At 59.2% G+C, this 56,495-nt stretch carries 52 protein-coding genes and 1 tRNA gene (1 of these 53 cut by a window edge); 30 read left to right on the top strand and 23 right to left on the bottom strand.

Translation table 11 applies throughout. From position 1 onward, the window contains the following. The 3 genes in view from FNT36_RS23600 to FNT36_RS25955 are tightly spaced (at most 22 nt apart) and all read right to left on the bottom strand, a layout consistent with a single transcriptional unit that may run on beyond the window. Window positions 1–375: the 5' end (the start) of a xanthine dehydrogenase family protein molybdopterin-binding subunit gene (locus FNT36_RS23600; protein WP_144852899.1), read on the bottom strand. Its footprint begins 1,890 nt before the window's first position; only the first 375 of its 2,265 coding nucleotides appear in the window; the start codon lies at window positions 373–375; its stop codon lies beyond the left edge, outside the window. A 15-nt stretch (window positions 376–390) separates the two neighbouring features. Next, entirely contained in the window at window positions 391–1,443 is a 1,053-nt protein-coding gene (locus FNT36_RS23595) for an FAD binding domain-containing protein (RefSeq protein WP_144852897.1), read from the bottom strand. A 22-nt stretch (window positions 1,444–1,465) separates the two neighbouring features. Continuing rightward, entirely contained in the window at window positions 1,466–2,503 is a 1,038-nt protein-coding gene (locus FNT36_RS25955) for a 2Fe-2S iron-sulfur cluster-binding protein (RefSeq protein WP_317129634.1), read from the bottom strand. Between the two features lie 464 nt (window positions 2,504–2,967). On the opposite strand from FNT36_RS25955, the gene FNT36_RS23585 reads away from it, so the two are divergent. Together FNT36_RS23585 and FNT36_RS23580 are read left to right on the top strand one after the other, a co-directional pair. Continuing rightward, window positions 2,968–4,782 carry a M61 family metallopeptidase gene (locus FNT36_RS23585; RefSeq protein WP_233636181.1) on the top strand — a complete coding sequence of 605 codons (1,815 nt, stop codon included), beginning with the start codon at window positions 2,968–2,970 and terminating at the stop codon, window positions 4,780–4,782. Between the two features lie 59 nt (window positions 4,783–4,841). Continuing rightward, window positions 4,842–5,069, top strand: a complete 228-nt coding sequence (locus FNT36_RS23580; protein WP_144852895.1) for a hypothetical protein — start codon at window positions 4,842–4,844, stop codon at window positions 5,067–5,069. Between the two features lie 130 nt (window positions 5,070–5,199). On the opposite strand, the gene FNT36_RS23575 is transcribed toward FNT36_RS23580, so the two are convergent. The 5 genes from FNT36_RS23575 to FNT36_RS23555 all read right to left on the bottom strand — a co-directional run bounded on the left by FNT36_RS23575 (window position 5,200) and on the right by FNT36_RS23555 (window position 11,414). Next, complete coding sequence (locus FNT36_RS23575; protein WP_144852893.1) at window positions 5,200–6,021, bottom strand: alpha/beta fold hydrolase; 822 nt, start codon at window positions 6,019–6,021, stop codon at window positions 5,200–5,202. A gap of 22 nt (window positions 6,022–6,043) precedes the next feature. Continuing rightward, window positions 6,044–7,447: a sensor histidine kinase gene (locus tag FNT36_RS23570; RefSeq protein WP_233636180.1), complete on the bottom strand. Its 1,404-nt coding sequence runs from the start codon at window positions 7,445–7,447 to the stop codon at window positions 6,044–6,046. Further along, window positions 7,444–8,121, bottom strand: a complete 678-nt coding sequence (locus FNT36_RS23565) for a transmembrane-type terpene cyclase (protein ID WP_144852891.1) — start codon at window positions 8,119–8,121, stop codon at window positions 7,444–7,446. Before FNT36_RS23565 ends, FNT36_RS23570 begins: the two co-directional genes overlap by 4 nt. Window positions 8,122–8,133: 12 nt before the next feature. Next, the gene (locus FNT36_RS23560) at window positions 8,134–10,107 is read right to left on the bottom strand and encodes a hydroxysqualene dehydroxylase (RefSeq protein WP_144852889.1); all 1,974 of its coding nucleotides are present in this window, start codon (window positions 10,105–10,107) and stop codon (window positions 8,134–8,136) included. A gap of 218 nt (window positions 10,108–10,325) precedes the next feature. Beyond that, window positions 10,326–11,414, bottom strand: a complete 1,089-nt coding sequence (locus FNT36_RS23555) for an alpha/beta fold hydrolase (protein ID WP_144852887.1) — start codon at window positions 11,412–11,414, stop codon at window positions 10,326–10,328. A 326-nt stretch (window positions 11,415–11,740) separates the two neighbouring features. On the opposite strand from FNT36_RS23555, the gene FNT36_RS23550 reads away from it, so the two are divergent. Beyond that, entirely contained in the window at window positions 11,741–13,291 is a 1,551-nt protein-coding gene (locus FNT36_RS23550) for a M20/M25/M40 family metallo-hydrolase (protein WP_144852885.1), read from the top strand. A gap of 38 nt (window positions 13,292–13,329) precedes the next feature. Here the strand turns inward: FNT36_RS23550 and FNT36_RS23545 are convergent, their stop codons facing one another. The 3 genes from FNT36_RS23545 to hscB form a co-directional block, all read right to left on the bottom strand. Next, window positions 13,330–13,755 (bottom strand): hypothetical protein, encoded by a 426-nt coding sequence (locus FNT36_RS23545; protein ID WP_144852883.1) that lies wholly within the window; start codon window positions 13,753–13,755, stop codon window positions 13,330–13,332. Window positions 13,756–13,883: 128 nt separating this feature from the next. Continuing rightward, a tRNA-Leu gene (locus FNT36_RS23540) sits at window positions 13,884–13,965 on the bottom strand. Between the two features lie 24 nt (window positions 13,966–13,989). After that, a complete protein-coding gene (hscB, locus tag FNT36_RS23535; protein WP_144852881.1) occupies window positions 13,990–14,538 on the bottom strand; it encodes a Fe-S protein assembly co-chaperone HscB in 549 nt (182 codons plus the stop codon). A gap of 230 nt (window positions 14,539–14,768) precedes the next feature. Here hscB and FNT36_RS23530 point away from each other — a divergent pair, with 230 nt between their 5' ends. After that, entirely contained in the window at window positions 14,769–14,969 is a 201-nt protein-coding gene (locus FNT36_RS23530) for a hypothetical protein (protein WP_144852879.1), read from the top strand. Between the two features lie 93 nt (window positions 14,970–15,062). Here the strand turns inward: FNT36_RS23530 and FNT36_RS23525 are convergent, their stop codons facing one another. Continuing rightward, a complete protein-coding gene (locus FNT36_RS23525; protein WP_233636179.1) occupies window positions 15,063–15,950 on the bottom strand; it encodes an SAM hydrolase/SAM-dependent halogenase family protein in 888 nt (295 codons plus the stop codon). A gap of 167 nt (window positions 15,951–16,117) precedes the next feature. Between FNT36_RS23525 and FNT36_RS23520 the strand changes: the two genes are divergently transcribed. Both FNT36_RS23520 and FNT36_RS23515 read left to right on the top strand, forming a co-directional pair. Beyond that, window positions 16,118–17,242 (top strand): PhoH family protein, encoded by a 1,125-nt coding sequence (locus tag FNT36_RS23520; RefSeq protein ID WP_144852877.1) that lies wholly within the window; start codon window positions 16,118–16,120, stop codon window positions 17,240–17,242. Between the two features lie 248 nt (window positions 17,243–17,490). Continuing rightward, window positions 17,491–17,694 carry a hypothetical protein gene (locus tag FNT36_RS23515; RefSeq protein ID WP_144852875.1) on the top strand — a complete coding sequence of 68 codons (204 nt, stop codon included), beginning with the start codon at window positions 17,491–17,493 and terminating at the stop codon, window positions 17,692–17,694. 180 nt (window positions 17,695–17,874) lie between these two features. Here the strand turns inward: FNT36_RS23515 and FNT36_RS23510 are convergent, their stop codons facing one another. The 4 genes from FNT36_RS23510 to FNT36_RS23495 form a co-directional block, all read right to left on the bottom strand. Further along, entirely contained in the window at window positions 17,875–18,168 is a 294-nt protein-coding gene (locus FNT36_RS23510; protein WP_144852873.1) for a DUF3817 domain-containing protein, read from the bottom strand. A 34-nt stretch (window positions 18,169–18,202) separates the two neighbouring features. Then, window positions 18,203–18,652 carry a hypothetical protein gene (locus tag FNT36_RS23505; RefSeq protein WP_144852871.1) on the bottom strand — a complete coding sequence of 150 codons (450 nt, stop codon included), beginning with the start codon at window positions 18,650–18,652 and terminating at the stop codon, window positions 18,203–18,205. A gap of 11 nt (window positions 18,653–18,663) precedes the next feature. Then, window positions 18,664–19,104: a DUF6010 family protein gene (locus FNT36_RS23500; RefSeq protein ID WP_144852869.1), complete on the bottom strand. Its 441-nt coding sequence runs from the start codon at window positions 19,102–19,104 to the stop codon at window positions 18,664–18,666. Window positions 19,105–19,209: 105 nt separating this feature from the next. Then, a complete protein-coding gene (locus FNT36_RS23495; RefSeq protein WP_144852867.1) occupies window positions 19,210–20,118 on the bottom strand; it encodes an AraC family transcriptional regulator in 909 nt (302 codons plus the stop codon). Window positions 20,119–20,218: 100 nt separating this feature from the next. On the opposite strand from FNT36_RS23495, the gene FNT36_RS23490 reads away from it, so the two are divergent. The 11 genes from FNT36_RS23490 to FNT36_RS23440 all read left to right on the top strand — a co-directional run bounded on the left by FNT36_RS23490 (window position 20,219) and on the right by FNT36_RS23440 (window position 31,271). Then, entirely contained in the window at window positions 20,219–20,653 is a 435-nt protein-coding gene (locus FNT36_RS23490) for a GNAT family N-acetyltransferase (RefSeq protein ID WP_144852865.1), read from the top strand. A 42-nt stretch (window positions 20,654–20,695) separates the two neighbouring features. Next, entirely contained in the window at window positions 20,696–22,987 is a 2,292-nt protein-coding gene (locus FNT36_RS23485) for a ComEC/Rec2 family competence protein (protein WP_144852863.1), read from the top strand. Window positions 22,988–23,119: 132 nt separating this feature from the next. Then, window positions 23,120–23,926: an enoyl-CoA hydratase/isomerase family protein gene (locus FNT36_RS23480; protein WP_144852861.1), complete on the top strand. Its 807-nt coding sequence runs from the start codon at window positions 23,120–23,122 to the stop codon at window positions 23,924–23,926. Between the two features lie 95 nt (window positions 23,927–24,021). Next, window positions 24,022–24,489, top strand: a complete 468-nt coding sequence (locus FNT36_RS23475) for a sterol desaturase family protein (RefSeq protein ID WP_144852859.1) — start codon at window positions 24,022–24,024, stop codon at window positions 24,487–24,489. Window positions 24,490–24,674: 185 nt separating this feature from the next. Continuing rightward, on the top strand, window positions 24,675–25,595 hold the full coding sequence (locus FNT36_RS23470) for a MerR family transcriptional regulator (protein ID WP_144852856.1): 921 nt from the start codon (window positions 24,675–24,677) through the stop codon (window positions 25,593–25,595). 153 nt (window positions 25,596–25,748) lie between these two features. Continuing rightward, complete coding sequence (locus FNT36_RS23465; protein ID WP_144852854.1) at window positions 25,749–26,309, top strand: RNA polymerase sigma factor; 561 nt, start codon at window positions 25,749–25,751, stop codon at window positions 26,307–26,309. A gap of 146 nt (window positions 26,310–26,455) precedes the next feature. After that, entirely contained in the window at window positions 26,456–27,925 is a 1,470-nt protein-coding gene (locus FNT36_RS23460) for a phytoene desaturase family protein (protein WP_144852852.1), read from the top strand. Between the two features lie 102 nt (window positions 27,926–28,027). Beyond that, window positions 28,028–28,873 carry a phytoene/squalene synthase family protein gene (locus tag FNT36_RS23455; RefSeq protein ID WP_144852850.1) on the top strand — a complete coding sequence of 282 codons (846 nt, stop codon included), beginning with the start codon at window positions 28,028–28,030 and terminating at the stop codon, window positions 28,871–28,873. A 213-nt stretch (window positions 28,874–29,086) separates the two neighbouring features. Next, complete coding sequence (locus FNT36_RS23450; RefSeq protein WP_144852848.1) at window positions 29,087–29,557, top strand: hypothetical protein; 471 nt, start codon at window positions 29,087–29,089, stop codon at window positions 29,555–29,557. Between the two features lie 85 nt (window positions 29,558–29,642). Continuing rightward, a complete protein-coding gene (locus tag FNT36_RS23445) occupies window positions 29,643–30,497 on the top strand; it encodes a 4-hydroxy-3-methylbut-2-enyl diphosphate reductase (protein ID WP_233636178.1) in 855 nt (284 codons plus the stop codon). A 27-nt stretch (window positions 30,498–30,524) separates the two neighbouring features. Next, on the top strand, window positions 30,525–31,271 hold the full coding sequence (locus FNT36_RS23440) for a fatty acid desaturase (protein ID WP_144852846.1): 747 nt from the start codon (window positions 30,525–30,527) through the stop codon (window positions 31,269–31,271). 128 nt (window positions 31,272–31,399) lie between these two features. On the opposite strand, the gene FNT36_RS23435 is transcribed toward FNT36_RS23440, so the two are convergent. From FNT36_RS23435 to FNT36_RS23420, 4 genes are all read right to left on the bottom strand, one after another. Then, on the bottom strand, window positions 31,400–31,774 hold the full coding sequence (locus tag FNT36_RS23435) for a heavy-metal-associated domain-containing protein (protein WP_144852844.1): 375 nt from the start codon (window positions 31,772–31,774) through the stop codon (window positions 31,400–31,402). Between the two features lie 138 nt (window positions 31,775–31,912). Next, a complete protein-coding gene (locus FNT36_RS23430) occupies window positions 31,913–34,246 on the bottom strand; it encodes a TonB-dependent receptor (RefSeq protein ID WP_144852842.1) in 2,334 nt (777 codons plus the stop codon). Window positions 34,247–34,323: 77 nt separating this feature from the next. Then, window positions 34,324–34,791, bottom strand: coding sequence for a hypothetical protein (locus FNT36_RS23425; protein WP_144852840.1), 468 nt, complete (start codon window positions 34,789–34,791; stop codon window positions 34,324–34,326). A gap of 88 nt (window positions 34,792–34,879) precedes the next feature. Next, complete coding sequence (locus FNT36_RS23420; RefSeq protein WP_144852838.1) at window positions 34,880–35,878, bottom strand: DUF4886 domain-containing protein; 999 nt, start codon at window positions 35,876–35,878, stop codon at window positions 34,880–34,882. 358 nt (window positions 35,879–36,236) lie between these two features. Between FNT36_RS23420 and mraZ the strand changes: the two genes are divergently transcribed. The 13 genes from mraZ (at window position 36,237) to ftsZ (ending at window position 53,058) form a co-directional block, all read left to right on the top strand. Then, on the top strand, window positions 36,237–36,719 hold the full coding sequence (mraZ, locus tag FNT36_RS23415) for a division/cell wall cluster transcriptional repressor MraZ (protein ID WP_144852836.1): 483 nt from the start codon (window positions 36,237–36,239) through the stop codon (window positions 36,717–36,719). After that, entirely contained in the window at window positions 36,719–37,666 is a 948-nt protein-coding gene (rsmH, locus tag FNT36_RS23410; RefSeq protein WP_233636177.1) for a 16S rRNA (cytosine(1402)-N(4))-methyltransferase RsmH, read from the top strand. Before mraZ ends, rsmH begins: the two co-directional genes overlap by 1 nt. Before the next feature lie 4 nt (window positions 37,667–37,670). Next, window positions 37,671–38,600 (top strand): FtsL-like putative cell division protein, encoded by a 930-nt coding sequence (locus tag FNT36_RS25730; RefSeq protein WP_233636176.1) that lies wholly within the window; start codon window positions 37,671–37,673, stop codon window positions 38,598–38,600. Then, the gene (locus tag FNT36_RS23395) at window positions 38,584–41,082 is read left to right on the top strand and encodes a penicillin-binding protein (protein ID WP_144852834.1); all 2,499 of its coding nucleotides are present in this window, start codon (window positions 38,584–38,586) and stop codon (window positions 41,080–41,082) included. The genes FNT36_RS25730 and FNT36_RS23395 overlap by 17 nt, the downstream gene beginning before the upstream one ends. Then, window positions 41,082–42,551, top strand: a complete 1,470-nt coding sequence (locus FNT36_RS23390; protein ID WP_144852832.1) for a UDP-N-acetylmuramoyl-L-alanyl-D-glutamate--2,6-diaminopimelate ligase — start codon at window positions 41,082–41,084, stop codon at window positions 42,549–42,551. The genes FNT36_RS23395 and FNT36_RS23390 overlap by 1 nt, the downstream gene beginning before the upstream one ends. 69 nt (window positions 42,552–42,620) lie before the next feature. Continuing rightward, window positions 42,621–43,841, top strand: a complete 1,221-nt coding sequence (gene mraY / locus FNT36_RS23385) for a phospho-N-acetylmuramoyl-pentapeptide-transferase (protein WP_144852830.1) — start codon at window positions 42,621–42,623, stop codon at window positions 43,839–43,841. A gap of 16 nt (window positions 43,842–43,857) precedes the next feature. Continuing rightward, on the top strand, window positions 43,858–45,228 hold the full coding sequence (gene murD, locus FNT36_RS23380; RefSeq protein ID WP_144852949.1) for a UDP-N-acetylmuramoyl-L-alanine--D-glutamate ligase: 1,371 nt from the start codon (window positions 43,858–43,860) through the stop codon (window positions 45,226–45,228). A 47-nt stretch (window positions 45,229–45,275) separates the two neighbouring features. After that, window positions 45,276–46,475 (top strand): FtsW/RodA/SpoVE family cell cycle protein, encoded by a 1,200-nt coding sequence (locus FNT36_RS23375; RefSeq protein WP_144852828.1) that lies wholly within the window; start codon window positions 45,276–45,278, stop codon window positions 46,473–46,475. 82 nt (window positions 46,476–46,557) lie between these two features. Next, a complete protein-coding gene (murG, locus tag FNT36_RS23370) occupies window positions 46,558–47,646 on the top strand; it encodes an undecaprenyldiphospho-muramoylpentapeptide beta-N-acetylglucosaminyltransferase (RefSeq protein ID WP_233636175.1) in 1,089 nt (362 codons plus the stop codon). A 49-nt stretch (window positions 47,647–47,695) separates the two neighbouring features. Then, complete coding sequence (gene murC, locus FNT36_RS23365; protein ID WP_144852824.1) at window positions 47,696–49,084, top strand: UDP-N-acetylmuramate--L-alanine ligase; 1,389 nt, start codon at window positions 47,696–47,698, stop codon at window positions 49,082–49,084. Between the two features lie 75 nt (window positions 49,085–49,159). After that, window positions 49,160–49,918 carry a cell division protein FtsQ/DivIB gene (locus tag FNT36_RS23360; protein ID WP_144852822.1) on the top strand — a complete coding sequence of 253 codons (759 nt, stop codon included), beginning with the start codon at window positions 49,160–49,162 and terminating at the stop codon, window positions 49,916–49,918. An 84-nt stretch (window positions 49,919–50,002) separates the two neighbouring features. Beyond that, window positions 50,003–51,427, top strand: a complete 1,425-nt coding sequence (gene ftsA / locus FNT36_RS23355) for a cell division protein FtsA (RefSeq protein ID WP_144852820.1) — start codon at window positions 50,003–50,005, stop codon at window positions 51,425–51,427. A gap of 119 nt (window positions 51,428–51,546) precedes the next feature. Then, on the top strand, window positions 51,547–53,058 hold the full coding sequence (gene ftsZ, locus FNT36_RS23350; protein WP_144852818.1) for a cell division protein FtsZ: 1,512 nt from the start codon (window positions 51,547–51,549) through the stop codon (window positions 53,056–53,058). 113 nt (window positions 53,059–53,171) lie between these two features. Here ftsZ and FNT36_RS23345 read toward each other — a convergent pair whose 3' ends face one another. The 3 genes from FNT36_RS23345 to FNT36_RS23335 are packed head-to-tail and all read right to left on the bottom strand — an operon-like array spanning window position 53,172 to window position 56,226. Further along, window positions 53,172–54,287 (bottom strand): cytochrome-c peroxidase, encoded by a 1,116-nt coding sequence (locus FNT36_RS23345; RefSeq protein ID WP_144852816.1) that lies wholly within the window; start codon window positions 54,285–54,287, stop codon window positions 53,172–53,174. Between the two features lie 41 nt (window positions 54,288–54,328). Then, window positions 54,329–55,435 (bottom strand): cytochrome-c peroxidase, encoded by a 1,107-nt coding sequence (locus FNT36_RS23340; RefSeq protein WP_233636174.1) that lies wholly within the window; start codon window positions 55,433–55,435, stop codon window positions 54,329–54,331. 11 nt (window positions 55,436–55,446) lie between these two features. After that, window positions 55,447–56,226, bottom strand: a complete 780-nt coding sequence (locus FNT36_RS23335) for an MbnP family protein (RefSeq protein ID WP_144852812.1) — start codon at window positions 56,224–56,226, stop codon at window positions 55,447–55,449. Window positions 56,227–56,495 lie beyond the last annotated feature (269 nt).

Below are 56,495 nucleotides of genomic sequence, written 5' to 3'. Positions count from 1 at the left end.
GTAGCGAGCGTGCTCGTGGGTGTCGGCTACTACCACGGCCAGCGGCTGGCCAGCGTAGGCAATGGTCGCATCTTGCAAAGGCTGCAGCGTTTCGGTGATGCCGCCCTCGCCGCGAAACAACGTGCCGCCCACCTTTTCGGGCATGGGTTGCAGGCGCGGGGCATTGAGATAGGTGAGTACCGCTAGCACGCCGGGGGCTTGCTGCGCGGCCTTGATATCAAGCGTGCGCACCTTGCCGTGGGCAATGGCACTCGTGGCGAGCGCGCCGTAGGCGAGGCCCGGCAGGTCCCACTCGGCGGTATAGCGCGCGCCGCCCATCACTTTGAGGCGGCCATCTACGCGGTCGAGCGGTTGCCCGGTAGCTTCGGTTAGCATAAGAATAGAATCTACTTAATTGGGAGTGGCAACCTGGCCGGCCATGCCGCCTACGCTGGCCGCGAAGGCAGTACCGGCCGGGCCCTGCAAGGGCTGCAAGCCACTGGTTTCGAGTAGGGCGCGCACTAGCAGGTTACGGCCCATGGGTATTTTGTAGGCGTTGTGCTCTAGCGGCTTGGCGTCGGCAAAGGCAGCCGCGGCGGCGGCCTGGAACAACTTTTCGGTGGGCTGCTGGCCCGCGAGTAGCGCCTCGGCCGGTGTGGCGCGCCAGGGCTTATGCGCCACCCCACCTAGGGCGATACGGGCGCGCTTGATTTTGGCGCCGTCCATCTCTAGCGCCACGGCGCACGAGGCGAGGGCGTAGGCGTAGGAGGCGCGCTCGCGCACCTTGAGGTAGTGCGAGCGGCCCGCGAAGGCGGGCAGGTCGATGCTGGTAATTAGCTCGCCGTGTTCTAGCACGGTGTCAAGGTGCGGGGTGGTGCCGGGCAGCCGGTGCAGGTCGGGGAAGGCGATGGTGCGGCTGCCGCGGGGGCCGGTGGTTTGCACGCGGGCATCGAGGGCGGACAAGGCCACGGCGAGGTCGCTAGGGTGGGTAGCCACGCAGGCTGCCGAGGCCCCAAACAGCGCGTGCACGTGGTTGTAGCCACCGATGGCCGCGCAGCCACTGCCCGGCGTGCGCTTGTTGCAAGGCTGGTCTAAGTCGCGGAAATAGGGGCAACGCGTACGCTGCAAGGGGTTGCCGGCCATGGTGGCCATGTTGCGAATCTGCACCGAGGCCCCCGCCAGCAGCGCCTCGCTCACGGCCGGGTAGCGCGCCTGGATGGCAGGGTAGTACGCTGCTTCGGTATTAGTGGCGTTGGCGCCGATGCGCACGCCGCCTTCAAAATCAGTGATTTGGCGCAGCGGCAGGCCCGCCACATCTACCAGCAGGCTGGGCTGGTGCACGCCTTCTTTTAGTAAATCGACCTGCGACGTGCCGCCGGCGATAAACGCCGCGTCGGGGTTCTTGGCTACGACAGCCACAGCTTGGTCGCCGCTTTCGGCGCGCTGGTATTGGAACGGATGCATGAGCTAGGAGGGGCTGGGGCGGCTAGGCGCGTTGGGCCTCCTGAATGGCGGCGATGATGTTGGGATAAGCGGCGCAGCGGCACAAATTGCCGCTCATGGCCTCGCGGATTTCGACCGCCGAGCCGTGGCGCGTGTGCTGGTCGGCGAGTAGCGCGGAGGCCGACATAATCTGGCCCGGCGTGCAGTAGCCGCACTGAAACGCGTCGTGCTTGATAAACGCGGCTTGCACGGGGTGCAGCGTGTCGCCCTTCGCCAAGCCCTCGATGGTGGTGATGGCCTTGCCCTGCGCCATCACGGCCAGCGTGAGGCACGAAAGGGCGCTGTGGCCATCTAGGTGCACGGTGCAGGCGCCACATTGGCCGTGGTCGCAGCCCTTTTTGGTGCCGGTGAGGTGGAGGTTTTCGCGCAGCGCATCGAGTAGCGCCGTGCGCGGGTCGAGCTGTAGGCGGTGGCTCTTACCGTTAATGTTCAGTTCAACAGGCAGCATAGCGGAGCGGTTGTCGGTAGGGGGTGGGCTAGGTAAAGCGGTTTCCGGGGCCGCCGCTACTACGCTGGGTAGCGCTAGCAGCGCCGCCGCCGCCAGCGTGGCCATCACGAAGGTGCGGCGCGACATTCCGCCGGTTAGTACCTCTGTGCTAGCAGCTGCTAGGTCGGGGGCATCCAGCGGCTCGGGGCGCAGTGCTTGCAGCGCCGCTAATACCTGCCCAGGGCGTATATCCTGGCCGGGCTCGACTACCGTTTTCCAACGCAGTACGCCTTCTTCGTCGAGCAGTAGCAACGCCCGCTGTCCGGCTACGCCTAGGTGTATCGCCAGCTCGCCGCGGTAGTCGAGCGAGTGCCACGCCTCGGGCGCTGCCTCCGCAAAGGCCACGCCGCTGCCAAACTCCTGCGACAAGCGCGCAAAAATGGCGCTCTGGTGCGCCTGCGCCGGGTCCCATTCGGTGGGGGCAAAGGCTAGGATAATAGGCCGGCCGCGCCGCTCAAATAGAGTAGAGCCGTCGGGCAACGGGCCGTTGGGCACCGTGTCGCCGGGTTGCAGCGCGGAAACTAGGTTGTGCATTATGGAGGGTAGGCTAGCGCAGAGTGTTGTGTATAACTGATACGCGGTTTTGAGGTAGTCGGGGGGTATTGTTGGCTAAAATTCTTATGTTCAAAACCGCAGAGATGGCTTTTGCTGAGGTTGGTGGTCGCGGTAGCTAGCCAGCGTGAGGTTAGCATAGCGTCATGGTATTTTCCTAGTAGGTCTCGGCTTGATTAGGAACAGCGTTAGCTCGGGACCCCACCCCCGACCCCTCCCCTCCGGGAGAGGGGAGCATGACGACAGCTTACGTCTGCTTGCGGTTGGCTCCCCTCTCCCGGAGGGGCCGGGGGTGGGGTCCCACGCCAGGACGAGCAATAACCCAGCCCAGCCGCCCCTCAGATTATCTTTGAGGAACCGCCGTAGCGGAGAGGACCTAGAGTAATGTCACTAGTCAACTTCTTCGCGGCGGCGCAGTACGTCGTTCTTTACCCCGCATTTATCTCTTGAAACTAGCTGCCCTTTTTAGCCTGCTGCTCGCCGCGGCGGCCCCCGCTTACGCCTCGAAGGCGCCCCGCGAGCTCACCTACACCGTCTCGATGGACCCTACCGCAGCCGCCCACCAATTTCAGGTGCGGCTCGAAGTGCCGAAGCTCAGCAAGGAGCAGGGCGTGTACCAGTTTGCGGCCACCGCGCCCGGCACCTACCAGGTCATGGACATGGGCCGCTACGTGCGCGACTTTGCCGCTTTCGATAGCAAGGGCAAGCCCCTAGGTAGCGAGCAGCTGAGCACCAACCAGTGGGAGCTAGCTGAGCCCGAAAAGACCCGCGAAATCCGCTACACCATTGCCGAAACCTGGGCCACGCCCGTGCCCGAGCACAACGTGTACCTGATGTGCGGCTCGTCGCTAGAGGCCGACCACGCCCTCGTCAATGGCCAAACCGTGCTGGGTTACCCGCAGGGCTGGCAGGCCAAGCCGCTGCGCCTCAAGCTGAACTACCCCAATGCTTGGAAAGTCGGTACCGTGCTGGTGCCCGATAAGGAGGGTTACTACCACGCCAAGAGCTACGACCAGGCCGTAGACTCGCCCTTCTTGCTCGGCAACCTCACCAGCACCACCACCAAAGTAGGCAATGCTGACGTGGCCCTCTACTGTTACTCGGCCAAGGGCCAAGTGCAAGCCCAGCCGCTGCTCGGCCACATGCAGAAGATGCTCGGCGCCGCGCAGGCCTTCCTAGGGGGCGATTTGCCGGTGAAGCGCTACGCCTTCCTCTACCTGTTTAGCGACAAAAGCGCCGGCGCCTGGGAGCACTCCTACAGCTCCGAATACATTATGCGCGAGGGCGAACTCACGCCGGAGTTTGGGCAAAACGTGGTGGACATTGCTGCCCACGAGTTCTTCCACATCGTGACGCCGCTTAACATCCACTCCGAAGTGGTGGAGCACTTCAACTTCGTGCAGCCTACCGGCTCGGAGCACCTCTGGCTCTACGAGGGTGTGACCGAGTGGGCCGCCCACATGATGCAGCTGCGCGGCGGCCTGGTGCCACTCAACGATTACCTCGCCGGGCTGCACGACAAGGAGCAGGCCGACCGCGCCAACTTCGATACCACATACACGCTCAGTCGCCTAGGTCTCAAGTCTTTCTCCGACGAGGGCCAGCGCCAATACGGCAACATCTACCAGCGCGGCGCCCTCACCGCCACCATGCTCGACCTGCGCCTGCTGGAGCTAAGCCACGGTACCCGTGGCCTGCGCGACGTGCTCTTGCAGCTCGCCAAAAAATACGGCCCCGACCACCCCATCAGAGAGCAGAACTTCTTTCAGGATTTCACCGCCCTGACCTACCCCGAGATTGGCGACTTCTTTAAGCGCTATGTGCAGGGCGCCGAGCCGCTGCCCTTGCAGCAGTACCTAGGGCGCATTGGCATCCGCTACGAGGCGGCGCACCACACCGGCCGCCAGCTGGCCAGCCTAGGCTCCGTGGCCTACGACCGCCACGAAGACGGCAGCGTGTTCATCAAGCGACCCAGCCCCGCCATGCAAGCCGCTGGTATCCAGCCCGGCGACGAGCTACTGGCCGTGGGCGACGTGCCCGTGGTGGGCCCTACCTATGCTGGCCTCAGCAAGAGCCGCATGGCCGCCCGCACACCGGGCACCGACCTAGGGCTGCGCATTCGGCGCGGCACAGCCGCCCCTAAGGAGGTGCCCGTCAAGCTGACGTCGGCCGAAGAAATTCAGCGCTACTACTTCGCGCCCGACCCCGCCGCCACGCCCGAGCAACTGGCCGCCCGCGCCACTTGGCTACGCAATTTGTAGCGACGCCACCCGATAGTGGTGGGTTATCCACATTGATTAACTGACTTATCCACACTAATATGTCTGAAGAAACCTTGCCGGCTACCAAAATGCTGACCTTCTTTTCTGAAGGGGCGAAGAAGGGCCAGAAGATTAAACCCGTGCCCTTTTCTAAAGCCGAACTGCTAACCTTCCCGGAGGTGAAAGAGTGGCTGGCGAAAGGCTACGAGCTAGATAGCTTCGAGAACAAGCTTTCGCCCAAAGACCCCAGCCAAGTAATTGTGCTGGTGGTGCTAACGCGGGAATAAGTTCTATTCAGTGTAATAACTACATAAACGTCTGTCATGCTGAGCCCCGCGAAGCATCTCTACCGCATGTTGGACGCGCGAGAGATGCTTCGCGGGGCTCAGCATGACAGACGTTTTGTTAGGGTATTTTTTAGTGAGGAGCGTTTGAAATACGCTTTGCCCGAAAGAAAGCGTCCACTTTCCGGTTGAATTCGTCGGCGTGTTCTTGCAAGGTGGCGTGGCCGCTATCGGGTACTATCCAGAGCCAGGCGCGGCGCAGGTGGCGGTAGATGGCCACCGTATGCTCTAGCGTTATCACGTCGCGGTCGCCGGCGATGATGAAGGCCGGCGCTGCCACTTGGCGCAACCTAGGCAGCGGCATGTTGGGCTGGAATACGTCGAGCGTGAACACCTTCCAGTCGTTTTTTAACTTTAGGTCGGTCAGCGTTTTGCCTTTGTTTTCTTGGTAGCCGCGCTGCTGCTGGCGCCACAGCGCGGGCGTGAGGGCGGTGGAGTCGGGTGAGAAATTGGCGCCGGTGGCCGCCAGGCGTTTCACTTTCTTAGGGTGGCGCAGGGCCAGCACCACGGCATTAATGCCGCCATCACTCCAGCCCAGCACGTAGGCCGAGTCGAGGCGCAGGCTGGTGAGTAGGGCCGCAAAGTCGTCGGCCATCATCTCGAAGCTCAGCGAGTCGCCGGGGTCTACTGACTGGCCATGGGCGCGGCTGTCCACCGCCAGCACGCGGTAGTGCTTGGCGAAATAGGGAATGTTCTGCTTGAAGTCCTGGATGCTGCCGCCGTTGCCGTGAATGAGTAGCAGCGGCGGCCCCGCGCCGTACTCTTCGTAGTAAAGCCGCACGCCACGTACGGCCTGGTAGTGGCCCGCGGCTGGGTTATGGCCGTAGGGCACGGCCTGCCCCGCTGCCAGCAGCGTGTAGAGTAGCAAGAAAACAAGGTATCTGAAGCGGCGCATAGGCTAGGTGTTGGCCAGGCACCTAGGTGCCTGGCAGCGTAATGGCAAACGTAGTACCCACCCCCACTTGACTTTCGACCGTAAGCGTGCCGCCGTGGCCGTTTACAATAATGTCGTGAGTGAGCGAAAGGCCCAGGCCGGTGCCCTCGCCCGTAGGCTTAGTGGTGAAAAAGGGCTGGAATATTTTGGCCTGTATGTTGGCCGGAATGCCCGCGCCGTTGTCGTGTACGCGCACTTCTACGCGGTTGCCCACGGCCCGCGTGGCCACGCCCACGGTGGGCGCGTAGTCGGGCTCGCCGGCCTGCTGGCGCTGGTGCACGGCGTAGAAAGCATTGTTGAATAGATTGAGCAGCACGCGTCCTAGGTCGGCCCCGGCGCCTAATACCAGGGGCAGGTCGGGCGCCAAGTCGAGGGCGAGGGTAGCGTTGAAAAGTTTGTCTTTGGCCCGCAGGCCGTGGTAGGCTAGGCGCAGGTATTCGTCGGCGAGGGCGTTGAGGTCGGTGGGCTGGCGCTCGCCGGTGCTGCTGCGGCTATGCTCGAGCATGGCCCGCACAATGCTGCCCGCCCGCTGCCCGTGCTGGCTGATTTTGTGCAGGTTCTGCTGCACGTCGGCCAGCAGCTCGGCTTCCAGGGAGGCGTCGCGCTGGGGCTTCTGCTGCTCTTCTTCTAGCTCGTCGAGCAGCTCGGCGCTGACCTCGGCGAAGTTGTTGACGAAGTTGAGCGGGTTTTGAATTTCGTGCGCGATGCCGGCCGTGAGTTCGCCCAGGCTCGCCATTTTTTCGCGCTGCACCAGCTGGGCCTGCGTGGCTTGTAGGTGGTCGAGCGATTTTTGGAGTTGCTGTTGGGCCTGCTCTTTCTTCTTCAGCGTGTCCTCAATCAGCAAATACACCACCAAGCAGATGATGAGCATGTTGGATACGAAGCTGATAGTGCGCACCTCCTTAGGCAGCCTAGGTTGCTGGTCGAGGTGTTGCCAGTCCCAGACGCCAGCCAGCACCACATCGGCTACAAACAGGAAAAAATAGATGCGCGCCGTGCGGTAATTGGTGAATAGCAACGCCCCCAGCGGACTCAGAATAGCCGACAAAATGATGCCGCTGCTGTCGATAAACCCCCCGATGGCCACGTGCGCCATAATGGGGTTCAGGATAATAAAAACCAGCTGCGTAGTGGTGAAAAACGTGTAGCGCTTGGTGATGAACAGCACCAGCAGATTGAGCGCCGAAAACCCTACGTAGATAAACGTAGCGATGGGCGCCAGCGGAAACCCCAGCCACGCATAGAGCATGGAGTAGGGCAGGGCCCCCAGCAGCGTAAACAGCGTGAGCCGCACCGCCGTGGTGCGTTGCTTAAACTCCTCTTCGCTCAGCCCCTTAAACCCTAGGGGGTGCCACAGGTATTTTTCCCAGCGGGTGCGCTCGCTCATACGGTGGCTAGCTGCGCGGCGGGCTGGCTGCGTTGCAGGGTGAAGATGGCAATGTAGGCCGCATTGAGCAGCGTGGTGAAGGCGCACATCGACAGCAAAAACCAGTCGGTGAAATGCGAAAAGCAGAACAGCGTCACGAGTAAATTGCCGAGCCCCGCGCACCACACTGAGGTGTAGGAAAACAGCCCTAGGTTGTTCATACTCAAGAAAAGCGTGAGGTAGAGCATGCCCATCAAGATGCTGAGAATGTAGCCCGAATAGGCGCCCATGTGGCTGATGGGCGCATCGTAGAGCTTGATGTAGAAGTACAGCATCACGCCCCAGCCCACGATGCCGCAGGCCAGCACCAGCCGCGCGTGCCGGGCCAGCGGCGCAATGAGAATCTGCTTGTAGCCGTAGCGGAAAAACCCGTACACGATGTAGCAATCCAGAAAAAACCAGGCTCGGTAGCCCCACACGTACAGCTCGCCCATGTCGGTGTGAAACACCCAGCTCCACAAGAACTCCCAGGCAATATTGGCGCAGCCCGAAATGATAGGAATATCGACAAACTGCCGGGTGCGGATGCCGCGAATAGTGAACACGTACACGACCACCCACAGCAGGCAGCCCCCCGCAAAGCACACGTGCTCGAAGGGCGTATAATCTTTGAGATTGAGGATAACGGCAAGCACGGCGGGCGAAGATTAAGCGGGCGAAAGGGTGCTGGCAACGGCGGCGGCCGGGCGCCGCGCCGGGCGGCGCAGGTGCTGCCACCAGTAGTTGGCCTCGTGCAACAGGCGGGTGGGGAGGTCACCTAGGGCATCGCTCCAGGGCAGGCCCTTGGCAAAGCGCCGGCGGTCGCGCCAGCGCAGCACGGCCAGCACGTCGGGCTCGTGCAGCTGCCAAATCTGGCAGAACGGCGCCCCGCTGCCGCTGGCCGCGATAATGCCATTGACAGCGCGGCGGGCGGCCTCGTTGGCGCCTTCCATAGTAGCCAGGTCGGTGTTGGTGCGCACGTAATCGGAAGCCAGAAATAGGTTTTCGACGCCGCAAAAGCTCTCGGGGCGCAGGCTCCACGAGTTGGCCGTGTTCACGAGCAGCGGCTCAGTGTTGTGGTCGGCCACGAAGGGGCTTTTGATGGGCGGTGGCAGCGGTTGGTTAGTGCCGGTCTCGATGTCCGAATCGACGTAGCAGCCCACGCACATCTCGTCGGTGAGCAGGCACTCGCCGTTGGCCTGCGTCAGGCTTTTCTTGAGCTCGGCCCACACCTCGCGCACTATTTCGGGCAGGGTGCACTTCTCGGCCGATTTATGATTCAGGCCCTTCTCAAACCAGTTGCTGACGTCCACCGACAGCAGGCCCTTCACCTCACCGTTGCCGTAGCTGCTGAGCGGGTGCTGCGGCCAAAATTGCGCCTGCGAAATAGCCGTGACCGCCCACGGCGAGTCGAGACAAATGATGTGGCCCGGCGCCAGCGGCACGTCTTGGTTAAGGTAAAACTGGATGCCGTTCATCCAGTTCAGGGCCTTGGTGCCGGGGGCCGCCAGCTTCTCGATAAAGCCCAGCGTGGCGTCTATCTTCAGCAGGTCGGGGCTGTTTTTGAGCACCTGGGCCATCTGCTCCACGGGTACGGCGGCCACGTAGTAATCGGCCTCGATGCGCTCTTCGGCATCGCCCACGTCGGGGCGCACAAAGGCGGCCGTGATGCGGCGCGTATCGGGGTCGCACTCGAAGCGCGTGGCGTAGCGGTGGTGGTGGTAGCGCACGCCTAGGGTGGTCAGGTAGTCCAGCCAGGGCTTAAGCCATACCTCATTGGTAGGTCCGTTGAGAATGCGGTCGGTGTGGGCCGTGGGGTCACCGATGAGCAGCAGCAATTGCAGCAAAATGTCGCCCCCGGTTTTCACGCTCATCAGCTTGGGCTGGGCCGCCACCAGCGAGCGCGTGAGGCCGCCCACACAGTACACTTCGTAGGGAAAAGGCACGCCGGGCTTGGTACTGGCCGGCGCTCCTAGGTTGCCGTCGGCGGGCGCGACGGGGCGCAGTGGTGCCAAGGGCGGCAGCGAGTCGCGGTGGCGCTCGGCGTCGGTTTGCATGAAGTCCCACCAGCTTTGGCGCTCGTACACCTGCTGGCGGCGCTCGTAGCTAGAAGTCAGAATCTGCCACAGGTTGCGGGCAAACAGCTTTTTGTCGGCGGCCGTGAGCCCAGTGTGCGCCTGGGTCAGGTCCTGCACAATGGTTTCGAGGTCGGCGCAGGTCTTCGGAAAATTGACCAGCGCTGGCAAGGGTGCCTGGCCAAACCGCGCCAGCAGTACCCGCTGCGACGACACCAAATTGTCGAACACCCCTTGCGGATTAGTACCGTAGGGAATGCGCTTCATGGTGTCGGTGATGTGCTTGTAAAAGCCCGGAAAAAAGCGAAACCCGTGCTCGCCCGGCAGGTCGGGGCGGCGCGCGTCGCCGGGGCTGGGCGCCGGGGGCAGGGCAGTTTCGCCTAGGTGCAGCAGCTTGTCAAAGGGCACGTCTACCGAGCGCGCTTTGCCGCCCACGTACACCGGCTGCCGCTCGTACACATCCACCGCAAAGCCTCGCTCGGCCAGCTCGTGAGCGGCGCTCATGCCGGCCACACCGCCGCCCAGCACGGCCACTTTTATCTTAGGAGTAGAAGTCGAAGTGGCCATAAGCAATGGGTGGGATTATGAGAAGATATATTTTCATTTGTAAGGTATAGCTAATTTTAGAAATAGTGATACTGTATATGCCTAAGAAATAAAAACCCGTGCTTACGAAGGAGTTGGCGCCAGTTTCCTGCGCACCCGAGAGCTACCAAAAAGCCCCACCCCCTTTCGCTGAAAAGGGTGGGGCGGGGGACCTAGGGCGGCGTGAGTTGCCAGGTAGCCTATTGCGGCTTATCGGTCAGGGCCAACAATTCTTGCAAATAGCTGCCCCAAATGGCGGGGTTGGAGTGGGTGCCGTGCCCAGTAGTGAGGTCCGTGATGGGCAGCAAAATGTAGCGGCCCTTGGATACCTTCTTAATCTCGACATCCAGAATACCTAGCTCAGGCGGGTTCACCTGGTCGTCGGCTGAGTTGATGGCAAACAGCGGCGCCTTGATGCTCCCTAGGTGCGGGGCGGGGTTGTAATCGCGTGAAGCGTCGAACTGGTAGATAAAGTCGTTGGCGTCGAGCGTGCGGTAGAAGTTGGCTTCGGTCTTGGCAAGGGTGGCCTCGGCCAACTCGCGTGTGGGCGCCAGCTTTTGCATTTGCTTGGGGCTGCTGCCCATCACTATCATCGAGGAGGAAGCGCCGGCCAGGCCCACTTTGGGCTGGGTGGTGTAGTTGCCGCCTTGCCAGGCGGGGTCCATCTGTATCAGGTCGATGGCCATTTTGCGCAGCATGCGGTTGCGGCCGGCTATCTCCACGGGCAGGCTGGCCAGGGGCAGCAGGGCATCCATAAAGCCGGGGTAGGTGTAGCCCCATACCCAGGTTTCCATGCCGCCCATCGAGGTGCCCATCACCAGGCGTAAATGGGCCACGCCGAGGTGCTCGGTTAGCAGGCGATAGTTGGCTATCACCATGTCGTCGTAGGTGTATTTCGGAAATTTCATGCGCAGCCCGTTGCTGGGCTTGCTCGACTTGCCGTGGCCGATGGCATCGGGCAAGATGACGTAGTACTTGGCCGCATCCAGCGGTTGCCCCGGCCCAAACAAGTGCCCGGCAAATAGGTCGGTCAAGAAGCTGGTGCCCGCGCCCGTGGTGCCGTGCATGATGAGCACTGCGTTGGTAACGTGGCCGGCTTTATCGCGCTTAGGTTGCCCAACAGTGGTGTAGTGCTGGCGCAACGCGGGCAGCGTTTCGCCGCTCACAAAGCGAAAATTATTCAGCGTAAAATCGCCGGGTACCGGCGTGGGGTACGCCGCCTGCGCCCGACCACCTAGGGGCAGCACCAGCCAGCAAAGCAGGAAAAACGCGAGTCGAGATGAAGCCATAGGAGGGATGCTGGGCGTGCGTAACCAACCGCTGAAAACCCACGCGCCAGCCAGCACCAAATGACGTGAAAAAATGTGAATGGTGGTGTCAATTATTGGCGGTTAAAGCAAGTCTCGAATTTTGTGTAGGCCTGGCTCGGTGGACGTGTGACCCCACCCCCGGCCCCTCCCCTCCGGGAGAGGGGTGCCTGACGTTTGCCAACGTCTATTTGCGGTTGGCACCCCTCTCCCGGAGGGGAGGGGCCGGGGGTGGGGTCACACAGCAGCCAAGTGACTACAGATGTAGTCACTACTGCCTTTCGGTTTCTATCGCCTTACTTGGGTGCATGAAGCACTCCTGCTCGTTTGGCCGTTTGCTCGGCGTAGTAACTATCCTAGGGCTCTTGCTGGCAGCTGTGCCGGCCGCTACCATCTTGCAGCAGGTGCGGCAGTACCGCCAGCAGCACGAGCACGAACTTCTGGCCGAATACCTGCGGCTGCTAGCCATTCCGAGCGTGGCGGCCGACAGCGCGGGGCTGCGTCGCACGGCCATTATCATCGCCGACATGATGCGCCAGCGCGGCTTGGCCAACGTGCAATTGCTGCGGACCACCACGCCCGGCGTGCCGCCCGCTGTGTTTGGCGAGGTGCGCGTGCCGGGCGCCACTCGCACGCTGGTGTTCTACGCCCATTACGATGGCCAGCCCGTGAACCCCGCCCAGTGGGCGCCCGGCCTGAGCCCGTTTAAGCCCGTGTTGGCCAGCGGTTCATTGGCCAGCGGCGGCCAACTGCTGCCACTTCCCGCGCCCGGCACCCCACTCAATCCCGACTGGCGTCTCTACGCCCGCGGCAGTTCCGACGATAAGGCTGGGGTAATGAGCATTCTGGCAGCTTACCAAGCCCTAGCCCAGCGCCGCATCAAGCCCACTGTTAATCTCAAATTCTTCTTCGAAGGCGAAGAGGAAAAAGGCTCGCCGCACTTGGCCGAGCTGCTGCACCAGCACCGCGACCTATTGAAGTCGGACCTCTGGATAATCTGCGATGGTCCGGTGCACCAGTCGGGCCGCAAGCAGGTGGTGTTCGGCGCCCGTGGCGATGTCAACGTCGGTCTCACCGTGTATGGCCCCAAGCGCCCGCTGCACAGTGGTCACTACGGCAACTGGGCACCCAATCCCGCCCTAGGGCTGGCCCAGCTACTGGCCTCTATGAAAGACAGCACTGGCCGCGTCACCATCGCCGGCTTCTACGATGATGTAGTGCCCCTCACTGCGGCTGAGCTAGAGGCCGTGCGACGCGTGCCCGCCGTGGAGGCCAACTTGCAGCGCGAGCTGGGCTTTGCCCAGCCCGATGGCGCGGGCCAGTCGCTGGTAGCGCTTCTAAACCAGCCCTCGCTAAATATCAATGGCCTGCGCAGCGCCAACGTGGGCGCGCAGGCGGCCAACGTCATCCCGACGACCGCCGAGGCCATGCTCGACCTGCGCCTGGTGCTAGGTAATGATTATCAGCGCCAAATCGAGAAAGTAGTGCGTCATATTCAGCACCAAGGCTACTTCGTGACCCGCGCCGAGCCCACTGATGCCGAGCGCGCTCAGCACCCGCGCCTAGTGCGCGTGGCGCCCGAAACCGGCTACAATGCCCAGCGCACCCCCATGGACGCGCCCGTAGCGCGCAGTGTAGTGCAGGCCGTACAATCGACCGTAGCGCAGCCCATTGTGCTGTTGCCCACCTCGGGCGGTAGCCTGCCACTCTACGTGTTCAAGCAGGAGCTGGGCGCCGCTACGCTCACCGTGCCTGTGGCCAACTACGACAACAACCAGCACGCCGAAAACGAGAACATTCGCCTAGGTAACCTCTGGGATGGCATCGAGACGATGGCCGCACTCATGACCAGTAAGTAGCCGCCTAGATAGGAGGTAGCCTGCGTCACACGCAAGCCTCAGCGCTCATAGGTATGCGCAAAACCGTCGTAATAATTGTCGCCCAAAACAAGTCGAGGAGTTAATTCTAGGACAACGAATGTTTGCGGCTGCTTGCTGCGCAAGGTTAGTGCCCGCGCGGGTTGGCCAGTATAAATGCTCTTGATTGACCCTAGCGAAAAGGTGCCCGTCTCCGTTGTTTGCGCGCCGCCCGGCTGGGTGGTGCGCCGCTGGTAAGTGCTATCCGCCTTGAGGACCCATGTATCGGTCGAGCCGGTCGAAGCCGGGGTATGATTTTGCTTTCCCGATATCCCGCCCATGCTGGACACCCAGTGCCATTCGCCCACAATCCTTTGGTCGGTAGCCGCAGGGCTTACGCTCGCCTTTTGGCAAGCAGCACCAACGGCTAGTAGCGTCGCAAGCGCGCAATAAGAAGTGTATTGCATAATGGGAGCCAGAGGAAACACTAATTAGAAGAGTGACTGCCAGCTGTTTTAGTTGCACGCGCAATAAGCATAGAAGCAAAAAAGGCCCTTTCTTCAATTAGAGAAAGGGCCTTTTTTAGTATTTCTAGTACCTGGAGCCGGAGTCGAACCGGCACACCTTGCGGTAATGGTGTTTGAGACCATCGCGTCTACCGGTTCCGCCATCCAGGCAACTACTTTCGCTCGGCCGGTAATTCACGAGCGGGCCGCAAAGGTAGCCAATTGCTGGCGAAGCCGCAAGAGATAGCGCTTTTTTAAGTAATAAGTCTTCACTTGCCCTAGGGCGGCAGGGCGGTGGTCGGCGGGCAGTTGCGCGTAGCCCGCCAGTACCGGCTGAATACCAGCATCGAGCGTATCGGCCAGGGCAGTCACTTCAGCTGCGAGCTTGGCCGTAGCCTCGGCATCGGGCTCAAACTCCAGCTCCATCAGCTGCTCGTTCAGCTCCATTACCTCCATCAAAAAGTCAGAAGGCAGCTGGTTTTGGGCGCTGCCTTCTTCGAGCAAGCCGTGCAGACCTAGGAGGTAGGCCATGCGCCGATCGGGGTCTTGCAGGGTACGGTAGGCGTCGGTGTTCAGAGTCGAGAGGCGTAGCGCCTCGGCCTGCGCCGCTGGAGTATCCTGGGCGTGGAAGTCGGGGTGCAGCTCGCGGCTGAGCTGGTAATACTTGGTTTTGAGGGCTGCCTCGTCGAGTAAGAAAGCTTCGGGCAAGCCGTAGAAGGCGAAATAATTAGAAGAATCAGACATAATAAAATGCTCGGAGTAGCAAAAAGAGTAGGTTGCTAAGCAGTACAGCAATGGGCCGCTAGTAGTTGGCCCGTTAGGTGGCTCAGGCAAAAAGTAAGTTGCCCAGCACGGTGCTAAAAGGTGGGCAGCCAAGGGGTTCCTATTGCCAAGTCACTTAGCCTCGGGCCTAACCTCTGGGGCAGTAGTACGTAAGATTTAGCATTCTCACTTCATTTTCTTTGTTTTCGACTATGAATCCGCTTTCCTGCCGCCCCCTGTGGCTCGCTGGCCCGGCGCTCGTACTGGGTGCCCTACTAGCCTCTTGCTCTAGCCAGCCCGCTGCTACCGAACCTAGCAAAACCGCCGAAGTTGTATCGGACAGCAAAACAGTAGATGTCACGGCTCCCAGCCCCGACAGCACCAACACCGACACTACCAAAGCCACGCCGTAGCCCCGGCAAAAACTGCCGTTGCGCAACGCAGAAGCCGGTAGGAAAAAGTCTCATACACGAGGCTTTTTCCTACCGGCTTTTTTAGACTCATTGCTAGCTCACTACGGCTTCTACTTTGCTTTCAGCTTCAAACCACACATCCACCTGCGAGTCAAAATACAAGCCTAATAGCTCGCTGGCGTGCCCCTGGTTGATGGCAATGCACAAGCAGCCCTGTGGGTTGAAAGCGCACACAATCTCGCCGGGTGGGGCCGCGGCAAAGTGCGGCCGCAACTCGCGCACGGTTTCGCGGCCAAACTTGATGATGGGCGGCCGGTCGCGGCTCGTCACTTCCACCGCCTCGCGCGAAATGTTGGTAATCAGGTTGCCGTAGTGGTCCACGTGCACCACGTGGCCCGTGATACGGTTGTCTTGCAAGCGTACCTGCCGGTTGGTGAGCGAATACAGCTCGGTAGTAGGCGCCCCCAGCTTGTCAAGGGATTTTCCGAGGGCCAAATGCACGGCGGCTGGCGCTAGTACATCGCGCGTGGGGTTGAAGGCCGGGGGCGGCAATAAGGCACTGGTTGCCGCGGGGCCGGGGGTAGCCCCGCGCAGGCGCACGAGCCGTTCGGGCACCCCATCGCAGAGCAGGGCCAGCACGCCATTGTCGGCGGCCACAAAGTAGTGGCCTTGGTGCTGGGCGGCGTGCCAGGCAGGCGCGGCCACCGCCCCAGTGGGGCTGGCGCCGTAGTCGCTCACGGCAATGAGGTGGGTGGTGCCCACTGGAAAATCCCGAAATACGGCCCGCAGCACGTGCACCGCGTGCGCAATATTGTAGGGCTCCACGCCGTGGGTGATATCCATCACCGCCAGGGCAGGGGCCAAGTGCAGCAAACGGGCCTTGAGCGCGGCCACATAGTGGTCGCGGTAGCCAAAATCCGTTAGTAGCGTTAGTACGCCCATGCCGCAGTTGCCGGTTTTTTCGTAGTATTGTTTGGTCACCAGCCGCCAGGCTGGAACGGCTGCAAAAGTAGTTCCGTTATAGGGGTAATCCGCCCCACCCACCCGGCCGGGCCGGTAGTAAACATGGTGCCAACCGGGCACTGCCTGCTACTTAGGCCCCAACGTTGGTTGCCTTTCTCTTTCCCTATCCCCCCTGCTTTACGCGCTTGGTCGAAAAAGTCATCACCCTCGAAAATGTCTCCCTGGTCGATTTCCTAGGGGCCGACAATCAGAATATCCGTCGTATTGCGGCCGCCTTTCCAGGCTCTAAAATCGTGTCGCGCGGCAATGAAATCAAAGTGCAAGGGCCAGCCGAGGCTATCACGCGGGTCAACGACATCCTGAGCTCGCTCATCGAGCACTACCACCAGTATGGGGTTGTGACCGACCGCGACGTGAACCTGCACCTTTCGGCTACTTCGGAAGAAGCCGAAGGCCGCGTGCTAGCGGCCTCCCCCGACGTTATTCTGTTTGGGGCCAAAGGCGGTGTCATCAAGGCCAAAACGCCCAACCAGCAAAAGCTGGTAGACGCCGTGATGAAGCACGACCTCACCTTCACGCTGGGCCCGGCGGGCACTGGCAAAACGTACATTTCGGTAGCGCTGGCCGTGCGAGCGCTTAAGAATAAAGAAGTTAAGAAAATCATCATCTCGCGCCCCGTGGTAGAGGCCGGCGAAAGTCTAGGCTTCTTGCCCGGCGATATGAAGGAAAAGGTAGACCCCTACCTGCGCCCCATCTACGACGCCCTGGAAGACATGATTCCGGCTGAAAAGCTGAAGTTTTACCAGGAAAACAAGATTATCGAAATTGCCCCGCTGGCCTACATGCGTGGCCGCACGCTCAACAACGCCTTTGTGCTGCTCGACGAGGCCCAGAACACCACGCCGAGCCAGATTAAGATGTTCCTGACCCGCATGGGCCCCTCGGCCAAGGTGATGGTAAACGGTGACCGCAGCCAGATTGACCTACCCACCCGCCAGAAATCAGGTTTGATGCAGGCGCTGGACATTCTGCGCGACGTGCCCGGCATCGGCTTTGTCGAAATGAATGCCGACGACGTGGTGCGCCACCGCTTGGTAAAAGAAATTGTGCAGGCCTACGATAAGTTTGATGTGGCTGAGCAGCGACGCGACGCCGAAAACAAGCAGCGCCGCCGTGAAGGCTACGACCGCGACCGCAACGAGCGGGGCGACCGCTCGAATAACGGCTACCGCGACCGCCGCCACCCCGACGACCGCAACTACGACCTCCCCGAAACCGAGCTGCCCGTGAACCACGAGCAGGCGCTGTAAATAAGAAAAGCCCCGGCCAACTTGGCTTGGTCCTTACCCAAAATCTTTTTCGGACTTCCCTAGGGTAACGCAATGCCCCTTTTTTGCTAGCTGACCCCGCTTGACAAGCGGTAAACCGGATAAGCAATCACGCAAAAACGCCCTTCCAGCCATATGGCCGGAAGGGCGTTTGAGTTTTGGGTAACGACAAGGCCGGCGAGGTTGGAGCTTTTTCGTAGCTTGGCAGCTCACCTTTTCATAGACTACCAATGGCGCAACGAGTAATTACGGAAGTAATCAGCTTAGCTTCTACAAAACTGTCTTCTGCAGCAGCATACGCGGTCTCTTTGGAGATGAAACCAGAAGGCGACACGGCCAAAGCTATTAAAGAGGGATGGGTAATCAAGCAGGTCGCTACTTGTATTGAAAGTGGCTATCACTGCTCAACCTTTATTTTGGAAAAGCCAGATTAACCAAATCAGAATTTTACTCTTGACCAATAAAAAGCCCTGCTACTTAGTGCCTTGTCCTTACCCAAAACTCAAAAAGCGCTGGCCTACTGGCTGGCGCTTTTTGAGTTCTGGGTAAGGACAAGCCAACTAGGTCGGGACTTTTTTGTAGGTTTTTGCAGCTACTCAGCTAGCGCCAAGCGGTTAGTCCTGAAACAAATGCCGCTCGGCATAAAACGCTCCGAACGGCAGCACCGACAGCAGCAGTGCTAAGCCGACCTTGCGCACAGACCAACGCAGCTCAATGGCGTTTTGCACCAGCAGCAGCACGTAGGACACAAACAAAACGCCGTGCGCCAAGCCCACCCAGCGCACTGCCAGCGGCTGCCCGGCCAAGTACTTTAGAGGCATGGCCACGCCCAGCAGTACTAGTAGCGAGAGTCCTTCCAGAATACTGATGAGTCGCAGGCGACCTAGGGCAGATAGTAATAAATTCATTGCTAAATAATTGGTTTACAAACTAAGCGTAAAATTAAACCCGAAACCACGGCCGCGAGGCAAACGGAATACCTAGCAGGAGCAGCGCCGTCGCCACCGAATAGCTCAGGGCGGCCCAGCGGTGCCGCGCGGCATCGGCAGCCGTGCGCTTGGCAATGCTCTGGCCAATTTGGGCCACCACGATAGCCGTGAGCATCAGGCTGATATGCGTGATAGACCAAAAGCGCAGTGTGGGGTCGTGCCAGGCAGCCGCGCGGTTGGCAGCGGCCATTTTAGTCCAGGGGCTGAGGCCGAAATACAGCGTGAAACCCAGCAGCAGTTGCAGATGCAGCAGCCCGGTGAGCACATTGCCCGCCAGGCGGTCGGCCCGCTGGTAGGGGAGAGCCCCCAGCCAGCCGCGGTAGGCAAGCCCTAGGGCCATGAGTAGCGCCAGCAGCACGGCCCAGCGGTTCCAGGAGTGCAGTGCAAGAACGAAAGAGTACATGGTGCTGAGGCTTAGCGCTGAGGGGCCGGTCGTTTTACTAGTCGAGCAGCTATCATATATACAGAAGGGGCGCCGCCAAAAAACCAACCTGCAATCAACGCGTCGCACAGCGCGCACTGCGCCGACGACAGCGGCACGAGCGCGATAATGGGCGTGCCATAGAAGTGATGCAGTACATCCCAGCCAGTGTGTAGCAGCCAGCCCACGCCCAGCAGCGCGTAAGAGCGCAGTCCGCCATACGCCACCAGCAGCACTACTCCCGCAAACACGTATTCCCAGGCACCTAGGCCACCGTTGAAGTAAACGCCGCTGGCGCCTGCCACCAAAATGGCCATTGCCTGCTGGCGGCGCGGCTCCGCTAGTAGCGAAGCCAACAGGCAGAAAATCAGAAAAACTAAGGTGGCAGTCAGCGCATCTTGCCAGGCAAATGCCGGAGCGAGGGATAAAATCATGAGGCAGCAAGCTCAAGGTGAAAAGCTGCGACAAAGGTCTAGCCGGCCCTAGGCTGTTAGTTAGGATAAAGCAAGCCGATGCTAGGACGTTTCAATCAATCAGGCTCAAAAGCTGGCCCGAGTCGCCGGCCGCCGCAGCACGCTGGGCGGGTGCCCTTCTACCTTCTTGAACAAGCGGCTGAAATACGAGGCGTCGGCTATACCCACCAAGGCCGCTACTTCGGCCACGGGCAGCGTAGTCTGAAACAGCAGCGACTTAGCTTCGAGTACTAGGGCCTCGTCAATCCAGGTAGTGGGCGACTTGCCAGTGACGGATTTTACCGCTTTGTTGAGGTGGTTGGGCGTTACATGCAATAAATCAGCATATGCCGCCACCCGGTGCAGATGCCGAATGTGCTGGCTCAGCAGCTGCTTGAAGGCGTGCGCCAGCACAGCGGCCGCCGAAGCGCCAGCTCTCGACAGCGGCTGATACGCATAGTCTGCTTCCGTGAATAAGGCGGCTAAATACGCCCGCAGCAAGGGTAGGGCCCCAAGGCCAGCTTGCCCATAAGCCGACAGCAGCCGCTGCAGTAGCACTTGGACAAAACCGGCTTCTACCGTGCCGAAGTGAATAAGCGGCTGGCCCCAGCCCGTCAAAAACTCAAACTCGCCAGCTCCGGCAGCCAGTAGCAGGTCGGGATGCACGTGCAACAGGTAGCCCGTGTTCACGTCGTCGGGGCGGAAGGAATAGATTTGGCCAGCGGGCACTAGCAGCAGGTCATTGATTCGCGCTACGTAGTGGTCATAGCCAATGGTCATGCGCGCCTCGCCCGAAGTGATAAACAGCGCGCTGTGCGCTAGCGAGCGCACGGGCGGCACCGGCCCGTGCAGGTGACGGTACATGTCCTCGACGCGCAAGATGAAAAACTGCTCGGGCTGACCATTGAGCAACGTTTGTAAAGCTGGGTCAGGCTCAAAAAAGGTCGGAATAAACGACTGCGGCTGGTGCAGCGGAATGGGCGAAACGTCGTTCATAGCAGGCAAAATAGGGAGAGGCTGTCAATGCTGCCTATTACTTAGGTGCGCGGCCCAGCCCGGATATTTGCGCCCTAGGTAACTTCCTACTGTTCTCCCCATGACTACTGCCAGCAAAGTATCTGACCTGCGCGACCTCGACGCTGCCTTCACCATCCGCGAAAAAGTGTTTGTGCAAGGACAAGGCGTGCCCGCCGACGACGAATACGACCAGCACGACCGCCAAGCCACCACCCGCCACTATCTAGTTCGAGTAGACGGCCAGCCCGCCGGCGCCGCACGTTGGCGCCCCACTGACAAGGGCGTGAAACTGGAGCGCTTCGCCGTGCTCGACGAGTTTCGCAATCAAGGTGTAGGCACCGCGCTGGTGCAAGCCGTGCTGGCCGATGTGCGCGCCGAGGCACCCGACGCGGCCCAGGTATACCTGCACGCGCAGCTGCGCGCCATTCCGCTTTACGAGCGCACCGGCTTTCAGAAAGTAGGGGAGATGTTCGAGGAGTGCGACATTCAGCACTATAAGATGGTGTTAGGCTAAGCTGGTCAGTTATATTGCGGAGCTGTTCATGCGGCTCGCTTTATGATTAACTGGTCTTCGGCTCCCTTCTTGCGCGTAGCGCTGGCCTTTATCCTAGGCATTGCGGCCTACCTCTACCTAGGGCAGGGCTGGGTCGGCAGCGCAGCTCCGTGGGCAGTGGGGCTGGTGGGCGCCTACCTGCTGCTGTGGTACTGGAGCCAACGGCAGCCCACGCCCGGGGCCACCGATGCGGCGGGCCTGCTTGGCCTGCTGGCGGTGGCCGCGCTGGGTTTTGCCCGCGTGCAGGGCGCCACCGAAAGCCGCCGCGCCGACCACCTAGGGCACTTTGTACCGCATATCGAGTATTACCGCGCTACTATAGATGAGGCGCCCGTGGTGCGGACTAACACCTTTGCCACCACGCTGCGGGTGCAGGCCGTGCGGGTGGCGGGACGCTGGCAAGCCGCCACGGGCGGCATCCGTGTAAGTTTGCCGCGTCACGAAACCACCGCCACCGTGTCCGCCCCGCGCTACGGCGAGGTGTGGCTGGTGCAGGGCTCGCCCGAGCCGAGCAAAGGCCCAGCCAACCTAGGCGAGTTTGACTACCGCCGCTACCTGCAGTATCATCAGGTTTATCATTCGCAGTTCGTGCACCAGGGCCAGTACCGGGTGCTGGGCCAGGCGCCACTGAGCGCCGTGGTGGCACTCAGCCAGCATGCGGCGGCCGTGCTTGATGGGGTATTTCGGCGCTATGTCAAAAGTCCGCCCGAATATGCCCTAGGTACGGCCCTGGTGCTGGGCTTCCGCGACGACATCGACACCGCTACCAAGCAGGCCTACGCCAATACTGGCACCACGCACATTATGGCGGTATCGGGCTTGCAGGTGGGGCTGCTGTTTGCGGCGTTGCAGTGGCTGCTGGCGCGGCTGCCGCTGGGCAGCTCGGCGTTGCGGCGGCGCCTGCTCACGGCTAGCCTGGGGCTAGCCCTCATCTGGAGCTACGCCTTCCTGACGGGCCTTTCAGCATCAGTGCTGCGCGCCACCGTGATGTTTACCCTTGTGATAGTAGGTCAGGCCTGGGAGCGCCAAAGCAGCTTGTTCAACACCCTCAGCGCCGCGGCCTGCTGCCTGCTTCTCTACAATCCCTACCTGCTCTGCGACGTTGGGTTTCAGCTCTCCTTTCTGGCGGTGGTCAGCATCGTATACCTGCAGCCGCGCATTGTACGCTGGCTCGACGTGCGCAATTGGGTGCTCGACTACCAGCGCAGCTGGCACCGCCCGGCCCGGCAGCGCCTAGGGCGTGCGGGCGCGTGGCTCGCCGATGCGGCTTGGCAACTCACGGCGCTATCTATCGCGGCGCAAATCGCCACCTTCCCGCTGGGGCTATATTATTTCCATCAGTTCCCGTTCAATTTTCTACTTTCCAATCTCATCGCGGTGCCTATTTCCAGCATCGCAGTGTACGTGGGCGTGGTGTTACTACTGGTGAAAGGACTCGTGGCTGTGCCCGCTTTATGGCTGCCAGCGCTCGACTGGGCACCTAGGGCCGTGGGTTGGGCGTTTCAAAGTCTTATTTGGGCATTCAATAAGTACATTTTTCTTGTTGGCCAACTGCTGCCTGGGGCGGTGGTGGGCGGCGTGCACCTCAACCAAACCCAGACGCTACTCATCTTCTTACTCATTGGGGCTGTGTGCGCATTCTTTGCCACGCGGCGGCTGGCTTGGGTAGGCGGCGGGGTGGCCCTGCTGGCACTGTATGCCGGCAGCCGGGTAGCCGAGGCGGCCGAGGTGGCGCCCGTGCGCGAGTTTGTAGTATACAGCATTCCGCGGCGTTCGGTAGTGGGTTTTTGGCAAGGCGCCGCGCCCGAGTTTGTAATGGCCGACTCGCTGCCGCTCTCCGAAACTGAGCGCACCTACCGCCTCAAGCCCAGCTTGATACTGCGCCGCGTGCGCCAGCCGCGCTATTGTGTGGGCTGGCAAGGTGCAGCCGTGCCTACACGGCTAGTGGGCGCCCCGTATCGTGTCGATTCAACTAGGCGCTACCCACCGGCACCGGTAGTGCTGGCCAGCTGGCGCGGCCTGCGCATCGCCTTCGTGAGTGGCCGGCTTCGGCGCTTGGCTGCTGGCGCCGCGCCGCTGGTGCCAGCTGATATTGTGGTGCTGCGCCGTAATGCTCGTATCTACCCCGACGGTCTGGCCGCGCATTTTGGCCCACGAGCACGGGTAGTGTTTGATTCCTCCTGCCAGCGCGGATATATTGCCCGCCAAGGTGCTGCCCTGCAAGCGGCAGGCTTCCGCATCTGGGACGTTAACGAGCAAGGAGCATTTAGTTATGCCCTGACGCTTAAGCACTGAGCCTATCCGGGAACTTCCACCGCGCCAATTGCCCTAGGGTAGGTGCGGGTGCGTTAGAGTGTAGCGAGTATATTGCGCATGGCTGGGTTTACGCTCATCATCTGCTTATTAACTTTCGTCGTATTTATTATTATGGAAAATTATCCGACCCAAGAGTTGTTGGCGCTGCGCTTCTTGCAGTACGAAGTCGACGGCCGCCTTGCTTACATCACACTCAATCGCCCCGCCAAGCGCAATGCCCTCAGCGCCGATGTGGTGACTGAGCTGAAGCAAGCCTTTGAAACTGCCGAAGCCGACGACGACGTTAAAGTCATCATTTTGCGCGCAAGCGGCGAGGTCTTCTGCGCTGGTTCCGACATCAAGTATCTGCAAGAGCTACAGGCTAATACCTACCAGGAAAATCTGGCCGATAGCACGCACCTGATGCAGCTGTTTCACCAAATTTATACCCTTAAAAAGGTGGTAATCGGGCAGGTGCAGGGCCACGCCCTAGCTGGCGGCTGCGGCCTGGCCGCGCTCTGCGATTTCACCTTTGCCGTGCCCGAAGCCAAGTTTGGCTTCACGGAAGTGAAAATCGGCTTCTTGCCGGCCATCGTGAGCGTATTTCTGGTGCGCCGCCTCGGCGAAACCCGCACCAAGCAGCTGCTGCTCAGCGGCGACGTCTTCACGGCGCAGCAAGCGCTTGACTATGGTCTCATTACCTTTTTGGTAGAGCAAGACGAGCTAGCCGATGCGGTGCGCGAATATGCCTTACGCCTAGTGCGCGAAAACTCAGGCAACAGCATGGAAATGACAAAAGAGCTATTGGCTCATTTGCCCGCCCTGAGCTTGGAAGAAGGCCTGCGCTACGCTGCTGAGCGCAATGCCGACGCCCGCGCCGCCGATGATTACCGCCGGGGCATCGCTGCGTTTTTGAACAAAGAGAAGATAGACTGGTAGTTATTTTTTTAGCTGTTGGCTTTTGGTCGCTAGCTGTTAGCTTTTTTTGAAAGCGGCACTGGCATAAAAAACTAACAGCCAACAGCTAATTGCTAATGGCTAATCTACTTATCGTCCTCGCCACCTTCGCCTTCATGGAATTTTGGGCGTGGTTTATGCACAAGTATGTGCAGCATGGGCCGCTGTGGGTGCTGCACCGCTCGCACCACGTGCGGCCCAGCCCGCGGCCCTTTGAGCGCAACGATTGGTTTTTTGCTATTTACGGTGCCATTTCGGCCGTGCTGTTTGTCACCGGCGACAATGGCGACCGGTGGTGGTTCTGGGTAGGGGTAGGCATTGCAGCGTATGGCACTGTGTATTTTTTTGTGCACGATGGTCTAATTCACGGCCGGCTACCCTTCTGGAAAAAGACTGATAATGTGTACCTAAGGGCTCTTAACATGGCCCACAAGATGCACCACAAAACGCAGGGCCGCGACCATTCTGAAGAGTTTGGCCTGCTCTGGGTATCACCTAAATACTTGCGCTTGGCGCGCCAGCAGGCCGCCCGGCGTGAGCAATGAGCAGACAGACGCATTGCCCCCTAGTTAAAAACATTTAATAGGTTTGTGGCTTATTCAATTTGACACAATCAACTATTTTATATCCTATCCAATCATCAACTTATTACCTAGGTCTTTCCCATTCGAAGCTCGTAGCTGGGCGCTACTGACGGGAAATTTTAGCTATCCAATTACTCACTAATCTCGTGGCTCGTTATTCTATCAGCGATTTAGAGCAACTCTCTGGAGTCAAAGCTCATACTATTCGCATCTGGGAGCAACGCTACAACTTGCTGAGCCCCAGCCGTACTACTACCAATATCCGCACCTATGGGGAGGCTGACTTGCGCCGCCTGCTCAACGTAGCGGCACTGTGCGCGCGTGGGCAGCGCATTTCGCAGGTGGTGCGCCTAAGCGAAGAGGAGTGCCAAACCGCTGCCTTGTCGCTTTGCAACGAAGTTCAGCCCGCCGATTTTGCCCGCCTCAATGCCATGCTGGGCGCTACACTCGACCTCGACGAGCCCCGCCTGCACCGCCTTTTCGATGAAGCCATCGAGCAGCTTGGCCCTGAAGACGCCCTGCTGCGGCTCGGCTACCCCCTGCTACAGCGCCTGAGTGTGTCGTGGAAGGAAGGCTCACTGAGCGTGGCTCAAGAGCGCCTAGTGGCGCAACTGCTGCGCCAAGAGCTAATGGCCTCGGCCGATGCTTTGCCCCTGATTCCGCTCAGCCAAGCCGATGCACCCCGCTGGCTGCTTTTCCTGCCTGAGGGCGAGTGGCAAGAGCTGGCCTTGCTCTTCATGAACTACGCCCTGCGGGCCCGCGGCCAGCAAGTGCTGTATCTAGGGCCCAACCTGCCGCTGCCCGACATCATAGCGGCGGCGCGGACTTTCCAGCCCACCGTGCTGGCTACCGTGCTTACCACTACGCCGGCTCGTGCTCAGTTAAACAACTATGCCGACGAGCTGCGCAAGCAGTACCCCGATGCTACGCTACTATTATTCGGGACACTGGCGGTACAAGCCAAACAGCTACCCGAGGGCTGCTTGCCAATGGCATGCCTACACGAATTTCGTGATTTAATTCCCGTTATAAATCAAGTAGTTGAAGCGCAGTTAACAGAAAAGTAAAGCAAGACCACGACCTAAGCGTCTCTTATTTGCGTAATCGGGCGGGGCTACGCGGGTTGGCGCAGGTATTCAAAAAAAACTGCTGCTATCGAGCCGTTTTTCTCACTTGTGGTCTACCTTTGTTTAAGATTCTGCTACGAACCCTTCAACAATATGACTTCTCTGGAATTCACTTCCCAAGTGCAGAAAATATCTTCATCGCTCCGCCCCGTGGCGATGAACCTCACCCGCGACGCTGACGATGCCAAGGACTTAGTCCAGGAAACGCTACTCAAAGCGCTGCTTAACAAAGATAAATTTAAGGCTGGTACCAATTTGAAGGCATGGTTGTACACCATCATGCGCAACACCTTCATTAACAACTATAACAAGATTACCAAGCGCAGCTCGAACATCGATTCGACTGAGTATTTCCAGTACTTCAATACCGACGAGAACTACATCACGCACAACGGGGCAACGACCGATTTCGTGGTGCGCGACATCAACGAGGCCATTGCCAGCCTAGGCTCGGATTACCGCACGCCGTTTATGATGTACTATATCGGCTACAAGTACCTAGAGATTGCGGAGAAGCTGCAAATCCCGATTGGCACTGTGAAGAATCGTATTCACATCGCCCGCAAGGACTTAAAAGCTGCTCTGCACGTGTATGCCCCTGCTGGGGCCGACCGCGCCGGAGCCGTACTTCTTGATGAGCCGGAGCAAGACTAACTTGCCGCCGCGTTTTGCGTTGTAAAGGGCCGCGCCTTCCGCCAGTTCGGAAGGCGCGGCTCTCGTTTTTAGTGATTAATGGTTAGTTATTAGTGCTTGATAACTGATTGTGAAATCACTACTACCTAACCACTAATCACTAAAAAGTGCCCCAGGCGATAGTAATAGGTGCCGGCTTTGCCGGTTTATCGGCGGCCTCTTTTCTGGCTCGGGCCGGGTGGCAAGTCACACTGCTCGAAAAAAACGCCGGGCCGGGCGGCCGAGCCCGGGTGTTTGAGGCCGAGAGGTTTACGTTTGACATGGGCCCGAGCTGGTACTGGATGCCGGGCGTGTTTGAGGACTACTTTAAGCAGTTCGGCAAAAAGGTATCAGACTATTATGAGCTAGTGCGGCTCGACCCATCGTATCAGGTCATTTTTGGCGACAAGGACACCCTAGGTATACCGGCGGGCATGCCGCAGCTGCGGCAGCTGTTTGAGGAGCTAGAGCCCGGCAGCGCGGCGCGGCTCGATGAATTCTTGGCCCAGGCGGCGTATAAATACGAGGTAGGCATCAACAAATTTGTGCACTTGCCTAGCCGCTCTGTGCTGGAGTTTGTGGACTGGGAAATAGTGAAGGGCGCGGTGCGACTCGACCTGCTGCAAAGCATGGCCAAGCACGCCCGCAAGTTCTTTAGCCACCCCAAGCTGCTCAAGCTCATTGAGTTTCCGGTATTGTTCTTGGGCGCTACGCCCGAGAACACGCCGGCGCTGTACTCACTCATGAACTACGCCGACCTGGCCCTAGGTACCTGGTATCCCAAGGGCGGCATGCACCAGATAGTGCGTGGCATGGTGGCGGTGGCCGAGGAGCTAGGCGTGAAAATCGAGTACAACCAAGAGGTGCAGGAGATAGTGGTAACCCAGGGCCGCACCACTGGTGTGCGCACGGCTACCGGCTTTTGGCCGGCCGATGCCGTGGTGGCCGGGGCCGACTACCAGCACATAGAGCAGCAAGTGCTGGCGCCAGAATATCGTCATTACTCGCCGGCGTACTGGGACTCGCGCACGATGGCGCCTTCGTCGCTGCTGTTCTACCTAGGTGTGAATCGCCCGCTGGATAACCTGCTGCATCACAATCTCTTCTTTGACGAAGATTTTTCGCAGCACGCGCACGAGATATACGAGGCGCCGCAGTGGCCCAGCCGGCCGCTGTTCTACGCCTCGGTACCCAGCAAGACTGACTCCACGGTGGCGCCCGCTGGCCAGGAAAACTTGTTCCTGCTTATTCCGGTGGCGCCGGACCTCGATGACCCTGAGGCCACACGCGAGAAATATTATAATTTGCTAATGGACCGGCTCGAAAAGCATTGCGGCCACCCCATTCGCGAGCATGTGGTGTACAAGCGCAGCTATGCCCACCGCGACTTTGTAGCCGATTATCACTCTTTCAAAGGCAACGCCTACGGATTGGCTAACACGTTGAAACAGACGGCTATCTTGAAGCCAACGCTCAAAAGCAAGAAGGTCAATAACCTGTACTTTACCGGCCAGCTTACGGTGCCGGGGCCGGGCGTGCCGCCTTCCCTGATATCGGGCCAGGTAGTAGCAGGTGAAGTGCTAAAGGAAATAAAGTAGCGCCCTAGGTTGGCAATAACCAGAACTATTGGTCCGCAAGCAAAGTAAGTAGCGAGAAAATAGCCGTTCTTGTACTTTTGGCGGCATATTTAGTCCTCATCCGTGAACCACGAACAGCTGTTTACTGACACTAGTTTAGCGTGTGCCCAGCTCATCACGCGGCGCTATAGCACGTCCTTCTCCTTGGGTATCCGTACCTTAGATAAGGAGTTGCACCGGGCTATCTATGCTATTTATGGCTTTGTGCGCTGGGCCGATGAGATAGTGGACACCTTCCACAGCCACGACAAAGCGGCGCTGCTGGCCACGTTTGAGCACGATACCTACGCGGCCATTGCTGCTGGCTTTAGCCTGAACCCCGTGCTGCACGCCTTTCAATGGGCGGTGAATGAGTACGGCATTGACCACGAGTTCATCGATGCGTTTTTGCGCAGCATGGAGATGGACCTAGAGGACCGCAACTACCGCCAGGAGCTGTACGAAAAATACATCTATGGCTCGGCCGAAGTGGTGGGCCTAATGTGCCTGCGCGTATTTTGCCACCAAGAGCCAGCCCGGTTTGAGCAGTTGCGTGAGCCCGCAAGGCGCCTAGGGGCCGCTTTTCAAAAGGTCAACTTTCTGCGCGATATCCGCTCGGACTACGAAGACCGGGGGCGCGTGTACTTCCCGGGGCTGCGCTACGAGCAGTTCGACAATGAGACCAAGCGGACGATAGAGGCCGACATCCGAGCCGACTTTGAGGCGGCCTATGTAGGCATTCAGCAGTTGCCGCGCTCGGCGCGGCTGGGCGTGCACTTGGCCTACGTGTATTACCTCAAGCTATTTTATAAGCTGCGGCAGGCACCAGCGGCCCAAGTGCTGGCCGAGCGCGTACGCCTGCCCGATAATACCAAGCTGCTGTTACTGCTCGGCTCATGGCTGCGGTATCGGTTGCGGCTGGTGGGGTAGCATCTAGGTCTACCTCGGCAGTACTAAAAAAAGCGTGTATCCCAGCTCGTTGCCGAACCTTACTGTGAGCGGTGATGTAGCTTTGGGACCATGAGAAAATTGCTGCTTATTCCCTTTTTGCTGCTCGGTGTTACTAGCAACGCTTTGAATAATAAGCATCTACATTCTATTTCTAGGCGTTTTGCGCCTCATCAAACGTTCATTCTGCTTCCCATGTCGCCTTCCAATCCGGCTGCCTTGCGCCGCCACTACGAGCAAGCTGCCGCTAATAAAGAGGCCGGTGAAAAATTTTATGACCTGTTGCACGGTTACAAAGGGCAGGAGGCATTGGTGCTAGGATACAAGGCTGCCTCTGAAGCTATTAAGGCGCGCGACGCGTCGATGCTCAACAAGCTGACTTATGTGCAGCAGGCGGCCCGCACCTTCGAGCAGGCTGTGACACTGGACCCTACCAATGCAGAAATTCGTTTTCTCCGATTCTCGGTTGAGAGCAATCTGCCGCCCTTCCTAGGGCTGAGCAAGCATGTAGACGAAGACAAGGCGTTTTTGGTAGCGGCGGCTCTACAACATCCGCGCTCGGGCCTCGATGATGAAGCCTTCCGCACGGTACGTGGCTTTCTGGTAGACCGTGGGCACGTGTCAGAAGCGCAGGCCGCGCAGCTGTCGCAAGTAAAAAGTAGCTAAGACACCTAGGGGCGACCTAGATTTAAGGCTAATTACTAACGTAATAAAGCAACCTTCGGCCGGCCTTTTTAGTTAGTTGAGCGATATGCAGTCCGGTTTGCACCTCAGTGTTCGCATCGATTCTAACTCCGGCTTTTGCTTTGGCGTGATTTACGCCATTCAGATGGCCGAGGACCTGCTCGACGAGCAGGGCTATTTGTATTGCCTAGGCGACATTGTGCACAACGATGAGGAGGTGCAGCGCCTAGAAGCCAAGGGCTTACGTATCATCGACTACGAGCAGCTGGCTGTATTGCGCGATGAGGCCGTACTGATTCGGGCGCACGGTGAGCCACCCAGCACCTACCAGCAGGCTTTGGTCAACAACCTGACGCTGATTGACGCCAGTTGCCCCGTAGTGCTGAAACTGCAAAACCGCATCAAGGCGAGCTTCGACCGGCGCGAAAAATTATTCATCTACGGCAAGCACGGCCACGCCGAGGTGCGCGGCTTGCTGGGGCAGACCAGTGGCGAAGCCATCGTGTTTGAGAACCTAGAAGAGCTGCTGCACCACGAACTGCCCGCCAACATTACGCTATATAGCCAGACGACAAAGAGCACGGAGTCATTTTACACGATTAAGACCGAGCTCGAAAGCCGCGGGCACTCGGTAACGGCACACGACACCATTTGCCGGCAGGTGAGCAACCGCGACCTGGACTTGCGGCGCTTTGCGGCGCAGTTCGACCAGGTGGTCTTTGTATCGGGCACGAAGAGTTCTAATGGCAAGGTGCTGTACCAGGTGTGTAAGGAAACCAATCCGTGCACGCACTTTATTTCAAAAACCGACGAGATATGTCCCTCTTGGTTTGGGCCAGGGCAGTCGGTTGGTATTTGTGGAGCTACAAGCACGCCCATGTGGCTGATGGAGCAGGTGCGCGATGTACTGGTGCGGCTGTAAGAATAATAAAGAAGCCTAGGTATGCACATGCTCCGCTCTACCGTTGCGCCCGTGAAAGTGGCCCCTAAGCCTCTGGCGGGTAGGGGGGTGCTTGCGGCTGGGCTCATTATTGCGGCTTGGGCTAGCTTATTAGTATTCTTACTGGCGTTTTATCAGCCCGACTGGCACTCGCCGGCGCCCTACTTGCTGCTGTTGCTACAAACACACTTGTATACTGGCCTTTACATCACGGGCCACGATGCTATGCACGGGGTGGTGAGCCACAATAAGCGCCTCAACAATGCCATTGGTACGGTGGCAACGCTGCTGTTTGCCTATAATTGGTTTCCGGGCCAGTTGCCCAAGCACCATCGCCATCACCACCACGTTGGCACCCAAGACGACCCTGACTACCACCCGGAGGGCCATCCCGGCTTCCTGCCTTGGCTCCTGCGCTTTGCCTGGAACTACGTGACCTGGTGGCAGGTACTGCTGATGGCTGCCACCTACAACGTGCTCAAAATCTGGTTTCCGCAGGCCAACGTTATTGCCTTCTGGATGGTGCCGGCCGTGCTAGCCACATTGCAGCTGTTTTTCTTTGGTACCTACTTGCCGCACCGCGGCGAGCACGAGCCCGACAACCACCATAAGTCGCGCAGCCAGCGCCAGTGGCCCTACCACGCCTGGGCATTCGTAAGCTGCTACTTCTTCGGCTATCACTACGAGCATCACGACCAGCCCTACCTACCCTGGTGGCGTCTGTGGCAAGCCAAGTCACAGATTAGTACGGATTGAAGTTGACTTCACGAATTACGTAAACTAAAAAGCCTGCCCAATTGGGCAGGCTTTTTAGTTGTATTAAACAACTACGTTTCTCACATCCTTCACCTATAGCAGCCGTGAAATCTGCTTCTATTCGCGATTTAGTGAGTAGCATTAGTCTTTTTGCAGCACTCAGGTAAGCGCTCGTAGGCGCGGTTATCAGCCGTGGCTTCGTCGGCATCATAGCCGGTTTTCTGTACGGCGGTGCGTAGGGCGGCCGTAGTGGTTTTGGCCGGGTTGTAGGTCACGGTCAAGACCTTGCTGGGCACGTCGAGGTGAGCCGCCTGCACACCTTTTTCGTAGGCTAGGCTTTTTTCGAGGCGGGCCTTGCACATGTCACACACGGCCGACGTCTTAAACTGGACTTGCTCGGTGCCTTTGGCCTTGGTGGCCGCCGCTACAGGAGCGGTTTGGGCCTGGGCGGCCAGGCCGCCAATGCTCAGCAGCGTGAGCAGGGAGAATGCGAAAGCTTTCATGAGAACAAAACAACTAAAATTAAATAATAAGTGCCACTGACGAGTAAGAACTCATAGGGCTAATTAGCTTGACAACTAAGTAGTCAGCCCGCCGCGGGCGTATGTGCGAAATCCGACAAACCCATTTGAAGCTGCGGTTTAGTCGATGTGGTAGCGGAGGCCTGCGTAAGTGAGGCGCCCATACACCGGGCCCCATACCATGGCCGCATCGAAGCCTGCACTAAAGGGCGAAGCTGCATTTTGGATAGGGTCGGGCTGGCGGTAATTAGTGAGGTTTTCGACACCTAGGTACACTTCCAGGCGCTTGAAAGCCCGCGTAACTTGTGCATTGAGCAGGGCATAGCGTGGGGCAAATTGCAGGCCAGAAGTGCCGGTGCCGTGCGCGTGTCCCACGTTGCTGCCATCAGCGGGCAGGTGGGCCAGGGGGCGCTCGCCAAACCACTGCACCGTGAGGTCGCCGCGCCACTTGTCGAAGGCCGAGGCGTATCCTAGGTTCAGGAAAGCGCGGTGTTGGGGCGTAAGCGGCTTGGGTAGCAGCTGGCCGGCGTAAGTGCTCTGCACATCGAGCCACTTGTAGGCGGCTTTCACTTGCAGGCCTTTGGCGGGTTCGGCCTGCACCTCAGCCTGTAGGCTGCGGGCGAAAGAGCGGGCGCCCGGCGTCAGGTTATCCAAGATGATGTACTGCGGGCTGGTGTACATATCCGCCACCAACTGGTTCTGGAAGCTCGTGTCGTAGTAATCGACCACGAATGTGGCTTGGCGCCCCAGCAGCTGGAAATACTGCGTAAGCGAGCCACCAAAATTCCAAGCCGTTTCGGGCAGCAGATTGGAAGCAATGTAAAACTCGCGGGCGCTGGCTAGCATCGCCGCATTGTCGGCAATAGGGTTAGGCACGCGCAGGCCCCGGCCGGCCGAAAGGCGCAGAGCGGTGGTGGGGCGCAAGTCGTACTTGAGGTTGAAGCGCGGCGTGACTTGCCAGCCGAAGAGGTTGTGGTAGTCGGTGCGCAAACCCAGCACAGCCGTTAGGTTGCGCGAGTTATTGTAGGTATACTCGGCAAAGGCGCCAGGCACGCGCTCAGTGCGGCGGCGGTTTTCGCGGGCGTCGATGGTGACCGGCGTATCGGTCGAATAGATGCGGCCGGTGCCTAGGTGCTCGCGGTAGTCGTCGTATAAGAAGCTCAGGCCCGCCCGGTACACGTGGGTGGTGTTCTGGATAACGCTCTGGAACAGCAGCGTGGCCTGCCCAGTGTTTTGGTGGCCGTCGTACTGGCGCGGCCCGGTGTCCTGCTTAAAGGAGTAGGTCGAGTTGAAGTCGTGGCTGGTGCTATTCACCAGCAGCCCTAGGCTCTGAAAGGGGCGACCGGGCCAGGTGTACGAGGTGCGCGCCTGGGCCGTGTAGCGGTTGGTGGTTTGCGTGGTGCCATAGTGCTGGCGGTAGGCATCGGTGGCGTCGGGGCGAAAATCCAGTTGCCCACCCTGCCGGGTCTCGCGCAGGGCACCCACGCCCAACTCGGCTACTAGGCCATTGCCCGAGAGGTACTTCACCTTGTCGTAGCCGTTGAACTGCGTAGCTAGCGGGAGGTCCAGAAAGCCGTCGCCGTTGCGGTCCACGCGGTTGCCGAGGTGGTCGTTGTGCAGCAGCAGTACGTTGCTCCATTTCTTGTTGAAGCGCTGCGACGACACGGCGTTCAAGTCAAATTTACCCAGGTCGTTGACATAGGCGTTGAGTAGGAGTTGGTCGGTTTTGTCGGGCTCTTTGAGCTGCACGTTCACCTGCCCCGAAATACCCTCGTAGCCATTCACCACCGAGCCCGTACCCTTGATGATATCGATGCTGCCAATCCAGGGGCCCGCCAGGTACCCTAGGCGGTAGGGGGCCGCCAAGCCGCGCAAGGCCGGCTGGTTGTCGATGGTCAGCAGCGAATATGCCCCATCGAGGCCCAGCAGCTGAATCTGCTTGGCGCCGCTCACCGCGTCGGCAGTGCTCACCTCTACAGCAGCGTTGGTTTCGAAGCTCTCGGCCAGATTGCAGCACGCCGACTTGGTAAGGTCCCGTGAGCTAATGGTCTGCAAGTTGCCCACTGCCTTAGCTGAGTAGGCAGGCGGGCGCCCCGTTACAGTCACCTCACCTAAGGCCGCGCCGCCGCGCAAGCTCACTCGCAGGTAGGGCGTGGTGCTGGTGGGTACCGTCACTGTATCAGCAGTATAGCCTACTGCGCTGATAATGAGCCGGTGGCTAACCTGCGCCGGAAAGGGCAGTACAAATGTGCCCGCGCCATCGGTGCTGGTAGTGGGGCCGCTGGCGCCGGCTGGTAGCAGCCAGCGCACTACGGCGCCGGGTAGGGGGGCGGCGCCCCCCGCCTCGTGCACCTCGCCGCGCACGGCCGCCCCGCTTTGGGCGTGGGCCAGCAGGGGCAGGCTGCAAAAAGAAATAAGTAGAGAGCGCGGAAATAACCCGCTAATAGCTAGCATATACGTCGAATAGTAATGATTTCTGAAAAACAAACGGCCAGTCTAGTCCAACTGGATTGGCCTTGTTCAGAAATCACCTAGACGACGAGCGTGCACCCGAGCGTAAGCAGTACTCGCCCCGCCTTAGGTACCCCCGGCGGTGACGAATTGGCGGCCGTGCCAGTGGCCACAGACGCGGCCAGTGGCGCCCTGAGCGATAGCCCAGTCCAGACTGGCGTTGGTAGTAATGCCGGCGGTAGCGCCGGTGGCGCCTCAGGCAGCCACTTTGCAAAGCCCGCCGCACTGCTCTGGGCATTGAGCTTGTGCTGCGAGTGGCTGATGTCGCAACAGCCGCTGGCGCGGCGCTTGCCGCAGGGCCGGCCTGGCTTGGTCGGGGTAGTCTCATCGCTATGGCTAGCCAAGCCTGGCAAACTCAACGCGACGGTGCTGCGCCCGCTAATACGGCAGCGGTGGCGCTCGGCCGTGAGCCCTACCGACGTAGCCAACACCAAAAGCGCCAGCAAGGCGCTCAGAAAACGGTGATGGTAGGGCAGAGGGCGTAGCATAACTTACACAAAAATACACCACCTAGGGCGCTTGCCGCGTGCAGCAAACGCCCTAGGTGGTGTAAAATTTGGCCAGCGGCTAAGTAGGCTAGCGGCGCCCGCTTTTGCCTTTAAGCTTGCCCTTCGAGAGTTTTTTAGCAGCCTGTACTTGCTCATAAGCCAAGCGCTGAAGCTGCACGGCCACGGGCGGCGTAATGCCCAGCGCGGCGGCGGCCTGCTCGGTGCCTCCTAGCTTGCGTGGGTCGTAGCCAGCCACCTCGGCCAGCAGCACGCACGCATTCAAGTAAGCCCCATAGGCGCTCGGGTGGTAATGGTCGCTGCCCCACAAGTCGACCTTGCCCGCCTCGGGAGCATAGGGGTTCGGCATGGCTACACCCTGCCGCACGGCCCGCAGCCAAGCATCACCGGCCGGCGCCACGCCCGCAAAATGCCCGTCGCGGGCCGCCTCCTGATAGTAGGCCGCGTGCAAGTCGTGGGTCATCGAGTCGAGCGGCAGGCCGCTGTAGTTCTTGCCGCTCGGGTAAGTAATATCAGCTCGCGCCCAAGTTTGGTAGAGGTACACCTGGGCGGCGGGATTGGCCGTGTGCACGGCTTGTTCGAGCCGGGTGGCATACTCGAAGAAGCGCGCCGGCTGCCCGCCGTGCCGCGTGGGCACCGGGCCAGTGCTGTAGTCGTGCATCACCACTTTATCCCACTTAGGCTGCCGAATGATAGCCAGAGCGCTATCGTAATGAAACTTCAGGGTTTGCCCGCTAATGACCTCCAAGTGGACGTCGTAGGGCAAGCCAGCCTCGTCGGTTAGCTTCTTAAAAATACCCGGAATGCCTCCCCAGGGGCGGTCCTCGTGCTCATACTGGCGGTGGCGCTGTCCAGCAGCGTTAGGCTTGAAGTTCTCGTCGGTAACAGCTGTGGCATTGTAGCTCAGCACAGGCTGGAAGGCGCCGTGAAAGAAGCTGTTGCCCACAAACAGGATAGTTTGTGGCCGAGTCGTGGCCGGCCGTTGGGCCCACCCAGGCAAGCCCAGCCAGCATAAAGCACCAACCAGCGCCCAGCGGCGCAGCGAGGAGAAAGGAAAGAAGCAATTCATGGTTGCAAGTAAGGCAGTCCAGCGCGTAAGTCGCTGGGCTCGGTAGCAAATCGGAGTCGCCAAGGCCCGCTCGGCAAGTGCACTCGGCAGCGCCTCTCCTCTCTTATATGCAACATAGTTGCTCAAATATTGGACTATCAAAAAAGTGACTTAAGTCGCGAGTAGACTTGGTTTTTCAAAGCTAGAGGGTTGCCAAATGGCAGTGCATCAAAGTTGCAAAATTGATAAAATATGCGTTTAAAGCTCGCTAAAGGACTTTTTACGCCGTGGTAAGAAGTGGTAGAAAGTGGCGGCTTTTTTGAAACGAATCGTACTTTTGTTCTTTAGCCCACGCCTAACGCCGCCGCTTCTTCCTGCCATGTCCTTATCTCTCACCGGCGAATACGATTGCAAGCTCGACCCCAAGGGGCGGCTGGTGCTGCCGGCGAAGGTAAAGGCGGCCCTGCCCGATGCCTATGCCAACCAGCTGGTGCTGGTGCGCGGCCTCGAGCCTTGCCTGGTGCTGTACCCTAGGTCGGCCTGGGACGTGATTCAGGCCCGGGTGATGGCCCTGGACGAATTCAACGAGGAGTACCGTCAGTTTCAGCGTAACTTTCTGCGGGGTGTGACGGAGGTAGAGCTCGACAACATCGGGCGCTTTTTGCTACCGGGCTCCATGCGCCGCTACGCCGGCCTAGAGAAAGAAGCCATTATCGTGGGCCTCGGCAACCGCTGCGAACTGTGGGACCCCGCCCGCTACGACGACTACCTTATTAAGGACCCGGGTGAGTTTTCTAAGCTGGCCCAAAAGTTCGTTTCCCTTTCACCCGATACGCCGGGCTCACCGGCTCTCTCTGCCTGATGAGCCTCGACCCTCGCCCCAACGATACCGCCTACCACCGCCCCGTGATGCTGGCCGAGTGCCTCGATGCGCTAGACCTGCAACCCGCCGGCCGCTACGTCGATGTGACGTTTGGTGGCGGCGGCCACTCGGCCCGCATTTTAGAACACCTATCGGAAGGCCACCTCTTCAGCTTTGACCAGGACGATGCCGCCGAGCGCGAAGCACAGGCGCTAGCTCGGCCGCAGTTCACGTTCATTCGGGCCAACTTCCGGCATCTTACCAGCGAGCTAGCTACCCTAGGGGCTTTGCCCGTCGATGGCCTGCTGGCCGACCTAGGGGTATCATCGCACCAGTTTGACACGGCCGGTCGGGGTTTTAGCACTCGTTTCGATGGGCCGCTCGACATGCGGATGAACCCCGAGGATGCCAGCGCCCCCACGGCCGCCGACGTGCTCAACGACTATGAGGAAGCCGCGCTGCACCGCATTTTTGGTATGTACGGCGAGGTCACCAATGCCCGTACCCTAGCTGCCACGGTGGTGCAGGCGCGCCGGCAGCGCCCGCTGCGCACCATTCAAGAGTTGAAGCAAGCTATTCAGCCCGTTACGGCGCGGGGCAAAGAGAATAAATACTTGGCGCAAGTATTTCAAGCCCTCCGCATTGAGGTTAACGACGAGCTGACGGCCTTGCAGGAGATGCTAGTGCAAACGGCCCAGGTGCTGCGCCCCGGCGCGCGCTTGGTAGTGATGAGTTACCACTCGCTAGAAGACCGGCTGGTTAAGAATTTCCTCAGCCAAGGCAAGTTCTTCGGCCAAGCTGAAAAAGACCTGTACGGGCGGACCAGCCTACCCTTTGAGGCGCTAACGCGCAAGCCCATCGAGGCTTCGGCCGACGAAGTTGCCCAGAATAGCCGTGCTCGCAGTGCCAAGCTGCGGGTCGGCGTCCGAACCTCTATTCCCGCGTAAGCTCATGGCCGCCAATACGCTTCGCCCCACTGCCGGGCCGCCCCGCACCAATGTAGCGCGCCCCACTGCGCCGCCTGCTCCCGAGCCTACGCCGGCGCCTGCCCCAGTAGCGCCTGAGCCGCTGCCGGCTCCGGTGGCCGCCGTGCCCGAGCCAGAGGTTGAAAAGCCCGCCCCGCCCCGCCGCAAACCCGCGCCCGAACAACCCGAGCGCCCGGCTTCTACTTGGAGCTTGTTTTCGCTGCTCGACCGGTTTACGGGGCTCGATAGCTTCTTTGAGGAGGGCTTGCCGGTGCAGTACCTGCCCAAGGTGCTGTTTATCATGCTGCTTACCTTGCTGTACATCGGCAACACGCACTACGGCAACCGCATGAACCGCAACATTCAGCGCCTCAAGCTGGAGACTGAGGACCTACGCGCCGACTACACTACGCTGTCGTCGGACTACATGGAGGCCAGCAAGCAGAGCGAGGTAGCGCGCAAGGTGGCCGCCATCGGGCTGGTCGAAAGTTCGTCGCCGCCCTTTCGCATTGCGGTGCCGGCTGGCCGCCTCGACGAGGCCGAACTAGAAGACATGCCTGTGCTCACGGCCGATACCCTGGCCGCCCGTGCTGCTCGCGATTCGGCCGCCGCGCAACGTGCCGATTCGCTCTTAGGTCGTGCTCGCCGCCAGCAAGCCGCCGAAGCCGCGGGCGCTGATGATGCGCTCGAAGCCGGTCCGCCTCCGCCCGGTTTGGAGGAGGAAGTTGATAATGACCACGTTGCTTCTGAGGTGCCCGCAGTTCAGGCTCGGAAGGCACCCGTAAGAAGTTCTGAAAAGAGTTCTAAAAAGTCCAAGACAGCACAAAATAAAACCACTTCCACGCGTTCTAGCAAGCCTCGGGCTGAAGTAGCCAAAGGCACTAAAAAGAAAGAAGCCCATGAAAGGAAGCGTTAAGAAATCCATCGTCACGCGGGTGCGGCTGGCATTTCTAGGCGTGGCTATTTTCTCGGGAGCCATTGCCTGGAAAATCTCGCACATCCAGTACCAGGAGGGCGCTAAATGGCGAGCCCTGGAGCAGGAGCGCCGCATCAGCTACCAGTCGGTGCCGGCCACGCGGGGCAATATTTTCGCCAGCGACGGCAAGAGCATCATGGCAACTTCGCTGCCCTTCTACCGGGTGGCGTGGGACCCGGGCGTGGTCGATAAGGTCATGTTCCAGAAGGGTATAGATTCGCTGGCTGGGAATCTTGCCCGCTTTTTTGGCGACCGTAGCAAGGAGGAGTACAAGCGCCGCCTGATTACGGCCTACAATGCCAAAGACCCCGCTGTGCGCTACCTGCGCCTGAACTCGCGGCAGATTAACTTTCAAGAGAAGAAGGAATTGACGAGCTGGCCCATCTTTCGGGCCAAGCGTAAAGGCGGGGTCATCTTTGAGAAGGTCGATAAGCGCTTTCGGCCTTTTGGTGGGCTGGCGCAGCGCACCGTGGGCTTCGTGAACGAAGACAAAAACGGGGCCGGCCTAGAGTTTACGTTTCAAACCAAGCTAGCTGGCAAGGCTGGCGAGGCGCTGTATGAGCGGGTGCCAGGTGGCATGAAGCCCGTGTACGACGGCACCGAAATCAAGCCTCAGCCGGGCTATGATATTAAGACGACGCTCGACATCAACTTGCAGGACGGCGCCGAAGATGCGCTGTACCAAGCCTTGGTGGCCAACGACGCACAGTACGGCTGCGCCATCCTGATGGAAGTGCGCACCGGCGAAATCAAGGCCGTAGCTAACCTAGGGAAGGCTTCAGACGGCACATACAAGGAAGACTACAACTACGCCTTTGCCGACCAGGGCCGCACCGAGCCGGGCTCCACGTTTAAGCTGGCGTCGATGATGGCTCTGCTTGAAGCACACCCCGAGATTCAGCTCGACGATATTGTGGACACCGGCAACGGACGCATGCTCATCGGCGGGGCGGTGAAAACGGACACCCACGGCTACGGCAAAGTGACCGTGCAGCAGGTGTTTGAGAAGTCATCGAACATCGGCGTGGCTAAGCTGATAAACCAGTATTTCAGTGGCAACCCTTCGGCCTATACCGACTACCTGAAGCGCTTCGGGTTACCCAAGCCCCTAGGGTTCCAGATGGCGGGCGAGGCCCTGCCTTACATCAAAGACCCCAAGGACCGGACTTGGAGCCGCACTTCGCTCACGACGATGTGTATCGGCTACGAGCTGAAAATCGCGCCCCTGCAAACGCTGGCTTTCTACAATGCCGTGGCCAATGGCGGCGTGAAAGTGCAGCCAATTATCGTGAAGGAAATCAAGCAGGCTGACCAAGTACTGGAGCAATTTGAAGCCCCGGTGTTAAATCAGAAAATTTGCTCCGACGAAACCCTGCGCAAGCTGCACGCCATGATGGAAGGTGTGGTGCTGGAAGGCACTGCCCGCAAAATCAGGCCCACCGACTACAGCATTGCGGGCAAGACGGGCACGGCGTGGAAATTCAAGAACGGCCACTACACTAAAACGTACTCGACCAGCTTCTGCGGGTTTTTTCCGGCCGATAAGCCTAAGTACAGCTGCATTGTGGTGATAGACTCGCCGAGCAAGGGTGGCTGGTCGGGGGCCGAAGTAGCGGCTCCGGTATTCCGTGACATCGCCGACCGCTGCATGGCGCGCGACCAAGCCAGCCAGCGCCCCATGCTGGCGCGGGTGCCCGCCCACCGCTCGCCAGCGCCGCTGGTGCGCGCCGGGGTGCAGGATGAGATAGCGCTCGTGTGCCAGCGCATTGGCCTGCCCGCCCAAACCCGGGCCACCGGGGGCGAGGAATGGGTGCGAGCCACCCGCGCCGTAGACACAGCCGTGGTGACGCGCGCCGTAGAAGTGACGCCCAACACCACCGTGACCCGCGCTGGCCGCATGCCCGATGCCCGCGGCCTTACGCTGCGCGATGCGCTATTCTTGCTCGAAAACCGGGGTCTAAAGGTGCGCACCAATGGCACCGGCCGCGTGCGTGAGCAGTCGGTAGCGCCCGGCGAGTCGGTGAAGCGCGGGGCGGTGGTGAGTCTGGCCTTGGCGCCCACTGCGGCTCTGGCCGCAGCGCCGATGGCCCTGCCCGAGCCGACCCACACCGAGATTGCCGAGAACACGCTGCTGGTGCCTGCTGAGCACGAAAGCCGCCCCATTCGCAGCACCAAGCTGGTAGCGACCAAGCCGGCTAGGTCGGCCGACAAGCCCGCAAAGGCTAAAGGTGCCACGAAGACCGAATCTACCTCGCCCAAGGACAATAACGCTAAAGCCAAGCCCGCGAAAGCGACCGCGCCTAGCACCGACAAGAAAAAGCAGGCGCCTAAGAAAACCTCCGCGGCTGACATCCGCACCGCGCAGCAGCCCGCCGCCAAGCCTGCGATAGCCAAAGGCAACCGCGCCCCTAAATCTGCCTAATGAACCTTCCGCTCTTTTCCTTACTCACCGAGGTCATCGTGCTGGCGCAGCATGGCTCGCCCGACGTGCCCGTTAGCGGCCTGACGCTTGACTCGCGCCAGGCGGGGCCGGGTCTGCTATTCTGCGCCCTGCGCGGCACTGCAACCGATGGACACCAGTTTATCGGCAAAGCCGTGAGCCTAGGGGCCGCCGTAGTGGTGTGCGAGGAGCTGCCTGCCGAGCTAAACCCCGCCACTACCTACGTGCAGGTGGCCGACAGCGCGGCAGCCCTAGGTCCCATTGCCAGCGCGTTTTACGGGCATCCGTCGCGCCAGCTTCAACTGGTGGGCGTCACGGGTACCAATGGTAAAACCACCTGTGCTACGCTCTTGCACAAGCTGCTGCGTGAGCTAGGCTATCACTGTGGCCTGCTGAGCACAGTGCAAAACCAGATTGACGAAACGGTGGTGCCCAGCACCCACACCACACCCGACGCTATTCGGCTCAACGAGCTGCTGGCGCGCATGGTGGCGGCCGGCTGCACTCACGCCTGCATGGAGGTGAGCAGCCATGCCGTGGCCCAGCACCGCATTGGCGGGCTGCGCTTTGCGGGTGGCGTGTTTACCAACCTTACCCACGACCACCTCGACTACCATGGCACGTTTGACAATTACCTAAAGGCTAAAAAAGGCTTTTTCGACGCGTTGCCTAAGTCGGCTTTTGCCCTCACGAATGCCGACGACAAGCGCGGCCCGGTGATGCTGCAAAACACGGCCGCCCGCCGCGCCACCTACTCGCTGCGCACGGCCGCCAGCTTCCGCGCTAGGCTGGTTGATAATGAGCTGCACGGCCTGCACCTGGAGATTGAGGGCCGCGAAGTGCAGTTTCGGCTGATTGGCATTTTCAATGCCTACAACCTGCTGGCGGTGTACGGTGCCGCCGTGCTGCTGGGCGAAGACCCCACCGAGGCGCTTACCATCCTCTCGGGCCTCACCACGGCGCCAGGTCGCTTCGAGCCAGTGGCCGTGCCTGGCAGCGCCATCATTGGCCTCGTGGACTACGCCCACACACCCGACGCGCTCGAAAACGTGCTGCAAACCCTGCACCAGACGCGCCGGCCCGAGCAGCGCATCATCACGGTGGTGGGCTGCGGTGGCAACCGTGACGCAGCTAAGCGCCCCATCATGGCGCGGCTAGCCGCGCAGCTTTCCGACCAAGCCATCCTCACCGCCGATAACCCGCGCGACGAGGACCCGCTGGACATCCTGCACCAGATGCAGGCCGGCCTCACGCCGCCCGCCGATGCGCACGTGCAACTGATACCCGACCGCCGCCAAGCCATTCGGGACGCCGTGAGCCTGGCCCGGCCCGGCGACCTCGTGCTGGTGGCTGGCAAAGGCCACGAAACCTACCAGGAAATAAAGGGTGTCAAACTACCCTTCGACGACCGAGAGGAACTGCGCAAAGCACTCTCAGAAATTAAAAATTAAAGGACCTTTATCAGTGCCCGCGACGCAATCGCGCTGCTTGTACTACCAATTGGTTCCTACTTCAAGCCCATGCTTTATTACCTCTTTCGCTACCTCCACGAGCACTACCACATTCCGGGCATAGGGGTGTTTCAATACACCACCTTTCGCGCGGCGCTGGCGGTAGTTACGTCGCTGCTCATCGCCCAAATTTTCGGCGGTAAGCTCATTGGTGTGCTGCAGCGTAAGCAGCTGGGCGAGACTATCCGTGACCTAGGCTTGCAGGGGCAAAGCGAGAAGAAAGGTACGCCGACCATGGGCGGTCTTATCATCTTGCTGGCCATTCTGGTGCCCGTACTGCTGTTTGCACGTCTGCGCAACATTTACATTATTCTGATGCTGCTCAGCACCGTTTGGCTCGGGTTGATTGGGTTTCTAGATGACTACATCAAGATTTTTCGCAAGAATAAGGAAGGCTTAAGCGGTCGGTTTAAGGTGCTGGGGCAGATTGGCTTAGGTATCACGGTGGGTTGGGTATTGTTCTACAGCAACGAGATTACCGTGCGCGAGTATCTGCTGCCCAATGGGCAGTACTCGGCGGTAGATGCGTCCAAAATATTTAAAGACGTACACCTAGCTATTACGACGGTGCCGTTCATGAAAAACAATGAGCTGAACTACGGCGACTTGTTTGCGCAGGCCGGCACGGCGTTCAAAGGCTTGTATGGCTTGTTCTACATTCCCATCGTCGTTTTTCTGGTAACGGCCATTAGCAACGGCGCCAACCTCACCGATGGCCTCGATGGCTTAGCGGCGGGTACTTCGGCCATTATTGGGGTCACGCTGGCCATTTTTGCGTTTGTGAGCGGCAACGCCCTGCTGGCTGATTATCTGGACGTTATGTTTATTCCGGATTCGGGCGAGTTGGTTGTGTTCTGCACGGCTTTCGTGGGGGCCTGCATCGGGTTTTTGTGGTACAACTCGTACCCGGCGCAGGTATTTATGGGCGATACTGGCTCGCTGGCCCTAGGTGGCATTATTACGGTGCTGGCGCTGGCCGTGCGCAAAGAGCTGCTGATTCCTATTCTGTGCGGGGTATTTATTATCGAAAACCTGTCGGTAGTGGTGCAGGTGAGCTGGTTTAAGTATACCAAGCGCAAGTATGGCGAGGGCCGACGCTTGCTGCGCATGTCGCCGCTGCACCACCATTTTCAGAAGCTCGGCTACCACGAGTCTAAAATCGTAGCTCGCTTCTGGATTATTGGTATTATGCTGGCTGTCATTACATTAGTGACGCTAAAACTGCGTTAAGGAAAAGTAGGGTATGATGGAAGGTTCGAAAAATATTGTCGTCCTAGGTGCTGCCGAAAGTGGGGTGGGGGCGGCGCTGCTGGCCCAGGCCAAAGGGCACGCCGTGTTCGTATCGGACCGCGGCCCTATTCAGCCAGACTACAAGGATAAATTGACGCAGGCGAGCATTGCATTCGAGGAAAATCAGCACACGCTCGACCGCATTCTGCAAGCCGATGAGGTTATAAAAAGCCCCGGTATTCCGGAGAAGGCGCCAGTTATCAAGGCGCTGCGCGAGCGCAGTATTTCCATTATTTCGGAGATAGAATTTGCCAGCCGCTACACGCAGGCGCGCTACATTGCCATCACGGGTACCAACGGCAAAACCACGACTACGCTGCTCACTTACCACTTGCTGAAGGAAGCGGGATACAACGTAGGATTGGCCGGTAATATCGGCTACTCGCTAGCTGAGCAAGTGATTGAAAATAAGTTTGATTACTACGTATTGGAGCTAAGCAGCTTCCAGCTCGATGATATAGAATACTTCAACCCTTGGGTGGCGGTATTGCTGAACATCACGCCCGACCATTTGGACCGCTACAACTACTCGATGACTGAGTATGCGCAGGCCAAGCTGCGCATTGTGCGCAACCAGGACAGCAGCAGCTATTTCATTTATAACGCCGACGACGAAAACATTCACGGGAATTTTAAGGCGGCGCTGCGGCCTATGCAGCAGATGCCTTTTAGCCTGCATAAGCGAGCCGATTTCCAACTGGCGGGCTACTACGAAAGAGAGGATTGCCTGTGCGTGGATTTGCAGCCGGGGTACTACAGCGAAACCGAACATATTAGCACCGCTAACTCGCCGCTCATCGGTGAGCACAACCGCCAGAACGTGCTGGCTGCCGTGCTCGCTGCACGCGTAGCGGGCGTCAGTATTGCGCAGATTGAGCAGGCCCTAGGTACCTTCCACAACGCTGACCACCGCTTGCAGCTGGTGAAGGAGCTGAATGGCGTAGCCTATATCAACGACAGCAAAGCAACCAACGTGGAGGCGGCTTGGTATGCCCTCGATGGCGTGAAGCGCCCCATTGTGTGGATAGCCGGCGGCACCGACAAAGGCAATGACTACGCGCCACTGCAACCTTTAGCTCAGCAAAAGGTGAAGGCACTGATATGCCTGGGCGTAGACAATGCCAAGCTGCGCGCCGCGTTTGCCGACTACGTGCCGCACCTCGAAGAAACCCAGCGCATGACTGAAGCTGTGCAGCGCGCTGCCGCCCTCGCCGAACCCGGCGATGTGGTGCTGCTTTCGCCGTGCTGCGCCAGCTTCGACTTATTTAAAAACTACGAGGACCGCGGCCGGCAGTTTGCTGCCGCAGTGGGCGAATTACCGACCTAGGGCCCTTTTTCAGTCACTTATTTCTCAACCCACTCACTCGCTTACTTATGCAAGCAACCCGGCTTACCTGGCTTCAGCGCAATCTGAAAGGGGACCCTATTTTGTGGGCCATTGTTATTCTGTTTTCGCTCATCAGCATCGCGGTAGTGTATTCGGCTACGGGCACGCTGGCCTATCGCCAAGAGCTACACGGCCGTGGCGGCTCGGTAGAAGGTATTGCCTTGAAGCACACCAGCTTGATATTGGTGGGCCTAGGGCTGATGTGGCTGGCGCACCGTATTGATTACCGCCATTATTCGCGTCTGTCATTGTATGCGCTGCTGCTGTCGGTGCCGCTGCTGCTGTACACGTATTTCTTCGGCGGTACTACGTTCAACGACGCTTCGCGCTGGCTTACAATTCCGGTAATTAATCAAACCTTTCAGCCATCCGACTTGGCCAAGCTGGCGCTTATTACACACCTGGCCAGCATGCTTAGCCGCCGCCAGCAGCACATCAACGATTTCTGGAGCACGCTCTTTCCGGTGATGCTGTGGGTGGGAGTTATTTGCGGGCTGATTATTCTGTCGAATGCTTCGACGGCGGTGCTACTATTTCTGACGTGCCTATTGCTCATGTTTATCGGCCGGGTGCCGATGAAGCACATGGTGTTGATGGTGGCCATCGGCATTACGCTGGGCGGGGCCGGGCTGTGGGCGGGGCAGCGCCTAGGTACGGTTATCTCGCGCGTATCCAACTTTACCGACGCTAAGAAGAAGCCGCAGTTTCAGCTAGAACACTCGTTTATTGCCATTGCTACGGGTGGCGTGAGCGGCAAGGGACCCGGCAAGAGCACCGAGCGCAACATCATGCCGCACCCGTATTCCGACTTTATCTATGCCATCATCATTGAAGAATATGGCATGATTGGCGGCTTGTTCGTACTGTTTCTCTACCTGGCCTTTCTATACCGAGGGTTGAAAACCGTGATGAATAGTCACGGCGCTTTCGGAGGCCTTTTGTCGGCCGGCTTATGCTTTAGCCTGGTCTTGCAGGCGATGGTGAATATGGGTGTAGCTGTGGGCCTAGGGCCCGTAACGGGCTTGCCGCTGCCGTTGCTTAGCATGGGCGGCACTTCGCTCATTTTCACTGGATTGAGCATCGGCATTATCCTGGCTGTGAGCCGCGGTGAGCGCGAAATTCGGCCCATGACTGGTGAAGACCCCGGCGCGGCACGTATTCCGAGCAAGCGGGCTCAGTATGCGTAGAAGTAAGCTGTTGGCTACTAAATGTTAACAGCAGGATTATTCAAAAGCTAATAGCCACTAGCTAAAAGCTAACAGCTTAATTATGAAATTCATTATCTCCGGTGGCGGCACTGGCGGGCATATTTTCCCAGCCGTAGCCATTGCCAACGAAATTCGTCGTCGTGAACCTACCGCCGATATCCTCTTTGTAGGAGCGAATGGGCGGATGGAAATGACGCGTGTGCCGGAGGCAGGCTACCTAATAATTGGCTTGGATATTAGCGGTTTGCAGCGCCGCCTCACGCCGCAGAATTTGCTGTTTCCGGTGCGGGTGTTTCGGTCGGTGCGCAAGGCGGGCAAGCTGCTCGAGCAGTTTCGGCCCGATGCAGTAGTGGGCGTGGGCGGCTACGCCTCAGCGCCAGTGCTGCTGGCGGCTACCTCGCGCGGTATTCCGAGCCTGATTCAGGAACAGAACTCCTACGCCGGGCTGGTGAATAAACTGCTGGCCCGCCGCGTCAATAAAATCTGCGTCGCCTACGACGACATGGAGAAGTTTTTTCCGGCCGAGAAATTGGTACTAACTGGTAACCCAGTGCGGACTGAAATTGCCCGCGGCAACCGCGCCGAGGCGCAGCAGTTTTTTGGCCTCGACCCGGCCAAGAAAACATTGCTCGTGGTGGGCGGCAGCCTAGGGGCACGCACCCTCAATTTGGCCACTGCAGCCGCCCTAGGTCGCCTGCGCGAAGCAGGGGTGCAGCTGCTCTGGCAAACCGGCAAGCTCTACTATCCCGAGGCCAAAGAGCAAGCCGCTTCTTACGCCACTGACAACCTACACGCGTTAGAATTTATTCAGCGCATGGACTTGGCTTACGCCGCCGCCGATGTAGTAATCAGCCGGGCAGGTGCGCTCTCGGTGTCAGAGCTTTGCCTGACTGGGAAAGCGGCCGTGCTGGTGCCTTCGCCCAACGTGGCCGAAGACCACCAAACCAAAAATGCCTTGGCCCTGGTGAGCAAGGGCGCCGCGGTGCTCATCACTGACGAGCACGCCGCCACGCGTCTCTACGACGAAACGCTGCGCCTGCTCGCTGACCCCGAGCGCCAGCAGCAACTCGGTGCCCGTGTGCAAGAATTGGCCCGCCCCGATGCTACCACGGCCATTGTAGATGAATTATTTAGCTTATTGAAAAAGTAATCCGGCTCCGGTCGGCAACACCTGCCACTGATGCTGGCAGGCCATTCGTATGCAGCAGTTTCCTTACATTTTTTTCCTAGGTATCGGGGGCATTGGCATGTCGGCGCTGGCGCGGTGGTTTAAAGCCAACGGCCACCGCGTGAGCGGGTACGACAAAACCGAAACGCCGCTGACGCAGGCACTGGAAGCCGAAGGAATTGCCGTGCATTACGTTGATGATGTCGCCAATATTCCAGCCGAAGTGCAGGCTAATAAATCGCAAACGCTCGTGGTGCTCACGCCCGCCATTCCGGCCGACAGCCAGGAGTGGGCGTGGCTGCGTGCGCAGGGTTACGATATCCGCAAGCGCAGCCAGGTGCTGGGCGTGCTCACGCAAGGGCGGACGACCATTGCAGTAGCCGGCACGCACGGCAAAACCACGACCAGCAGCATGGTGGCGCATTTGCTGCACCATGCGGGCGTAGATGCAGGCGCCTTTCTGGGGGGCATCGCGGTGAACCTAGGCAGTAATTTGTTGCTGCCCAAGAGCCCAGACGCACCCGTGGTAGTCGAAGCCGACGAATACGACCGCAGCTTCCTAACGCTGCATCCTGACGTGGCTATCGTAACCAGTACCGATGCCGACCACCTGGACATTTATGGTACCAAAGAGGCCTTGGTAGAGTCGTTTTGCCAATTCGTGGCGCAGCTCAAGCCAGGCGGCATGCTGCTGCTCAACCACACGGCCGATGCCCGCGTGGCGGCTGCGGCGCCGGCCGGTACGCGCGTGCTGCGCTATGGCCTGACGGCTGCTCAGGGAGCCGATTTATTTGCGGGTACTATCACGCCCGAGGGCCACCGGTTTAATTTTGATTTGCATGGCCCGCAGGGCGTGGTGGCGGGGCTGCAGCTCGCCGTGCCGGGCTTCCACAACGTGGAGAACATGCTGGCGGCCGCGGCCGTGGCGCAGGCCTATGGTGTGGAGGAAAATGCACTGCGGGCGGCGGTGGCGGCCTACCGTGGCGTAAAGCGGCGGTTTGAGTTTATCGTGCCTGGGCCCAACAAGGTGTACGTGGATGATTACGCCCACCACCCACGCGAAATCGAGGCCTTCCTGCGTTCGCTACGAGCCTTGTATCCTGCTAAAAAACTAAGAGTTATCTTTCAACCACACTTGTTTACGCGCACTCGCGATTTTGCCGAGGGCTTCTCCCAAAGCCTGAGTCTGGCCGACGAAGTGGTGCTGCTAGCTATTTACCCGGCCCGCGAATTGCCGCTGCCGGGCGTCACGTCCGAAATGCTGTTGGCGCAAATAACGGCGCCGCAAAAGTCACTTCAAACCAAAGCCGAAGTGCTGGCCAACGCCGCGCAGCAAGCCGATTTTGACGTGCTGGCCACGGTAGGAGCCGGTGATATAGATACACTGGTGCCCGAGTTAAAAACCATCTTAATGCGCTAGCCACGGCTTGAAATAAATAGCCGCTGGTGCGGCATCAATTACTGAAATCTGCGCCTAGGTACCCACTTGCTTTCCATGGAAAAGAACGTTCGCAATTTACTCGTCGCGTTTGCCTGCCTGCTGGGCTTGGTAGCCGCTGCTGCGTTTGCGGCGTTTCGGCAGGCACACCGGCCTGTGAGCGATATTGTGGTCAATATCGCCAACGAGTCAAATAATTATTTTATCAGCGAGCGGGGCGTTACGGCTCTGCTTACTAACGGCGGCAAAGAGCCCGTGCTAGGTACTATGCCCGAGGGCCCGCGGCTGCGCGTGCTAGAGGCGCGCCTTAAGGCGCACCCCTTCGTGCGCGATGCCCAAGTGTACCGCGATTTGGCTGGTAATCTGCATGCTGACATTCACCAAAACCATCCCATTGCGCGGCTGGTGCACCCTGACGACCGCCTCGACAGCTATGTCGACGCTGAAGGCAAGCGCTTGCCCCTGTCGCCGCTTTACACAGCCCGCGTAGCCACGGTGAGCCGGGCGGGTGGCGGTGGGTTGCCCACAACCTTTTTTCAAGATAGTACGTCACGGGGGTATCTCGATTTTCTGCGTTACGTAGACGAGCATCCTTTCTGGCACGCTCAGGTGGCCGAAGTATTCGTCGAGCCAGGGGGGAAGCTGAGCTTCACGCAGCAGGTAGGTGACCAGCGCATAGAGTTCGGTCCACCCGAAAATATTTCAGAAAAATTCGCCAAATTGATGGTATTTTACCGACAAATTCCTTCCGTTTTAGGGTGGGATACTTACCACCGCGTCAACGTGGAATACCAAAATCAAATCATTTGTGAATGACAAATGATTGAAAACTAGATTTCTAATTTTTTATAATTAAGCTAACTAGCTTAGCCTCCGCTCTTTCACGCTCGCCCTACACCCATGCAACAAGACAAAATCGTCGTCGGTCTCGACATTGGCACCACTAAAATATGCGCCTTGGTGGGACGTAAAAACGAGTATGGCAAGCTCGAAATGATGGGCATGGGCACGGCAGTATCAGACGGCGTGCAACGTGGCATTGTGCTCAACATCGACAAGACGGTAGAGGCCATCAAGCGTGCTATTCGCCAAGCCGAAGAGCAGTCGGGCATTGATATTGGCGTAGTGAACGTAGGCATTGCGGGGCAGCACATCAAGTCGCTGCAGCACAATGGCTCGATTACGCGGCCCAGCGGCGACAACGAGATTACGCAGGATGACGTGAATCGCCTCACGGCTGATATGTACCGGCTGGTAACTCCGCCCGGCTCGCAGATTATCCACGTGATGCCCCAAGACTACAAAGTGGATTTTGAAGGTGGCGTAACCGACCCGGTGGGTATGGCTGGCGTGCGCCTAGAAGGCAACTTCCATATTATTACTGCCCAGAGCGCCGCTATCAACAACATCAATAAGTGCGTGACCCGGGCGGGCCTCGCCATTGAAAACCTGATTCTGGAGCCGCTGGCCTCGAGCGTATCGGTGCTGAGCGACGAAGAGAAGGAAGCTGGCGTAGCGCTGATTGATATCGGCGGCGGTACTACCGACCTAGCCGTGTTCAAAGATGGCATTATCCGCCACGCGGCGGTGCTGCCATTTGGGGGTAACATCATTACCCAGGACATCAAGCAAGGCTGCAACGTGACGCCCAACCAGGCCGAGCAGCTGAAAGTGAAGTTTGGTAAAGCCATCGCCGAAGAGGCGTCGGACTACGAAATCGTGAGCATCCCGGGGCTGCCCAACCGCCCGCCCAAAGAAGTGTCGCTCAAGAACCTGGCCTACATCATTGAGGCCCGTATGTCGGAGATTATCGAGCTAGTGTACGCCGAAATCTACCGCATGGGCTTGCACGAGCACCTTTCGGCAGGTATCGTGCTGACCGGCGGCGGCTCGCAGCTGCAAAACCTAGAGCAGCTGACCGAATACCTCACCGGCCTCGACACCCGCATTGGCTACCCCAATCAGCACCTAGGCAAAAGCAAAATCGAGACTGTAAAGTCGCCGATGCACGCCACGGGCGTAGGCCTCGTGCTGGCTGGCTACCAAGCTCAGGACGAGCGCAACAGCGCCCGCCCCGGCTACGGCGAGGAAGAGATTGCGAGCAGCTACAGCTACCAGGCTGCGCCTCCGGCTCCGGCACCCGCGCCGGCACCCGTGGTACCCAGCTTTACGGCTGCTCCGGCGCCGGCACCCGCGCCCGCTCCTAAAGCACCAGAGCCGCCCAAGGAGCCCAAAGCCCCGAGCAAGTTTGGCTCTTACCTAGGTGACATCACCCGGAAGCTGAAGGGCATCCTGATTGATGACTTTGACGATAAACAATATTAATATCTTGTCCTACTGACGCAGAAAGCATCTTCTCGCGCCTTTTCGTCAGAAATTAGTGGCTAGGTGCCGCTACGGTGGGAAGATGCTTCGCCAGTTCAGCAGGACAAACGACCGTTACTATGAATTTTACTTTCGATATACCATCCCAGAGCCGCTCGATTATCAAGGTAATTGGAGTAGGAGGTGGGGGCTCCAACGCCGTGAAGCACATGCACAAGCAGGGCATCAAGGATGTGGAGTTTATAATTTGTAATACTGACCGGCAAGCCCTTGAAAGCTCGACGGTGCCAAACAAGCTGCAAATTGGGGTTGACCTGACCGAAGGCCTCGGCGCGGGTGCCAAGCCCGAGCGCGGCCGCCAAGCAGCCCTCGAATCGCGCGAGCAAATTCGAGAGCTACTCAGCAACGGCACCAAAATGCTGTTCATCACGGCGGGCATGGGCGGTGGCACCGGCACTGGTGCCGCGCCCGTTATTGCCCAAGTGGCGCAAGAGCTCAATATTCTGACCGTTGGCATCGTGACGGCGCCCTTCTTGTTTGAAGGCAAAAAGAAGCGCGAGCAAGCCGAGCAGGGAATCAAAGAACTGAGCGAGAACTGCGATACAGTGCTCGTGATTCTGAACGATAAGCTGCGCCAGCTTTACGGTAACCTGACGATGGGTTTGGCCTTTGCCAAGGCCGACACGGTGTTGACAACAGCGGCTAAGTCGATTGCTGAAATCATTACGGTAACCAGCGACGTGAACGTGGACTTTGAAGACGTTAAAACCGTCATGAAGGACTCGGGAGCGGCCGTGATGGGCAGCAGCATTACGGAGGGCGAAAACCGCGCCCGCCGCGCTGCCGAAGAGGCGCTGAACTCGCCGCTGCTCAATAACACCGACATTCAGGGCGCGCAGAAGATTCTGCTCAGCATTATGTCGGGCGACCAGGCTGAGCTGGAAATGGATGAGCTCTCGGAAATCACCGAGTACATCCAAGGCAAAGCGGGCGAAGACGCTGAAATGATTTTCGGCCACGGCATCGACGAAACCCTAGGTCAAAGTATTCGCGTCACGGTGATTGCCACGGGTTTTGCCCGCGAGGCGCACACCATCAACGCCAACGGGCGGCCTAACAATGCAAACACGGCACCCGAGCCGGCAGTAGCTCCTGAGCCGCAGCCAATGGCTGTAGAGAAAGAGCGCCCTAGCGCGCCTGCTCCGGCGGCCCCTGCCGCGCCGATGGTGCCCAGCTTCACTGCACCCGTTGCGCCCGAGCCCGCTCGCGTCACTTTTGACCTAAACGGTCCCGCAGCGCCCTCTACCCACGCCCCGCTCACGGGTGCTCCCATTACAGCACCCGGCGAGCCGGTGCTAGTGACGGGCAACACTCAGCCCGCGCCCCAGCGCCCACGGGCCGCGGCGCTAGAAGCGCAGGCCATTGAGCGTCGCAATCGGTTGATGCAGTCTTCGAGCCAGTCGCTGTCGCCCGAGGCTACGGCTCACCTCGATACACCGGCCTACCTGCGCCGCGGGCAGAAGTTGGAGCCCCTGGCCCCGAGCAATACGCAGAATATCTCGCGCTTCAACCTATCGGATGATAACGAGCTGCTTGGCGATAATCGCTTCCTGCACGATAATGTAGATTAGCCAGCCCTATGTGGCAGTTTTGCTGCCGCTGAGGCTAACGCGTAAGAAAGGCGCCCCTTCTCTCCGAAGTACTGGAGAGAAGGGGCGCCTTTCTTAGTAGCTCCGAGTAAGTATTAGAAAGGGTTGGAGAACCGCTTATCAGTGACAAACGTCGAGTCGGTCAGCGTTTTCAAGAAGGCAATAACCTGGCGTTTTTCAGTGGCAGTGAGGTCCATGTGCGTGCCAAAAGGTAGGCTGTTGATACCCGTGAGCAGCATGTTGTCGAGCCCAGGGCTGGCCATTTGCACGTGGTCGGAGTAGTGGTCGAGCACCTCTTCTAGGGTCTTAAAGCGGCCATCGTGCATGTAGGGCGCCGTAAGGGTGATGTTGCGTAGCGTAGGCGCAATAAACTTGCCATTATCGACCGCCAGCTTCGTGATGCCGCCCCGTCCAGGGTCGCTAAAGGTGAGGTCGAGGCCGTTGTTGAAGAACTTGCCCTCGTAGTTGGAAGACATTAGCGGCTGCGTGTGGCAATGAAAGCACTCGGCGCCGCGCACGCTGCCGGGGCTGATGTGCGTGGTATAAAGCACCAGCCCAGCTCTTTCGTCGGCGGTAAAGCCTTGGCGGTTGTTGGCCAAATACTTGTCAAAGCGTGAATTACCGGATATCATCGTGCGCTCAAATTGCGTCAGCGCCTTCAGCACCAAGTCATTGGTGATGGTGCGCGTGCCAAAGGCGGCTAGGAAAAGCGGGGGGTAGGTAGTGGTATTTTGCAGCTTGCTCACGCTTACCGTGAGAGGCTGGTGCAATTCGATGGGGTTTTCGAGCGGCTTAAGGGCTTGCGTTTCGAGCGTTGAAAAGGCACCATCCCAGGTAAGCGTGCTGCTCCACAATACATTGGCGAGCGACATGGTGCCGCGTGGGTTTGCCACGCCATCCACACCTACGGCTTTGGCCAAGCCGTCAGTAAAAGCTTTATCTTGCTGGTGACACGAGCCGCATGACATGGTGCCAGTGCTCGATAACTGCTTCTCGTAGAAGAGCATGCGACCTAGGGCCACGCCTTCATTAGTCAGCGGGTTATCGGCTGGAATAACGGGAGTGGGAAAACCCGCCGGCACCGTGAGGGTATAGGGCGTGGGCCCGGTGGGCTCGGGGTCGATGCCGCCCGAATCGCGGCAGCTACTCAGGCTCAAGGCACCTAAGAGCAGCGAGAAGCCGGTTAGAAAACGCGTAAGGTGTAGCGGCATACTAACTAAAGAAGGCAAGAAAAGCTCAAGATACGGTGTGGTCAGCGCCCAACACCAGCTAGTGTTGGTTGGTGTCGGGCGGCGACTGAAGGTGGGGCAAAGCGCGGATTGGTCAGCAAGCTGTTGTCGGTCAAGGTATTCAAAAAGGCGAGCAGCGCTTGCTGTTCCTGAGCACTCATTGGCAGACCTAAGCGGCCATCGGGCTGGCGCAAGAGTGGGTCGAGGGTGCGCGAGGGGCGCACGCCGTGGGCGTAGTGGGCCAGCACCTCGGGCAGCGTGGCAAAGCGGCCGTCGTGCATGTAGGGCGCCGTGCGGGCCACGTTGCGCAAACTCGGCACCCGGAACCGGCCTGCATCGGCGGGCAGCTGCGAGATATGCGCCCGGCCGGAGTCCACTGGAAACGTGCGGTCGAGGCCGTTATTGCGGAACGACTCGTCGGTGAACAGGTCGGTGGCGTGGCAACCACTGCACTTTTGCTGAAATAGCGCTAGACCGCGTTGCTCGGGCGCCGTGAGGGTGCCGCCTGGCTCGTGTCGCACGTACTTGTCGTAGCGCGAGTCAGCGCTGATGAGCGCCGACGTGAACTGTGCTAGTGCTTTCAAAAACTGTGGCGTATCAATCTTGCCTGGTCCATAGATAGCGGCGAAGCGGCGGCGATACTCGGGGTCGGCATTGAGCTTGGCTAGGGCGTCGGCCAGCGGCTCGTTCATTTCCTGCGGGCTGGTGAGCGGGGCGAGAGCTTGCAATTCCAAGCCGCGCACGCCGCCATCGGCCATGAAGCTGCGGTGCCAACCCAGGTTTTGTAGTGCGGGCGTGTTGCGGGCGCTGCGGCGGCCAGCCACCCCTAGGGCCAGCGCTTGGCCATCGGTGAAGGCCCGGCTCTGCTGGTGGCACGAGCCGCACGAGATGGTGCCGTCGCTCGACAGCCGAGGGTCGTAAAACAGTTGCCGGCCAAGCTCGAAGGTGGCTTCGTTGGGTTGGTTCTTGGCTACTTCATACACCAGCGCCGGGAAGTTGGCGGGCACTGCGAGCGCGGCGGCTGGGCGCCGTAGATGGGCCACGGCTGCGCTGCCGGCTATCCCTAGGGTAGCCAGCAGCAACCAGCTGATGCGCTGGCCTACCCACCAAGTGCGCCTGCGTGCGGCCACGGCAGCAAGAGTTATTCGGTGGTGATTTTCTCGACGCTGAACATGCCAGCCGCATAGTTTCGGGCCAGCTGCACCGACTGCGCGCTGGGCATATGGGCGCCGGTGAAAGTGCTGAGCGCAACCGGATTAGGACCGTCAAAAACCTTCGTTACGTCGGCCTTCAGGGCCAGCTGCGGCGTGTGGCCCGCCTGCACCGTAAGCTTGGCGCCGTTGAAGGCGGGCGCGGCTGTTACGATAGCATTGTTAGGGTCGGTGTAGCCACCGATGTGGCAGGTAAGCGGCTTGCTCGGAGTGGTGGAGGTGATGGTGCCTTCGAGCTTGAGAAAAATGTGGCCGCTGTTCCAGGTCCAGTACATATTATTGGCCTGGTTGAGGTCGCCGGTAAAGGTGACCGGGTCGGTGAGGCCGGTTTTTTGCGCATCCACGCCCACCAGAAAGCTCACGCCGGTGTAGTCGCCGGCCGGCACGCCGGGCACAGTAAAGCTCAGGCTGGCAGGCTTCTCCTGGTTTACCAGAAAATAGGTGTCAGGCGCCGCATAGGTGGTGCCGTCCGCTTTGGTGAATTTTATGTTGGATAGGTAGTACTCGAACGTGCTAACGGTGAACTTCTCACCCGCAGCCGTGGTGGCTGCGGTGGTATTCAGCGCCAGGTCTTGCGCGCCCGCCACGTTGCGCACCGTAAAATTGACCGAGCCGGTGGAGTCCAACGTGTCGCTGTCCTTCTTGCAACTGCTGAACAGCGCTAGCGGCAACACCAGTAATCCAAGTAGGGTAGGGAAACGATTGTTCATATCGTAAAAATGAAGCGTAAAGCACCGCTCACTAAGCTACCTAGGGCACACGCACTAGCGGCGAAAAGTTCGTGACAACCACTTGCTAAGCTAGGGGCAACAGCTGAGAAAGCAGTGAAGTTGCGGCTGTTGAGTTTTAGCCAGCAGTCGTGTTTCTCTAAATCAGACGGTGCTGGTTATGCTTTGCTAGCGTCTATCTAGTAGAGCATCTTGCTCACTACACTGCCGTTGAAAAAAAATATTGCTGCGTCACGCGAGCTATTTGGCTG

Source organism: Hymenobacter setariae (assembly GCF_007713685.1).
Classification (GTDB): Bacteria; Bacteroidota; Bacteroidia; order Cytophagales; family Hymenobacteraceae; genus Hymenobacter; species Hymenobacter setariae.
Note: the sequence above shows the minus strand (reverse complement) of the source record. Positions and strands in the feature narration are given on the sequence as shown.

Excerpts from the sequence above, each read along its gene's own strand:
- murG (WP_233636175.1), top strand. The coding sequence starts at position 46,558 with ATGAAATTCATTATCTCCGGTGGCGGCACTGGCGGGCATATTTTCCCA.
- murD (WP_144852949.1), top strand. The coding sequence starts at position 43,858 with ATGGAAGGTTCGAAAAATATTGTCGTCCTAGGTGCTGCCGAAAGTGGG.
- FNT36_RS23345 (WP_144852816.1), bottom strand. The coding sequence starts at position 54,287 with ATGCCGCTACACCTTACGCGTTTTCTAACCGGCTTCTCGCTGCTCTTA.
- FNT36_RS23595 (WP_144852897.1), bottom strand. The coding sequence starts at position 1,443 with ATGCATCCGTTCCAATACCAGCGCGCCGAAAGCGGCGACCAAGCTGTG.
- FNT36_RS23580 (WP_144852895.1), top strand. The coding sequence starts at position 4,842 with ATGTCTGAAGAAACCTTGCCGGCTACCAAAATGCTGACCTTCTTTTCT.
- FNT36_RS25730 (WP_233636176.1), top strand. The coding sequence starts at position 37,671 with ATGGCCGCCAATACGCTTCGCCCCACTGCCGGGCCGCCCCGCACCAAT.
- FNT36_RS25955 (WP_317129634.1), bottom strand. The coding sequence starts at position 2,503 with ATGCACAACCTAGTTTCCGCGCTGCAACCCGGCGACACGGTGCCCAAC.
- FNT36_RS23430 (WP_144852842.1), bottom strand. The coding sequence starts at position 34,246 with ATGCTAGCTATTAGCGGGTTATTTCCGCGCTCTCTACTTATTTCTTTT.
- FNT36_RS23465 (WP_144852854.1), top strand. The coding sequence starts at position 25,749 with ATGACTTCTCTGGAATTCACTTCCCAAGTGCAGAAAATATCTTCATCG.
- FNT36_RS23495 (WP_144852867.1), bottom strand. The coding sequence starts at position 20,118 with ATGAACGACGTTTCGCCCATTCCGCTGCACCAGCCGCAGTCGTTTATT.
- FNT36_RS23335 (WP_144852812.1), bottom strand. The coding sequence starts at position 56,226 with ATGAACAATCGTTTCCCTACCCTACTTGGATTACTGGTGTTGCCGCTA.
- FNT36_RS23500 (WP_144852869.1), bottom strand. The coding sequence starts at position 19,104 with ATGATTTTATCCCTCGCTCCGGCATTTGCCTGGCAAGATGCGCTGACT.
- FNT36_RS23575 (WP_144852893.1), bottom strand. The coding sequence starts at position 6,021 with ATGCGCCGCTTCAGATACCTTGTTTTCTTGCTACTCTACACGCTGCTG.
- FNT36_RS23545 (WP_144852883.1), bottom strand. The coding sequence starts at position 13,755 with ATGCAATACACTTCTTATTGCGCGCTTGCGACGCTACTAGCCGTTGGT.
- FNT36_RS23375 (WP_144852828.1), top strand. The coding sequence starts at position 45,276 with ATGCAAGCAACCCGGCTTACCTGGCTTCAGCGCAATCTGAAAGGGGAC.
- FNT36_RS23530 (WP_144852879.1), top strand. The coding sequence starts at position 14,769 with ATGAATCCGCTTTCCTGCCGCCCCCTGTGGCTCGCTGGCCCGGCGCTC.
- FNT36_RS23450 (WP_144852848.1), top strand. The coding sequence starts at position 29,087 with ATGTCGCCTTCCAATCCGGCTGCCTTGCGCCGCCACTACGAGCAAGCT.
- FNT36_RS23550 (WP_144852885.1), top strand. The coding sequence starts at position 11,741 with ATGAAGCACTCCTGCTCGTTTGGCCGTTTGCTCGGCGTAGTAACTATC.
- FNT36_RS23395 (WP_144852834.1), top strand. The coding sequence starts at position 38,584 with ATGAAAGGAAGCGTTAAGAAATCCATCGTCACGCGGGTGCGGCTGGCA.
- FNT36_RS23425 (WP_144852840.1), bottom strand. The coding sequence starts at position 34,791 with ATGCTACGCCCTCTGCCCTACCATCACCGTTTTCTGAGCGCCTTGCTG.
- ftsZ (WP_144852818.1), top strand. The coding sequence starts at position 51,547 with ATGAATTTTACTTTCGATATACCATCCCAGAGCCGCTCGATTATCAAG.
- FNT36_RS23420 (WP_144852838.1), bottom strand. The coding sequence starts at position 35,878 with ATGAATTGCTTCTTTCCTTTCTCCTCGCTGCGCCGCTGGGCGCTGGTT.
- FNT36_RS23440 (WP_144852846.1), top strand. The coding sequence starts at position 30,525 with ATGCTCCGCTCTACCGTTGCGCCCGTGAAAGTGGCCCCTAAGCCTCTG.
- FNT36_RS23505 (WP_144852871.1), bottom strand. The coding sequence starts at position 18,652 with ATGTACTCTTTCGTTCTTGCACTGCACTCCTGGAACCGCTGGGCCGTG.
- FNT36_RS23570 (WP_233636180.1), bottom strand. The coding sequence starts at position 7,447 with ATGAGCGAGCGCACCCGCTGGGAAAAATACCTGTGGCACCCCCTAGGG.
- FNT36_RS23560 (WP_144852889.1), bottom strand. The coding sequence starts at position 10,107 with ATGGCCACTTCGACTTCTACTCCTAAGATAAAAGTGGCCGTGCTGGGC.
- FNT36_RS23480 (WP_144852861.1), top strand. The coding sequence starts at position 23,120 with ATGGAAAATTATCCGACCCAAGAGTTGTTGGCGCTGCGCTTCTTGCAG.
- hscB (WP_144852881.1), bottom strand. The coding sequence starts at position 14,538 with ATGTCTGATTCTTCTAATTATTTCGCCTTCTACGGCTTGCCCGAAGCT.
- rsmH (WP_233636177.1), top strand. The coding sequence starts at position 36,719 with ATGAGCCTCGACCCTCGCCCCAACGATACCGCCTACCACCGCCCCGTG.
- mraY (WP_144852830.1), top strand. The coding sequence starts at position 42,621 with ATGCTTTATTACCTCTTTCGCTACCTCCACGAGCACTACCACATTCCG.
- mraZ (WP_144852836.1), top strand. The coding sequence starts at position 36,237 with ATGTCCTTATCTCTCACCGGCGAATACGATTGCAAGCTCGACCCCAAG.
- murC (WP_144852824.1), top strand. The coding sequence starts at position 47,696 with ATGCAGCAGTTTCCTTACATTTTTTTCCTAGGTATCGGGGGCATTGGC.
- FNT36_RS23490 (WP_144852865.1), top strand. The coding sequence starts at position 20,219 with ATGACTACTGCCAGCAAAGTATCTGACCTGCGCGACCTCGACGCTGCC.
- FNT36_RS23435 (WP_144852844.1), bottom strand. The coding sequence starts at position 31,774 with ATGAAAGCTTTCGCATTCTCCCTGCTCACGCTGCTGAGCATTGGCGGC.
- FNT36_RS23360 (WP_144852822.1), top strand. The coding sequence starts at position 49,160 with ATGGAAAAGAACGTTCGCAATTTACTCGTCGCGTTTGCCTGCCTGCTG.
- ftsA (WP_144852820.1), top strand. The coding sequence starts at position 50,003 with ATGCAACAAGACAAAATCGTCGTCGGTCTCGACATTGGCACCACTAAA.
- FNT36_RS23515 (WP_144852875.1), top strand. The coding sequence starts at position 17,491 with ATGGCGCAACGAGTAATTACGGAAGTAATCAGCTTAGCTTCTACAAAA.
- FNT36_RS23510 (WP_144852873.1), bottom strand. The coding sequence starts at position 18,168 with ATGAATTTATTACTATCTGCCCTAGGTCGCCTGCGACTCATCAGTATT.
- FNT36_RS23390 (WP_144852832.1), top strand. The coding sequence starts at position 41,082 with ATGAACCTTCCGCTCTTTTCCTTACTCACCGAGGTCATCGTGCTGGCG.
- FNT36_RS23475 (WP_144852859.1), top strand. The coding sequence starts at position 24,022 with ATGGCTAATCTACTTATCGTCCTCGCCACCTTCGCCTTCATGGAATTT.
- FNT36_RS23445 (WP_233636178.1), top strand. The coding sequence starts at position 29,643 with ATGCAGTCCGGTTTGCACCTCAGTGTTCGCATCGATTCTAACTCCGGC.
- FNT36_RS23555 (WP_144852887.1), bottom strand. The coding sequence starts at position 11,414 with ATGGCTTCATCTCGACTCGCGTTTTTCCTGCTTTGCTGGCTGGTGCTG.
- FNT36_RS23485 (WP_144852863.1), top strand. The coding sequence starts at position 20,696 with ATGATTAACTGGTCTTCGGCTCCCTTCTTGCGCGTAGCGCTGGCCTTT.